Consider the following 57,671-nt stretch of genomic DNA (forward strand, 5'->3'; position numbering starts at 1 on the left):
GGGTTGGCGGGATGTAGAGCACGTGGTCGGCCACCTTTTCCACTTCCCGCTGGCCTTCCATGGCCAGGGCGATCACCGTGGCGTCCCGGGCCTTGACCTCTTTGATGTTGCTCAGGGTCTTTTCAAAGAGGTTCCCCTGGGTGGCCAGGGCCACCACCGGCACGCCTTCTTCAATCAGGGCCAGGGTGCCGTGCTTTAACTCTCCGGCCGCATAGGCTTCGGCGTGGATGTAGGAGATTTCCTTGAGCTTTAAAGAACCCTCCAGGGCCACGGCATGGTCCAGGCCCCGCCCGATGAAAAAGAAGTCTTCAGTCTTACCGTAGCTGCGGGCGATCTGGCCGATAACCTGGCCGTCGCTCAAGATCAGTTCCGCCCGCTCATCCAGCTTCTTCAGCTCATCGATGATGGCCCGCCTTTCCTTGGCGGACAGGGTGCCCCGCACTTCGGCCAGGTAAAGGGCCAGCAGGTACATGGCCACCAACTGGGTGGTGTAGGCCTTGGTGGAGGCCACGGCGATCTCCGGGCCGGCCCAGGTATACAGCACGTGGTCCGCTTCCCGGGCAATGGAACTGTCCACCACATTGGTCACCGCCAGCACTGCGGCGCCCAGGCGCTTTGCCTCCCTTAAGGCGGCCAGGGTATCGGCGGTTTCTCCCGACTGGCTGATGACCACCACCAGGGAACCGGGCTCGATCAGCGGCCGGCGGTAGCGGAATTCCGAGGCAATATCCACCTCCACGGGGATGCGGGCCAGCTGCTCGAGGACATATTTCCCCACCAGGCCGGCATGATAGGCGGTGCCGCAGGCGGTGATGAATATCCGGCGCAAGTCTTTCAGTTTTTGCTCATCCATATGCAATTCCCGGAGTACCACCCGGGAGCCGTCATCGGACAGGCGCCCCTTCAGGGTATCCCGCAGGGCCCGGGGCTGCTCATGGATTTCCTTTAACATGAAGTGGGCAAAACCGTTCTTTTCCGCCTGGGCGGCTTCCCATTTGACCTCAAAGACCGGCTTTTGCACCGGCTCCCCGTTCCGGTGGAAAACCTTCACTTCCTCCGGGGTGAGCACGGCCATTTCCCCGTCGTCCAGGATATAGGCCCGGCGGGTATGGGCCAGCAGGGCCGGGATGTCGGAAGCCAGGAAATTTTCCCCCCGGCCCAGCCCCACCACCAGGGGGCTGTCCTGGCGCACGGCCACCAGCCTGCCCGGTTCGTCCACCGCCAGCACCACCATGGCGTAGGAACCCCGGATGCGTTCCACCGCCCGGCGCACCGCCTGCGCCAGATCTCCCCGGTAGAAATGCTCCACCAGGTGGGGCAGTACTTCCGTATCGGTTTCGGATTTGAATGCGTGTCCTTCTTCAACCAACCATTCCCGCAGTTCCAGGTAGTTTTCAATAATCCCGTTGTGCACCACGGCAATCCGTCCCCGGCAGTCGGTATGGGGGTGGGCATTGGTATCCGACGGGCGGCCGTGGGTGGCCCAGCGGGTGTGGCCGATGCCGGCCCGGGCCTGAAAACCGTCCACCGCCAGACTTTCCGCCAGGGCGGACAGTTTGCCGGCCCTCTTATGCACCTGCAGTTCCCCGTTCTCCAGCACGGCAATCCCCGCTGAATCGTAACCACGGTATTCCAGTTTGGCCAGTCCGTCCAGCAATATGGGCACGGCCCGCCGGGGGCCGATATAGCCAACGATGCCACACATATGGATATACCTCCTGAATGAGATGTGCGAGGTCCTTCTAATAATTAGAATAGCCGGGTACAGGCAGCTGTCCCGGCATGGATAGGTTTTCTTAAAGTATGTGCCTTACCTGAAAGTACCCATTACGGGGTACCGGATCTTGCCTTTTCTCCCTGCAATTTTTAGCTGTTAGCCCCGTCAGGAATACCAAAAACCACGGGTTAAAAAACAGCTAAAATATTACTAATGCTTCCTCGGAAAAGAGCCGGCAAAGAAAACCGGTGCCCCTTAATAAACCTGACAGGCAGCATTTCAAGCGAGGCGTGATTGTCGTCCTTTTCAGCGGTACGTTCTAAACCCTGCCGTTTACCCCTTTGCCACCGGACACCCTTTGTCCCGGCCGTTGCCGGCCGGTTTTGTGGTATCGTTAACGGTCGTGGCCAACCGGGGAGCATCCGCCGAAAACTTCGATGAACTCCCCCCTCGTCAACCCGGAAACTGGCAGGTTAATTAAGTGGCGTCACCATTATTTCACCTGACACTGGAATTTCCGGGTTCCGGCGCTTGCTATGCAATTGTCTCTTTGAAAAACAGCCCCTTCTCCCCAGGGCATCCCCCCTTTCCGGCAACCCGCGACCGCATTTTCCCCCGGGGACCACCGGGCAGATCCCCCACCAGGTTGACGCCGGCCCGGTAAAAAGCGTTGTTAAACCCTGCACCGGCCATTAAGATAGTTTCTGGATTACGGCCACCAGTTCATCCACAATAGCCTGCAGGGCGGCCCTGTCCCGCCCCTCCACCATCACCCGCACCAGGGGCTCGGTACCCGATGGCCGCACCAGCACACGCCCTTCCCCGGCCAGCAATTCCTCCTTTTTACGAATGGCTTCGGCCAGGATGGGACTTTGCATTACTTTGTCCTTATCGGCCACCCGGACATTGACCAGCAACTGGGGCAGTTTTTCCATCTGGGCGGCCAGTTCGCTCAAAGGAGCCTTCTTTTCCTGTATTACGGAAAGGAGCATTAAAGCAGTCAGCAGGCCGTCGCCGGTGGTATTGTGATCCAGCATGATGATATGGCCGCTCTGCTCGCCGCCAAAGGTGGCCCCGGTACGCAGCAGTTCCTCCAGAACGTAGCGGTCACCCACCTTTGTCTGGATTACCCGGATGCCGTTTTTTCCCAGGGCCAGGTGCAGCCCCAGGTTGCTCATTACGGTGACCACCACGGTGTCCCTGGCCAGCCGGCCCCTGTTTTTCAAATCACTGGCCAGAATGACCATGATCTGATCACCATCCACCGGGTTACCGGCCTCGTCCACCGCAATCACCCGGTCGGCATCCCCATCATGGGCCAGACCCAGGTGGGCACCATGTTCCACCACCGCTTCCTGCAGGGCGTTGGGATGGGTGGAACCGCAGCCGGCGTTGATATTCACCCCGTCGGGAGTGTTGAAAATGGGAATCACTTCCGCTCCCAGTTCCCCCAGCACCCTGGGCGCCACCCGGCTGGCGGCACCGTTGGCGCAATCCACCACCACCCGCAAACCGGTAAGATCGGTGGCCGCAGCCTCCTTCAAAAAGGCCACATAGCGGTCCGGCGCGTCGGATACCTGGTAGGAACGCCCCACCCCTTCACCGGTGGGAGCGGGAATGCTCCCGGGGCAGTACACTAAATGGGCTATTTCCTCCTCCACTTCATCGGGAAGTTTATAACCACTGGGACCGAAAAACTTGATGCCGTTGTCTTCCACCGGATTATGGGAAGCGGAGATAACCACACCGCCGGCCGCCCCCAGCGCCCTGGTCAGGTAGGCAATGGCCGGCGTGGGCATCACCCCCACCTTCAGCACATCCACCCCCACCGAGCAGATGCCGGCAGTCAAGGCTGCCTCCAGCATGTCACTGGAAATACGGGTATCACAGCCCACCACCAGACGGGCACCGGATAAATTCCGCGAGAGAACGTGCGCCCCGGCCCGGCCCAGCTTCAACGCCAGTTCCGGGGTCAACTCCCGGTTGGCCACGCCCCGCACGCCGTCGGTACCGAACATAACCCCCATTGGGCAGTCCCCTTTCAACCCTTCTTCAATGGCCGGCAAACAATGATCATTATATCCAACCCCGCGGGATGCTGTCAATTTCCCCGCCTGCCTTTATTTCCCCTACCCGCTTTAATATTATATATATGACGGTTAAATCCTCCCGGTCAGTTCCCACCCGAACCTTAAATTTTTCCTTATATCTACTGCCCGGGAGACGGTGGGGTGGACACTTTCCGGTCCGTGGGAGGCGGTCCCTCCGGCTGTGCCGGTACAATGCGCACCGTTACCGTCACTTCCACCGGACGCAGCAGCACTCCGGGACCCGGCACCGGTAGGGTAACTTTTTGCACCACATCCCGCACGGCTCCGCCGATGTCCACCTCCGGCGTGCTTACCCCGGATATGCCGGACAACACATCGGCCGGCGCCGATACCTGCACGGTGGCCGGCTCCACCTGCACCTCCTGCACCCGGTAACCGGCGCCCGGGTCCCCCTTGACCCGTCCCTGAACGGGTACCTCTTTCACCGGCAGGGGAGTTACGGGAATGGTGACCCTGACCGTCCGGGGGGAAAAGCCGACTTCGGCAGGCAGTCCGGATACGGAAACCACCTGCTCCACCGTCCCGGTGGCCCCCTGCACATCCACGGAAAGGGTTACCCGGCCCTGGGGGTTGACCAGGCGGCCCGGACCTTTCAACAACACCGTCGCCGGTTCCGCCACCGGGGCCAGCATGTGGTATCCGGCGGCGGGCGTCCCTTTGACACTTACTTCCACCGGAACCCTTTTCTCCACCATCCGGTCCGCCTGAACCCGCACCCGGGCGGGGGATACCTGCAACACCCGCACCCCCGGCGGAGCGCTCACACTGATGGGCAGGTCGTTATCCCCCGGCTCAATACCGGACAGGTCCACCAGGGCCTGGAAATCCGCCCCGGTGACCCCGGTGAGCTGACCCCGGGTGCCCTGCACCCGCACGGTTACGGTGGCGGGCAATCCCGCTACCATCATGTCCGCGGGTGTACCCCGGGCATGCAGGTTTACATTGAACAAACGCTCGTCCAGGGGGTTCTGTTCATTGGTCACATAAACCCAGAGCAAAAGGGCCATCAACACCGCTGCCACCTGCAGGGAAAGATTGCGCCAGTCGGGCCGCCGCAAAGAAAAACACCTCCGGGTTATTTACATCCTGGCCACGGGACAACCCAATCGGTTTACTTGCGCTGCCATAAAAAGGCCAGGGAAGGCCCCTGCCTGGGCTCGAGGGCTCCGGAAAGCCGGTCGGCCAGGGCCGCCTCATCCAGATTGCGGGCCAGCACCCCTTCCACGGCCAGGGAAATGGCCCCCGTCTCTTCGGAAACAATGATGGCCAGGGCGTCGGAAACCTCGGTAATGCCGATGCCGGCCCGGTGGCGGGTGCCCAGTTCCCTGGCCACATCCGCACTTTCCGTCAGGGGCAGGACGCAGGCCGCCGCCGCCACCCGGTCGCCCCGGACAATGACCGCCCCATCGTGTAAAGGAGTTTTCGGTACAAAGATATTCATTAAAAGTTCGGCGGAAATCAAACCTTCTATTTTTATACCGGTATCTGTGTATTCCTCCAGGCCGGTGGTTCTTTCCAGCACAATCAATGCGCCGGTGCGCTGGCGGGACAGGAGGCTGGCCGCCCGCACCAGCTGGCTGACGGTCCGGGAACGATCAAAATCTCCCTGATAAATGACGGGAGCGGCAAAAAAACGGCCTCCTCCCAGCTTTTCCAGCGCCCGCCGCAACTCGGGCTGAAAGACGATGGGCAGGGCCACCACCAGGGCGGTCATGACCTGCTGCAACAACCAGTGAAAGGTATACAGGTGCAGCCAGCTGCTCAACGCCGTGGCCACCAGCAGCACCACCAGCCCCTTAAGCAGTTGAACCGCCCGGGTACCCCTGATTAAAAGGGCCAGGCGGTAAAGAACAAAGGCCACGATCAGAATGTCGATGATGCTGGTTATATTAAAAAGATCCAGATTTAAAGCCTTCAGGCGCTCCAGCAACCCGTTTTCCCCCTTTTTAACGGGCAGGACTATCCCGGACCCGGCGGAACCGGGATCAGATTGAAGGTGAACCGGCAAATAACCGGTTACCATTGTCCACTCTAACCTATTATATCAGAGCGGTCAATATCCGGGGCCTGTTTGTAAATTATAATAACCGTTGCCCCGGTCCATGCCACGCAGAACCATAACACAACAAAGCGCCCCCTTTTCAAGGGCGCTCCTTTGACCCGCCGCCATTTTTCAGCAACCCGTAAGCAATGCTGTCCACCAGGGCCTGCCAGCTGGCCTCGATGATATTGGGGGATACCCCCACCGTACCCCAGGAACGCTCCCCGTCCCCGGTTTCAATGAGCACCCGCACCACAGCGCCGGTACCGTCCTTTTCATCCAGCACCCGCACCTTGTAGTCGGTAAGCTGCATACGCCGGATTTCGGGGTAAAAGCCTTCCAGTGCCTTGCGCAGGGCATTGTCCAGGGCGTTCACCGGTCCGTTTCCTTCGGCGGCCGTATGTACCACCTGGTCCCCCACGGTCAATTTGATAATAGCCTCGGAGTAAACGGGGCTGTTTTCCTTTAATTCAATAATAATGCGCAGGCTTTCCAGTTTAAAGGGTTCCCGGTAATGATCATAAGCCCGGCGCAACAGCAGCTCAAAGGAACCCTCCGCCCCTTCGAACTGGTAGCCCTGGTGCTCCAGTTCTTTGATCTCTTCCAGCAGGCGCCTGTTTTCTTCCTTGCTGGTATCCAGATCCAGGTTCAGCTCCTGGTATTTATACAAAAGGTTGGACAGCCCGCTGAGCTCCGAAACCAGCACCCGGCGGCGGTTGCCCACCAGGGCCGGGTCGATGTGCTCGTAGGTGCGGGCATCCTTTAATATGGCGCTCACATGCACCCCGCCCTTGTGGGCAAAGGCCGATGCTCCCACAAAGGGCTGGTGGTTGGCGGGATGCATATTGGCCAGTTCGCTGACATAACGGGACAGCTCGGTCAGCTGGGCCAGGGACTCCCGGGGGATGGTTGCATGGCCGCATTTGAGGGCCAGATTGGGAATCACCGAGCACAGATTGGCGTTGCCGCAGCGCTCCCCGTAACCATTGATGGTTCCCTGCACGTGGGTGACCCCGGCCTCCACCGCCGCCAGGGTGTTGGCCACGGCCAGTTCGCCGTCATTGTGGCAGTGGATGCCCAGGGGCACACGCACTTCTCCCGCCACCCGGCGCACCACGGCGGCCAGTTCCCCCGGCAGGCTGCCCCCGTTGGTATCGCAGAGCACCACCCGGTCGGCCCCGCCCCGTACGGCCGCCTGCAGGGTGGCCAGGGCATACTCCGGGTTGGCTTTAAAACCGTCAAAAAAATGCTCCGCATCATAAATGACCATCATGCCCCGGCCCTTTAAATAAGCCACCGATTCCTGGATCATGGCCAGGTTTTCCTCCAGGGTGGTTCCCAGGGCGCCGAGCACATGAAAGTCCCAGGACTTGCCGAACAGGGTGGCCACGGAAACACCGGCGGAAACGATGCTCTGGATGTTCACGTCCGTTTCCACCGGTACACCCGGCCTGCGGGTGGATCCAAAGGCGGTCACCCGGGCGTTTTGCAGGCGGTGGCTGCCGATGCGCCGGAAAAAATCCATATCCTTGGGGTTGGAGCCGGGCCAGCCGCCCTCGATATAGTGAAAGCCCAGCTGATCCAGTTTCAGGGCAATCTTGACCTTGTCACCGGCGGAGAAGGAGATACCTTCCCCCTGGGAACCGTCCCTTAAGGTGGTATCGTAAATTTCCACTACCGCCATGGTTTCTCCCCCCCGTTAACTAATGGGGAACATTATAATGCCGCTCCTCCGGAACAAGCATCATCCTGCACGGTTACCGGAAAAGTTACCCGTTCCTTTCCACCCGCTCCGCAATCAGGCGGCCCATTTCACCGGTGGATACTTCTGTTTTACCCGGCTCCATAATGTCGGGGGTGCGGTAACCCTCATCCAGGACGGCGGTTACCGCTTCTTCCACGGCCGCGGCCGCCTCCTCCAGGCCGAAGGAGTAGCGCAGCATCAGCGCCCCGGACAGGATGGCCGCAATAGGATTGGCAATTTGCCGGCCGGCTATATCGGGGGCGGAACCGTGGATGGGTTCATACAGCCCCACGCCGTCCCCCAGGCTGGCCGAGGGCAGCATGCCCAGGGAACCGGTCAGCTGGGCCGCCTGGTCGCTCAAGATATCGCCAAAGAGATTTTCCGTGAGCAGCACGTCAAACTGTTTGGGGTTGCGCACCAGCTGCATGGCGCAGTTGTCCACCAGCATATGATTCACCATCACGTCCGGGTAATCCCCGGCACAAAACGTCACCACCTCCCGCCACAGGCGGGAGCTTTCCAGCACATTGGCCTTATCCACCGAGGTGAGCTTTTTGCGCCTTTTACGGGCCAGCTCGAAAGCCCGGCGGGCCACCCGCCGGATCTCCTCCGTGGTGTAGACCAGGGTTTCCACCACCCGCTGCCCGCCGGGAATATCCTCCCGCCGCTTATCGCCAAAATAGAGCCCGCCGGTGAGTTCCCGCACCACCAGGATATCCAGCCCCCGGACGATTTCCGGCTTCAAGGTGGAGGCGCCGGCCAGGGCGGGAAATACTCTGGCCGGCCGCAGGTTGGCGTAAACATTCAGCGCCTTGCGCAGGGGCAAAAGGGCCCCCGCTTCCGGCCGCAGGTGGACCGGCAGGTGATCCCACCTGGGGCCGCCCACCGCCCCCAGCAGAACGGCATCACTTTCCCGGCACAGGGACAGGGTGTCCTCCGGCAGGGGATGTCCGGTAGCGTCATAGGCCGCCCCCCCGATCAACCCCTCCTGGAAACTGAAATCATAACCAAAGCGCCGGCCGGCGGCGGCCAGAACCCGGGTGGCCTGGGCGGTCACCTCGGGACCGATGCCGTCCCCCGGCAGGACAGCGACTTTATACCTCATCCTTTCACCCTCCGGGCTACGTAGTTGATCAATCCTCCCGCGGCGATAATTTCCTGCATGAAGGGCGGCACCGGTGTGGCCCGGTACTCTTCACCCCGGGTCAGGTTGGTAATCACTCCCGACTCCACGTCCACGGCCACCTGGTCCCCTTCCCGGATCCTTTCCGCCGCCTCCGGGGATTCAAAAATGGGCAGCCCGATGTTGAAGGCGTTGCGGTAAAAGATGCGGGCGAAGGAAGCGGCAATGACACAGGACACACCGGCCGCCTTGATGGCTATGGGGGCGTGTTCCCGGGAACTGCCGCAGCCGAAGTTCTTGCCGGCCACAATGATCTCTCCCGGCCGCACCCTGGCGGCAAAGGTGGGATCGGCGTCTTCCATGCAGTGGACGGCCAGTTCCTGCGGGTCGGAGGTGTTTAAATAACGGGCCGGGATAATGGCGTCGGTATCTATATCATCACCAAATTTCCACGCTTTACCCTGCAACTGCGGCATTTTTACTGCACCTCCCGGGGATCGGCGATGCGGCCGAGGATGGCCGAGGCGGCGGCCACCGCCGGGTTGCTCAAATACACTTCACTTTCCGGGTGCCCCATGCGGCCCACAAAGTTGCGGTTGGTGGTGGCAATGCACCGTTCCCCCGCCGCCAGGATGCCCATGTATCCGCCCAGGCAGGGACCGCAGGTGGGGGTGCTCACGGCAGCCCCCGCATCGATAAAGATTTCCACCAGGCCTTCCCGCAGGGCGGCCCGGTAGACCTCCTGGGTGCCCGGTATGATGATCAGGCGCACACCGGGATGCACCTTTTTGCCCCGCAGCACCCTGGCGGCCAGGCGTAAATCTTCCAGCCGGCCGTTGGTGCAGGAGCCGATGACCGCCTGCTGGATCTCCACCTGCCCCACCTGACTGACGGGACGCACATTTTCCGGCAGGTGGGGACAGGCCACCTGGGGTTCCAGCCCGCTCACGTCGTACTCATACACCCGGGCATACCGGGCCCCGGGATCGCTCTGGTAGAAGGTATAAGGCCTTTTGGCCCGCCCCTCCACATAGCGGCGGGTTACCTCATCGGGGGGTACGATGCCGTTCTTGGCCCCGGCCTCCACGGCCATGTTGGCCATGGTCAGGCGGCCGTCCATGGACAGGGCTTCTATGGCCGGTCCGGTAAACTCCATGGCCTGGTAGAGGGCACCATCCACCCCAATCCGGCCGATGGTATAAAGGATCAGGTCCTTGCCCCCCACCCAGGGCGGCAGTTCACCGTAGTAAACGAATTTTACGGACTGGGGCACCTTCAGCCAGATCTCCCCCAGGGCCATGGCCGCCGCCAGGTCGGTGCTGCCCACTCCGGTGGAAAAGGCGCCCAGAGCACCGTAGGTGCAGGTGTGGGAATCGGCCCCGATGACCACGTCCCCCGGCCCCACCAGCCCCTGCTCGGGCAGCAGGCAGTGCTCGATACCCATACGCCCTACTTCGTAATAATGGGTCAACTGCTGTTCACGGGCAAATTCCCTTAAAACTTTAGCCTGCTCGGCCGACTTGATATCCTTGTTGGGCACGAAATGATCGGGTACCAGCACCACCCGCTCCCGGTCAAAGACCCGGGGCACGCCGATGCGCCGGAATTCCTTTATGGCCACCGGGGCGGTAATGTCGTTGCCCAGGGCCAGGTCCACCCGCACATTGATCAGCTGCCCGGGTTCCACCTGATCCAGGCCGGCATGGGCGGCCAGGATTTTTTCCGTGATGGTCATGGGCATTGTTCCAGTTCACCTCGTTGTTAATTAAAATGACGGAGCTTCTTATATATTAACGATTCCCCGGCGTCAGGCCAGCCCCTGTTCCACCCGGTTTTCTTCCTCCTGCGGGCCATGCTGCTTCCTTTCCACCCGGCCGGTTTCCCAGAACATTTTGTTTACCGCATTGACGTAAGCCCTGGCGCTGGCTTCCAGGATGTCGGTGCTGATGCCCCGGCCGATATAGGTTTTGCCGCCGTTCTCGGCTATCTTCAGGGTTACCTCGCCGATGGCGTCTTTACCGGCGGTGACGGCATTGATCCCCCAGCTCTTCAACACGCAGGGGATGCCGGTCACCTTGTCCACGGCCCGGCAGATGGCGTCCACGGGACCGTTCCCGCAGGCCGCCTCTTCCAGCAACTCCCCGCCCTTCTTCAAACCCACGGTGGCCGTGGGCACCACCGTGGTGCCGCTGGATATGTGCAGGTAAGCCAGATCGTAGGTCACGGGCACGGGACGCAGTTCGTCCTCCACAATGGCTTCCAGGTCGGCGTCGGTGATCTCCTTTTTCTTGTCGGCCAGGGTTTTGAAGCGCTGGAAGGCCTTGTTCAACTCCTGGTCATTTAATTCATAACCCAGCTCGGCCAACCTCTGCCGGAAGGCATGCCGGCCCGAATGTTTCCCCAGTACCAGATTGCTCTGGCTGATGCCCACCATGGTGGGGTTCATGATCTCATAGGTGGTCCGCTCCTTGAGCACCCCGTCCTGGTGGATGCCCGATTCGTGGGCAAAGGCGTTCTTGCCCACCACCGCCTTGTTGGGTTGTATGGGCATGCCGGTGAGGTTGGCCACCAGCCGGCTGGTACGGTAGATCTCTTCCGTACGGATGCCGGTGGTGCAGCCATACTGATCCCGCCGGGTGAATAAAGCCATGACCACCTCTTCGATGGCCGCGTTGCCGGCCCGCTCCCCGATGCCGTTGATGGCCCCCTCCACCTGGGTGGCGCCGGCGGCTACGGCGGCCAGGGAGTTGGCCACCGCCAGGCCCAGGTCGTCATGGCAGTGCACGCTAACGACCACTTTTTCAATCCCCCGCACCAGGGAAAGAATCTCCCGGATGAATTGGGCAAATTCCTGGGGTGTGGCATAACCCACCGTATCGGGGATATTCACCACCGTGGCCCCGGCTGCTATGGCCGCCTCCAGCACCCGGCACAAAAAGTCCAGTTCCGACCGGGAGGCGTCCTCGGCGGAAAATTCCACGTCGGACACGTAGCTTTTGGCCCGTTTAACCGCCGCCACCGCGGCCTCTATGACCTGTTCCGGGTCCATGCGCAGCTTGTGCTGCATGTGAATGGGGGAGGTGGCGATAAAGGTATGGATACGGGGCTGCTCCGCATCCCGCAGGGCCTCCCACGCCCGGTCGATATCCGCAAAACCGGCCCTGGCCAGGCCGGCCACGGTCACTCCCCGCACCTCCCGGGCAATGGCCTGGACGGCCTCGAAATCCCCCTGGGAAGCAATGGGAAAGCCCGCTTCAATCACATCCACCCCCAGCCTGGCCAGCTGCCTGGCGATCTGCAACTTTTCCCCCGCGTTCAGGCTCACCCCCGGGGACTGCTCCCCGTCCCGCAGGGTGGTATCAAAGATATAAACACGCCGGGTCATATTCGTCCTCCTTCGGGGGGAAACCAGGTACCCCCACTTTTTAGATGATGTCCTGAGCGCCCCGGAATTTTTCCATCCCTCTTGAGCAGTTTTATCTTTTGTCTTTTTCCCGCCCGGCAAACCATAACGGCCGGCCGCTACTCTTCAAAGGTCTCGTCAATCCCCCGGCCAATGGGAACCATGGGCAGGACGTTTTCTTCCGGGCTTACCAGACAGTTAACCAGCACCGGACCATCTTCGGCCAGGGCCGCGGCCAGAACATCAGGTACCTCTTCCTCCGCCCGGAGCGTAAACCCTTTTATGCCGTATGCCTTGACCAGGGTCGAAAAATCGGGATGGAAGCTAAAATCCACCGCCATATAGCGGCCGTCACAATAATATGCCTGTAACTGGCGGACCATACCCAGGGCATGGTTGTTGATCAGAATGATCTTCAAGGCCAGGTTTTGTTCCCTGACCGTGGCCAGTTCCTGCATATTCATCTGAAAACTGCCGTCGCCGGTAATCAAGATCACCTGCTCCCCGGGCAGGCCTATCTGGGCGCCCACGGCGGCCGGCAGCCCGAACCCCATGGTCCCCAGACCGCCGGGAGAGATCAGGGTATTTGGCCGTTTGAACCGGTAATACTGCGCCACCCACATTTGATGCTGCCCCACATCGGTGGCAATCACGGCATTGCCGCCGGTCTGACGGTAGAGTTCCTCAATTATATATTGCGGTTTCAACCCGTCCTCCCTGGAATACTGCAGGGGGTACTGCTCTTTTAATTCTTTGATGCGGGCCAGCCAGGGTGAACGATCCGTTTTTTCCAGCAGGGGCAGCAGTGCCTGCAGGACCAGCTTTACATCCCCCACAATGGGCACGTGCACGCACACGTTCTTGCCTATCTCCGCCGGGTCTATGTCCACGTGGATTATGGATGCTTGCGGGGCAAAGGCGGCCACCTTGCTGGTTACCCGGTCGTCAAACCTGGCTCCCAGGGCAATAAGCAAATCGCATTCCGTAACCGCCAGGTTGGCGTAACGGGTGCCGTGCAGGCCCAGCATCCCCAGAAAAAGGGGGTGATCCCCGGGGAAGCTGGAAAGCCCCATCAGGGTGTTGGTCACCGGGGCGGAAATGGTCTCCGCCAGTTCCAGCAGTTCAGCACTGGCCCGGGAATTGAGAATTCCCCCGCCGGCATAAATCACCGGACGTTTTGATTGCCTGATCAATTCCGCCGCCTGGTTGATTTTATTGGGATGCCCCTTGTAATTGGGTTTGTAACCCCGTAAGTTTACCGTTTCCGGATATTGATAATCAATTTCCGCCTGGGCTACGTCCTTGGGCAAATCCACCAGCACCGGTCCCGGCCGGCCGGTGGAGGCAATGTGAAAGGCGTTTTTGACCACCTGGGGCAGGTCCGCCGGATTTTTCACCAGGTAGTTATGTTTGGTAATGGGAATGGTTATCCCCGTGATATCCACTTCCTGGAAGGCATCGGTACCCACCTGGCTGGTGGGTACCTGGCCGGTGAAAATAACCAGGGGCACTGAATCCATATAGGCATTGGCGATGCCCGTCACCAGGTTGGTGGCTCCGGGGCCGGAGGTGGCCATGCACACTCCCACCCGTCCGGTGGCCCGGGCGTAGCCGTCGGCCGCATGCACGGCCCCCTGCTCGTGACGCACCAGGACATGCTTAATGCAGGAGTGGTAGAGGGCATCATAGACGGGAAGGATGGCGCCACCCGGATAGCCGAAAACCACATCCACCTGCTCCTGCTCCAGACAACGGACCAGAGCCTGGGCGACACTTATTTTCATATTATCCCCCCCTCGAAAGGGTTTGCGGATTTGTCAGATCACCGGGGCGGCTGCCTTTCCACCGGTTCCGGACCGGTGCCGCCCCGGACCGGAGGGCAGTCCCCTCTGAATGTATCTCCTTCGGGTTCCCTCTATTTTTTCTTCAGCCAGGGCATCATCTGGCGCAGTTGGGCGCCCACCTTTTCCATGGGATGTTCCGCCTCTTGACGGCGCATGGCATTGAACATGGGCCGGTTGGCCTGGTTTTCCAGGATCCACTGCCTGGCAAACTGGCCGTTCTGGATTTCCTGCAGCACTTTCTTCATTTCCCGGCGGGTCTCTTCATTAATAATGCGTTTGCCCACCATGTAGTCCCCGTATTCCGCGGTATTGCTGATGGAGTAACGCATCAGGCTGAGGCCGCCCTCATTGATCAGGTCCACAATCAACTTCATTTCGTGCAGGCATTCGAAATAGGCCATTTCCGGCGCATAGCCCGCTTCCACCAGGGTATCGAAACCCGCTTTGATCAGCTCGCTGACCCCGCCGCACAGGACCGCCTGTTCCCCAAAGAGGTCGGTTTCCGTTTCCTCCCTGAAGGTGGTTTCAAAAACACCGGCCCTGGTGCCCCCGATGCCCTTGGCATAGGCCAGGGCCATTTCCCGGGCGCGGCCGCTGGCGTTCTGGTGCACGGCCACCAGACAGGGCACCCCTTTACCTTCCACGTACATGCGGCGGACAATGTGTCCCGGGCCTTTGGGCGCCACCATAAATACGTCCACATCACCGGGCGGGGTAATCTGCCCGTAGTGAATATTGAAGCCGTGGGAGAACATCAGGGCCTTCCCGGCGGTCATGTGGGGAGCTATGTCTTCTTTGTACAGCCGGGCCTGGATTTCGTCGGGCACCAGCACCTGAATAATATCCGCCCGGGCCGCCGCCTCGGCGGGCGCATAAACCGCAAACCCGTCTTCCCGGGCCTTTTCCCGGCTGTGGCTGGTTTCGGGCAAACCGATAATCACGTTTAAGCCGCTGTCCTTCAGGTTCTGGGCCTGGGCGTGGCCCTGGCTGCCATAACCCAGCACGGCAATGGTTTTGCCCTGCAGTTCACTCAGATCCGCATCCTGATCGTAGTAGATTTTTACCATGTTTAATCATCCTCCCGTGATCCGTTGGTATTGATACTGGTCTGCCGGGAACCCCGGAGCATGGCTATTTTGCCCGTGCGCACCAGCTCCTTTATGCCGTAAGGCCTTAAGGATTCCTCAAAGGCGTTTATTTTCCCTTCGTTTCCGGTACACTCCAGGGTCAGGGTGCGCCGGCCCAGGTCCACAATCCTGGCCCGGAAGATATCGGCAATTTGCATGATTTCCCCCCGCTGCCCCGGATCGGCGTTTACCTTTATTAAAACCAGCTCCCGGTCCACGTATTCGTCGGCGGTAATATCGCTGATCTTAATCACATCGATGAGCTTGTGCAGCTGCTTGGTCACCTGCTCCAAAACCCGGTCGTCCCCTTCCACCACAATGGTCATGCGGGATACGGCCGGATTATCGGTACGCCCTACGGCCAGGCTGTCGATATTGTATCCCCGCCGGCTGAACAGCCCGGCCACCCGGGCTAAAACGCCGGGGTTGTTTTCCACCAGAACGGCCAGGGTGTGTCTCATAATAACACCTCCTTGACTTAACCCAGCATACGGTCCAGGGACTCGCCCGGAGGTACAAAGGGCAGGACGTTTTCCTCCCGTTCAATGATAAAATCTATGAGCACCGGTTTGGCGGACGCCATGGCCTGCTCCAGGGCCGGAGCCACATCGGCCGGTTTTTCCACCCGTATGCCTGTTGCGCCGTACGCTTCGGCCAGCTTGACAAAGTCCGGATTGATCAATTCGGTGTAGGAATAACGCCGGTTGTAAAAGAGCTCCTGCCACTGGCGCACCATGCCCAGATAACCGTTATCCATGATGGCCACCTTTACGGGCAGGCTGTAGTTCACCGCCGTGGCCAGTTCCTGTATGTTCATTTGAATGCTGCCGTCCCCGGCAATATCGAAAACGGTTTCCTCCGGGCAGGCTACCTGCACGCCGATGGCCGCCGGCAGGCCAAAGCCCATGGTCCCCAATCCTCCCGAGGAAATGAAGGTGCGCGGGCGGGTATAAGTATAATAATGGGCCGCCCACATCTGGTGCTGGCCCACCTCGGTAGTAATTCTGGCCTGGCCGCCGGTCACCCGGTAAATTTCCCGGATCACCTGCTGGGGTTTGAGGTGGCCGTTTTCTTCATAGGTAATGGGATACTCCTTTTTCCAGGTGTTGATCTTTTCCTGCCAGGCACCGGGCAACCGGGCTTCCAGCCGATCAATCAGGGCACTTAATACCCGCTTTACATCCCCCACCAGGGGGATATCCACCCGCACATTCTTCCCTATTTCCGCCGGGTCAATATCAATGTGCAGAATTTTGGCCTGGGGGGCGAAACACTCCAGTTTGCCGGTGACCCGGTCATCAAAGCGTACACCCACGGCAATCAACAGGTCGCTTTCGCAAATGGCGTAGTTGGCATATTTGCTGCCGTGCATGCCCAGCATGCCCAGGGCCAGGGGGTGATCCCCGGGAAAACCGCCCAGGCCCATGAGGGTGGTGGCCACCGGAGCCAGGATCAATTCCGCGAAACGGCGCAATTCCTGGTGGGCACCGGAGTAAACCACACCACCGCCGGCGTAAATCACCGGCCGCTCGGCCCTGGCAATGGCTTCGGCGGCCCGGTTCAGCTGTTCCGCCGGCGGCTCCAGCACCGGGCGGTAGCCGGGCAGGTTCACGGGACCGGGGTCCTCATGTTCCACCTCACCGCTGGAAACATCCTTGGGTATATCCACCAGTACGGGGCCGGGCCGGCCGGTGCTGGCAATATAAAAGGCCTCCCGGATTACCCGGGCCAGATCCCGCACATCCTTGACGATATAATTGTGTTTGGTGATGGGCAGGGTAATACCCGTAATGTCCGCCTCCTGGAAGGAATCCTTACCCAGCTGGGAAGTGACCACCTGGCCGGTAAAGGCCACCAGGGGAATGGAATCCATATAGGCGTTGGCAATGCCCGTCACCAGGTTGGTGGCTCCCGGGCCGGAGGTGGCCAGACAGACCCCCGGCCGGCCGGAAGCCCGGGCGTATCCGTCGGCCGCATGGGCGGCACCCTGTTCGTGTCTGGTTAGAATATGCCTGATATCGGAATCATAGAGGGCATCGTAAATGGGCAGCACTGCGCCGCCGGGGTAGCCGAAGATGGTATCCACCCCCTGCTCCAGCAGGCTATCCACAAAGATCTGCGCGCCGGATTTTTTCACGTACCCTCACCTCCGTCTCATTTGAAAACTGCCCCGCCGCTGGCCGAGCCCACCTGCCGGGCGTAGCGGGCCAGGTAGCCCTTCGTCACCCGGGGAGCCGGTGGGGTCCAATCTGCCAGCCGGGCCTGGATTTCCGCCGGCTCCAGGGCCACGTCCAGGCGGTTGTTGGGAATATCAATAATAATGGTGTCCCCTTCCCTGACCGCCGCCAGGGGGCCGCCTTCCGCCGCTTCGGGGGAGATATGGCCGATGGAAGCGCCCCGGGTGGCGCCGGAAAAGCGGCCATCGGTCAACAGGGCCACATCCTTATCCAGCCCCATGCCGGCCACCGCCGCCGTGGGGGTAAGCATCTCCCGCATGCCCGGCCCGCCCCGGGGACCCTCATAACGGATAACAATGACATCGCCCTTGTTGATCTTACCGCCCAGGATGGCCTCCACCGCTTCCTCCTCGGAGTCAAATACCCGGGCCGGCCCCCGGTGGACCATCATTTCCGGGGCCACGCCGGCCTTTTTCACCACCGCCCCATCGGGGGCCAGGTTGCCCCGCAGGATGGCAATGCCCCCGGTGGGGCTGTAGGGATCATCAATGCTCCGGATGACCTCCGGGCGGGCTGCCTGCCGGTTCCGGATCAATTCCCCCACAGTGAGGCCGGAAACCGTAAGGGCGTCCAGGTGCAGCAGGCCCTTTTTCGCCAGCTGGGCCATGACCGCCGGGATGCCCCCCGCCTCATGCAGGTCCTGCATGAAGAACGGCCCCATGGGTGCGAGCTTGCACAGGTTGGGCGTGCGCTCGCTGATCCGGTTAATCTTATCCAGATCTATTTCCAACCCGGCCTCCCGGGCGATGGCCGGCAGGTGCAGCACCGTGTTGGTGGAACAGCCCAGGGCCATATCCACCGCCAGGGCGTTTTCAAAGGCCTTTTCCGTAAGGATGGCCGAGGGGCGCAGGTCGTCTTTCACCAGTTCAACAATGCGCATGCCCGCCAGCTTGGCCAGGCGGCGCCGGGCCGACGAGACAGCCGGAATGGTGCCGTTGCCGGGCAGGGCCAGGCCGATGGCCTCGGTCAGGCAGTTCATGGAGTTGGCGGTAAACATGCCGGCACAGGAACCGCAGCCGGGGCAGGCCTCCTCCTCCAGGGCGGCCAGTTCCTCTTCCGTCATCCGGCCGGCTTTCACCGCCCCCACGGCTTCAGGCATATTGCTAAAGGAAAGGTTACGGCCCTTGTAACGCCCGGCCAGCATGGGGCCGCCGCTGACCACCAGGGCCGGAATATCCAGCCGGGCCGCGGCCATGAGCATTCCCGGCACAATTTTGTCGCAGGCGGTAACCAGCACCAGGCCGTCAAACTGGTGGGCCTGGGCCATCACCTCCACGGAGTCGGCAATTAACTCCCGGCTGGCCAGGGAATATTTCATGCCGCTGTGGTTCATGGCAATGCCGTCACAGACGGCGATGCAGGGAAATACCACCGGGGTCCCCCCGGCCATGTACACGCCGGCCTTGACCGCAGCGGTGATTTCGTTTAAGTGCATATGCCCCGGCACAATCTCATTGAAGGAATTCACCACCCCGATCATGGGCCGCTCCAGTTCCCGGTCAATGTAACCCAGGGCCTTCAAGAGGGAGCGGTGCGGGGCCCTCTCAAACCCTTTTTTAATGGCGTCGCTGCGCAAGGTCAAGCCCTCCTTAATATTCAATCGTCAATGGTCGGAAGTCGGAAGCCGGAAGCCGGAAAAAAGTTTGTGCGTCAGATATCCGGACTGCAAATCCTCCGCGACCGGCGAATGTTCGCTTTCGATTCCCGTTTGTGCACCAGATATTCGGGCGGCAAATCCGCTCATACAACCGGTTGTTGACTTTTTAACCTCCCCAAGGGGTCTAACCCCGGCTACGGGTATTTTGCCCGGTTTCACAGCAACCGTTTTCCGGGTTGGCCTGCTTCCCAGATAAAAGCCGATAGTGGCGGTTTTACTGAACAATTACTGGTTATGGTTTTCATACTTAATAGGTACCGTTCAGTTGACCACGTACTAGCTGGCGCAGTGCACACAGCGTCCTTCTTCCTGGAAAATGACCGGCCCGTCCACATGGGTCAGCTCCCGGTAGGCCCGGATCAATTCCCAGGTGATCTTGCCGGGCCGGCCGGTGCCGATGATCCGGCCGTCCAGTTTCACCGCCGGGATCACTTCAGCGGCCGTACCGGTAAGGAAGCACTCATCGGCATTATAAATATCATGGCGGGTAAATAGTTTTTCCTCCACCGGAATACCCCTGCTACGGGCTATTTCCATTACCGCGTTGCGGGTAATCCCTTCCAGGATGCCCACATAAGGCGGCGGGGTGATCAGCATACCTTTTTTCACGATGAAAATATTGTCACCGGTGGCTTCGGCCACATAACCCTCCTGGTTGAGCATTATGGCCTCGGGAGCCCCCACCAGGTTGGCCTCCATCTTGGCGTAAATATTGTTCAGGTAGTTCAAGGACTTCACCCGCGGGTTGCAGGCCTCGGGCAAATTGCGCCGGGTGGCCACGGTCACCAGTTCCAGGCCTTTTTCGTAAAGCTCATCCGGGTAAAGCTGGATGGAAGCGGCAATACAGAAAACCGTGGGCTCCGGACACTTGCGGGGATCCAGGCCCAGATCGCCCCGCCCCCGGCTGACCACCAGCCGGATGTAGGCATCCTTTAAGCCGTTGCGCCGGCAGGTTTCCAGCACCACTTCCGTCATCTCATCCCTGGTCAGGGGAATCTCCAGGCCGATGGTGTGGGCCGACTCATACAGCCGGTCGATGTGCTCAGCCAGCTTGAAGACCCGGTTGTGGTACGCCCGGATCCCTTCAAAAACGCCATCGCCGTACAAAAGACCGTGATCAAAAACCGATACAACCGCCCTTTCCTCCGGAACAAACTGGCCGTTAAGATAGATAGTCAACCCCACATTGCACACCCCTTTTGTTTAACAAATTTTCATTTCACAATTACCTGATGGCCTGTTAAAAGACCGTTTTTCTGATGGCAAACAGGTTTCCATGTGCATATCCCGTAAATTTCGGGGATAGTTATAAGCTGAACCAGCCCCGCGGCCAGGATGTCGTCAAAGTACGTCTGGCCACCGAACATCCGGTGTCCATGGAACAATTGTTTACTATAATATAGACACCGGTGGTGACTCTGACGTGGTTCTGACCCCGCGGCATCCTCTTGCCGGACCTGATAATGATACTCTTCCCGGCAGCGTTCCCACCGTCCCTTTAAAATCCGCCGTCCCCCATCAAACGGGGGATATGTACAATCAACACTCCCCTCACCCCCTGCAAGACGATCATGGAAATAAAAAAGACCCGCCCGATATTTTCCAGTAGAGTGGAACCTATCCGCTCGGGTCTTTTATCCCCACGGTGTAACCGCCGGAAAAACCTTCCGCCGGCCTGTACCGCTCGGTCCAGTCCCTCTTTTTTAGAAGACGAAACGCGGCCCGCTTGGCCCGGATACCGGCCGCCCTGGCCACAGGTGCGGTCCCTCTTCTTTGAGGCGGAACCCTAGGTACACTTCCCTCTGCAATTGCGTATACCCTTTTATTATTTTAGTACTACAGCGTAACACTAAATTAACATGCGGGCAACAGTTCCCACTGCCAGCCTATGAGGGGTTGATGTCCCTGGAGCCCCCAGAATACATATGGGATGAAGTTACGCTGTAGTGTTAGGATAAATTTAAACCTCCCGCCCGGCAGCCCCCTAAAGCTGCCAGGGACGAGAGGTTGTTCCTCGCGCGGTACCACCCTGCTTGCCCCTGCCTCACGGCAGGGACCCCTTGCGTGTCCCCATCAGGACACGGTTTTGGTAACGGGTAACCAGCCCGTCCTGGCTTAATCGGTCACCTTTTCAGCGGTGCCTTTCAGCCGGCGACTCCGGGGCGATCCTTTCACCTGTTCCGGCACCGGTTTGCAGCTACCCCGGCTCTCTGCAGCCTGGAAGGCAGGCTACTCGCTCCCCTTCACCGTCTTTAACCAATAACTTGTTATCCAGTATACTGGGTTAAAGGAATGGTGTCAAGAATTTTTTCGTTAAATTACCGTAAAAGTCGTGTAAACTACCGTGTGTCAGGGAACCGGTGGTGGTGTGTCAGGGGACGGTTCTCTGACATGTGTGTCAGGGGACGGTTCTCTGACACATTTGCGGTGTGTGATGTGTGACAAAGAACCGTCCCCTTGACACACTTGATACACTCTGACTTATCGTCCCCTGACTCACTGGTTCTGCAGCCTCTCCCGCGCCCGGGCTATGGCTTCCCGCACCGCCTCCGGCGCCGGGCCGCCCAGCACCCGGCGTTTGGCCACACACTGCCGGATATCGATGGCGCGGTAAACATCATCCCCCACCGCCGGGGCGAACTGCCGGAACTCGTCCAGGGTCAACTCCTCCAGGGATTTGCCCTGCTCCAGGCAGTAGTAAACCAGCCGGCCCACCATGGCATGGGCCTCCCGGAAGGGCACGCCCCTGCCCACCAGGTAGTCGGCCAGGTCGGTGGCGTTGGTGAAACCGCCCCGGGCGGCCCGGGCCATATTCTCCCGGCGTATTTTCATGGTAGCCACCATGGGGGTGAAAACGGTCAGGCACTTTTTCACCGTGTCCACCGTATCAAATAGGGCTTCCTTGTCCTCCTGCATGTCCTTGTTATAGGCCAGGGGCAACCCCTTGAGCATGGTCAACAGGCCCATCAGATGACCGAAAACCCGGCCGGCCTTGCCCCGGCTGAGCTCCGCCACGTCGGGGTTCTTCTTCTGGGGCATCATGCTGCTGCCGGTGGAAAAGGCGTCGTCCAGCTCCACAAAGGCAAATTCCGCCGATGACCAGAGGATGATCTCCTCGCAGAAACGGCTTAAGTGCACCATGATCAGGGCGGCGGCGGCCACGAACTCCACCATAAAGTCCCGGTCGCTCACCGCATCCAGGCTGTTTTCCGCCACGGCGGCAAAGCCCAGCTGTTCCGCCACATACGCCGGGTCCACCGGGAAGGTGGTGCCGGCCAGGGCGCCGGCCCCCAGGGGCAGTACGTCCGTGCGGCGCCGGCAATCCCGCAGGCGCTCCACATCCCGGGCAAACATCTGCACATAGGCCATGAAGTGGTGGGCCAGGGTGACGGGCTGGGCCCGCTGCAGGTGGGTGTAGCCGGGCATCACCGTATCCAGGTGCTCTTCCGCCAGGTCCAGCAGGGTTTTCTGCAACTGCTCCAGAAGGCCGGTTACCTGATCAATCTCGTCTTTAAGATAAAGGCGCACGTCCAGGGCCACCTGGTCGTTGCGGCTGCGGGCGGTGTGCAGCTTTTTGCCCGCCGGACCAATACGCCGGGTGAGCAACTGCTCGATATTCATGTGGATGTCCTCGGCCTCCACGGAAAACTGTACCCGGCCCGCTTCAATATCGGCCAGGATTTCCTCCAGGCCGCTAACAATTTGCTCCGCCTCTTCCGGGGCAATGATGCCCTGCCGGGCCAGCATGCGGGCGTGGGCCTGGCTGCCCCGGATGTCGTAACGGTAGAGGCGCTGATCGAAGGATATGGAAGAATGAAAATCATCCACCAATCCGGCGGTGTCTTTCTGAAAACGTCCTCCCCAGAGTTTGGTCACCTGTAAACACACTCCCAACAAAGTAGTCGCCGGCAAGAAATAAAACCTTTTAAATAATATCACCGCCGCCGAAAAATGAAAAGGGCTCAGACTTTTTATTGTTTTCCGCAGCAGTGCTTGCATCTTTTCCCGCTACAGCAGGGGCAGGGTTGATTGCGGCCAATCCTGGGTCCTTTTCTTATGGGTTCCGGTTTTTCATCCGGGATCCCAAACATCATCCCATAGGCCGGCCAGTTTCCTGCCCCGGCCCGGCAAACTTCAGGAAACTTTTGCGGGGTATTGAACAGCGGGCCATATGGGTTTATGCTAAAGGTGACGTATACCGCCCACCATTTGACCGGTGGAGGTGAAATCCATGTCTTTGCGCGAAAAGGGCTTTAAAAACCAGATTCTGGTGCTGATTGCCGTGCTTTTGATCCTGCCCATTGCCCTGGCCGTCTACATGGTCCATGTTATCCACAACACCCAGCTGAGCATGGTGGAAAGCCACAAAAAGAACCTGGTCAAGGCCATGAACCTTTTAGACCGCAGTTTCCCGGGTACATTTGATGATTTACTGGCCGCCGCCGGCGCCGCGGATGCACCCCGCCGGGACAAGGTGATATTGTTGAACCGGCAGTTAAAGCCGCTCATCGAAAGGGTAAAGGAACACTACCCCGATGCGGAACTGGGTTTTTACTCCCGGGATCTGGACGTGATCCTGGACGGGGAGGAAAACAACTACGGCGAAAACTTTTCCCGGCGGCGCAAGCAGGCCTTTGACGAAACGGTCAACGACAACCGGCCGGTGATGCAGGCCCTGGGTATCTCCGAAGGAGGACAGCTGGAGATGTACCAGCCCCTGGTCCGCCAGGGCCGGGTCATTGGCGCCGTATGGGCCACGGAAAATCTCTCCGCCATCTACCGGCGGGTGGACCAGGTGCAGCGGGATGCCTATCTGGTGATCGTGGTGGGTGTGCTGGTGGGTCTGGGGGGGGCCTTTGCCCTGATCCGCAACCTGGTGACGGCGGTAAATCAGGTGAAACAGGGGGTGCAATTGCTGGAAAGGGATCTCACCCACGTGCTGCCCCCGGCCAGCGGCGAACTGGGGGAAATTTCCTCCGCCATCAACCACCTGGCCACCAAACTGGTCAACGTACAAAATTACAACGAAATCATTCTGGCCAGTATTGATGACGGCGTGCTGGCCACGGACCTGAACGGAGTAATTATCGGGGTTAACGCCGCCGCCAGGCGTATATTGGACCTGCCGGACGACTGCCTGGAAAAGCCCCTGGAAGAGGTTTTCCCACCCGGCACACCCTTTTATAATTATCTGACCGCGGCGTTGCACGAACACCGGCTGGTCAAGGACCAGGAAGTGGTACACCAGGCCGGGGAACGGGGAACACTGCACCTGTTGATCAGCACAGGACTGATGACCAACATCCGCCGGGAAATAGTGGGGACCGTCATGACCTGCCGGGACATTACCGAACGGGTGCGCCTGGAAGAACAGATGCGCCGCCAGGAGCGCCTGGCCTCCCTGGGCAAGCTGGTGGCCGGGGTGGCCCACGAAATCCGCAACCCCCTGACCTCCATCAGCGGCTACACCCAGTTCTGGCAGAAAAACCATACCCCGTCTCCCCGCTCCCTGGCCATTATCCACCGGGAAGTGGCCAGGTTGAACACCATTGTGGATAAGCTCCTGCACTTTGCCCGGCCGGCCCGGGCGGTGTTCGGCGCCCACGACGTAAACGCCCTGGTCAACCGGGTGGCCCAGTTTTTCAACGACGCCCACAATTCAGAGATAGAGATTACCAGAGAACTGGCGGAAGATCTGCCCCCGGCCTGGATGGACCCGGACCAGATGGAACAGGTGTTGTACAACGTAATCTACAATGCCGCCCAGGCCATGTCCGACCGGGGTACGGTGCACATTACCACCGGTTTCGACCGGGAAAAGAATTTAATAGAAATCCGGGTGAAGGACCAGGGGCGGGGCATCCCCCCGGAAATAATGCCCCACCTGTTCGACCCCTTTTTCACCACCAAGCCCAAAGGCGCGGGTCTGGGGCTGGCCATTGCCTACGAAATCATGCGTGCCCACGGGGGGGAAATTCAGCTGGAAAGCCAGCTGGGCCAGGGCACCACCTGCCGGATTTTCATTCCGGTAGCGGAAGGGGGAGACATGGTTTAAAATCTGATATATTAAATCTGTCAGACAACTGACGGGAGATGGGGACCTTGCAATTAATTTTCATGAAAAGAGCGGTCACGGCTCCGGAAGCGACTCTGGCGGTGGCTGAAAAAACCCGCGCCGCGCTGGCAGCTATTTACGCCCGCCGGGATTTGCCCCCCGGCGCCCGGGTAGCAATTACCGCCGGCAGCCGGGGGATTGCCAATTACCTGACCATCATGCGTACAGCGGTGGAGTTTATCCGGGAGCGGGGCGGGAAGCTCTTCCTGGTGCCGGCCATGGGCAGCCACGGCGGCGGCACGGTGGCCGGGCGGCGGGCGGTACTGGCCGGACTGGGCATCACGGAGGAAAGCGTAGGGGCGCCCGTTTTGGACTTGCCCATGAAAACGTTCTTTTTCGCCATTGGTTATGAAAATTAGGCACAGAGACACAAAAATCCCAAGAGAACTGGATAGACGAGATACCAGGGAAATATCTGTACCTTATATATCTGGCAGACAGGATTATATCAATACCTCTGTCCCGTAGCATGGAACCGTTTTTTAACTCATCCTGATAATGTGTCAGAGAACCGTCCCCTGACACACTCCTGATAATGTGTCAGAGAACCGTCCCCTGACACACTCCTGATAATGTGTCAGAGAACCGTCCCCTGACACACTCTGACACACTTGACACACTTGTTCAGGGGGTAAGACGAAGATGACGTTAATTCAAAAACTGGCCGCCGTGGTCGGTCAACAAAACGTTTTCAGCGCCCCCGATGAGCGCTACGCCTACAGCTACGACGCCACCTTCCGGCGCCACCGGCCGGACGTGGTGGTGCGGCCGGCGAACACGGAAGAGGTTGCGGGGATCTTACGCCTGGCCTGGGAGACGGAAACCCCGGTGGTACCGCGGGGGGCGGGGACGGGCCTCTCCGGCGGGTCGGTGCCGGTGCGGGGCGGAATCGCCCTGGATCTTACCCGGATGAACCGGATCCTGGAGATCAATACCGACGATCTGCTGGCCGTAGTGGAGCCGGGGGTGGTAACGGATGATTTTGCCCGGGCCGTGGCCGAAAAAGGCTTTTTCTTCCCGCCGGACCCCTCCAGCAGCAAATCCTCCACCATCGGCGGCAACCTGGCCGAAAACGCCGGCGGCAGCAGGGCCTTCAAATACGGCGTAATCAGGGACTACACCCTGGGGCTGGAAGTTGTTCTGGCCGACGGGCGGGTCATCCACACCGGGGGACGAACCATTAAAAATGTCTCGGGATACGATCTGACCAGACTTTTCGTAGGATCCGAAGGGACCCTCGGGGTAATCACGCAGGCCGTCCTGAGGTTCATCCCCCCGCCCGAAGCAACCCGAACCCTGCTCACCTTTTTCCCCCGCCTGGACGACGCGGCCCGTACCGTCAGCGCTATCATCGCCCGGGGAATTACGCCCGCCGCCCTGGAGTTCATGGATGACCAGAGTATCCGGGTGGTGGAAGAATATTTGCACCTGGGCCTGCCCCTGGATGTGGAGGCTTTGCTCCTGGTAGAGGTCGACGGCCCGGCCGCCGTGCTGGCGCAGCAAATCGCCGAAATAGCCGCCCTGTGCCGGGAAATGGGCTCCCGGGAATTGCGGGTGGCCAGTACGGCCAAAGAAGCTGAAAACCTGTGGAAGGCGCGCAAATCCATTTCCCCGGCGGTGGCCCGGATCAAGCCCACCAAAATCTCCGAAGACGCCACCGTGCCGCGCAGCCGGATTCCCGAAATGGTCAGGCGGCTGAAAGAAATCGCCGCCAGATACGACTTAAAGATGGTGATTTTCGGACACGCCGGGGACGGCAACCTCCATCCGAACATCATGTGCGACGAACGGGACGCTGACGAAATGCGGCGGGTAGAACAGGCGGTGGCCGAGATTTTCCAGGCCGCCCTGGAACTGGGCGGCACCCTTTCGGGCGAACACGGCATCGGCTTTATGAAGGCGCCCTTTATGCCCCGGGAACACGGCGAAAACGGGCTTTGGGCCATGCGGTCAATCAAGCAGGCCCTGGATCCCAGGGGAATCCTGAACCCGGGGAAAATTTTTCCGGCGGCCCAAGACACAAAAGTAATATTACCCTGACGACGGGGAATATTTTTTCCCTGTGCCTTTTTTAGAAACTTAATGCCCGATCTTTTCGTATGGAGGAACGCAATGCTGGTTAAAAAAGGTGCTCCGGACCCGTTGCCGGAAGAACTTTATTTGCGGTGCGTGCACTGCGGGATGTGCGTGCGGACCTGCCCGCTCTTTCAAGAAACGGGACTGGAAATGGATTCGCCCCGGGGGCGGGTCCAGCTGCTGCGGGGCTTCAGCCTGGGGGAACTGGCCGCCACCCCGGGTCTGTTCCGAACGATCTGGAACTGCCTGGACTGCCGGGCCTGTGAGGCGGCCTGCCCGTCGGGCGTGCGGCCGGGGGCGCTGGTGGAGAAGGCGCGGGACCGTCTGGGCAGGCTTGAGAAACGGCCCGGTGCGGGGATTCTCTTGCGGGAACTGGCCATGCGCTTTCTTTTTCCATACCCCCGGCGGCTGGAGCTGGCGGGGCGGTTCCTGCGATTTTACCAGCGTTCCGGACTGCGGACGGCGGCCCGGCGACTGGGCCTCCTGAAGCTATTTCCGCCCGCCGTCAGGGAGATGGAACGCATCCTGCCGGCGGTCCCGGCCAGAACGGCCAGGGCAATTCTGGCCAGGGCCGACAAAAACGGGGAAGGCGGGGCAAGGGCAGGAAACGGCCGCACCGCCGGTCTCTTTTTGGGCTGCGTGATGGACGTCCTTTTCGCCGGAATAAACCTGGCCACCGCCCGCCTCCTGGAGCGCCACGGCTTCCGGGTGACGGCCCCGGCCGGTCAGGTCTGCTGCGGTGCCCTGCACCTGCATAACGGAAACCGGGCAGGGGCTGTAAAACTGGCCCGCCGGAATATCGACGCCTTTCTGGCGGCCGGGGTGGATTGCGTGGTGACCAACGCCGGGGGCTGCGGGGCGGCCCTTCTGGAGTACCCGGAAATACTGGCCGGCGATCCCGTCTATGCGGACAGGGCGCGGGAATTTGCCCGGAAGGTAATCGACATTGCGGAGCTTCTGGCGCAAACCGGCTTCGTCCCGCCCCGCGGCTCTTTTCCCCACCGGGTTGCCTACCAGGCTTCCTGCCACCTGAAAAACATCATGGGGGTGGCAGACGCCCCCAAACGGCTGCTCCGGCAGGTGTCGGGACTCACGCTCCTGGAGATGCCCGACGAGGCCCGCTGCTGCGGCGGTGCCGGCATTTACAACCTGACCCACCCGGAAATGGCCGGGGCCCTTTTGCGCCGCAAGATGGCCGATATACCGCCCGGGACGGAAGTGGTGGCCACCGGCAACCCCGGCTGCCTGCTGCAGCTACTGCATGGGGCGGAAAAATACGGCCCGCCCGTGCAAGTCAAACATATCGTCGAGATCCTGGAAGAGGCTTATACGGCAGGTGAGCACAAATAAGTTGCGTTAATTTAATCCAATTCAACCTGACAGCGGACCGTCTCTTTCGGTCTTCCTATCGGAACAGGCAGGCACGGACAGTAAAGGGCGGCCAATAATGACCAGAGCGCCGCGGGTGGAGGGAAAGCTCTGGCTGCCGGAAAAACACCGGCTCAAGGTGTGGGAGCTGCTGCTTTTCGGCGCTCCCTATAACGTTGAGTTAATCAGAGGCCGGGACGGCCGGTACAGGGTGCACATTACCTTCACCATAACGGCACCTGAACCGGTGACCAGTTCCAACCGGGGCTACCTGGGCATGGACACCAACCCGGACGGGGTGGCTTTAGCCAACGTCAATTATTTCGGCCAGCCCGAACCCTGGCCGGAGGGTTTCGAGGTACCTTACCCGAAGGCATTACACAAATTTGCCGGGGAATTCCAGGTGACAGTGCAACCGAACGGTTTTCTGTACATCAAGATACCGGAACTTGCTTACAGCCGCGGATACCGGCGCACCTATCTGATAGGCGTGCTGGCCAAAGTGGTGGTGGACATCATCCTGCAACACTCCCGCAATCACTTCCCGAAACCCCTGCCTGATTTTTTGCCGCTTTGCTGATGGTTAAGAGTTCCATAGTATATTGCAACTGCTTTGTTATGTTTTATCAATATTTGTCGGCCTGTTGGTAGCTGCTGCAAACCTCCACCTCAAAATTGATTTATATCCCGGTTAATTTCAATCTGTCAACCCATATCCAATGTAACACACTTATTTTTATTTTAACAACCATTTACATCATATTATAGAAATCTACCTTATAAGCCACCCATAATCCTGCCTACAATCCACAATATAGTCAACGTAGACCGTCTGATCCTTGACTTGGTATAAAATGAGATACCATTTCTTAATAAACATCTTGTGGTATTTGTTTGGTGGAATAAACTCGGCCTCCAGAAACGGGAAACGCTCCGGCATTTGGTGAAGGGAACGGATGGCGTCCATCAGGTCGTTTTTGATTTTGCGGGCGGCGGTGGGACTTTTCTGCGCCAGAAAACGGACATGGCCCGCCAGCATTTGACGGGCGCGATCGGAAACAATCACCTTATACTGAGGCTTCTTTTCCATGTTCCACCTCATCAATAATGCTGTCCAGATAGCTGTCCAGTTCATCCGGCGTTACTCCGGCGCGTCCGGCCAGACGGTCTTCTTCGACGGCCAGCAGTTCTTCCCGCAGCTTCAGCATTTTTTCACGGCGGGTAAACGCCTCTATATCCATCACCACGAGATCGCCCTCGCCGTTTTTGGTAAGATACACCGGCTCACCTGTAGACCTGCACAAATCCGCTATTTCATTATAGTTCTGCCGGATGCTTGCGGACGGTTTAATGTGCATGGTATCAACTCCTTGTAGTAAAATTCTAACCATATTATAGCTCTCTCATGCTATGGAATCAACTGCTTTGGTTAGAACCTGGTTAGAACCTTTCAATTTCCTGCGGCCTTCTTATCTCTAACGCTATTTTCAAATAGACGTTGTAATCCTTTCCGCGCTGGGGCGGCTCGTCGGAAATGGTGAAAAGCAGCTGGCACCCCAAGCTAAAGAAGCAGGAGAAGGTGCTTTCCAGCGCCTTAAAGCACTGGGACGGCCTGACCGTCTTTGTAGACAATCATTAGTTCCGATGGACAATAACATTGCGGAGCGAGCTTTGCGGCCGGGCGCCCTAGGGGCGCAAGAACTATTACGGCACCCACTCCGAGTGGAGCGTCAAACTGCTGGCCTCATCCATGTCTGTTCTGCAGACGGCGGAAAAACATAATCTGAACGCCCTGGCCTATCTCCGGTACTACCTCGACGCCTGCGCCAAGTCGGGCGGTCCCCCACCGGACTTGGAGAAGTTCCTGCCTTGGAACATCCCGGACGAGATTATCAGAGAGTACGGCATGGCAAGGGGGAGGGATCATCCTGCTAATTTCCCGCTCACCATCTGCGACCGGTCACTCAATCTTTGCGACATCGAGCTGATCCGTCAGATCATTCTATCCGATCCCACGGCCAGCCGGGTGCAAATCTCCCGCGAGGTCTGTCAGGCCTGGTCCTGGTTCAAGCCGGACGGTGGCCTTAAAGACACGAGCTGCCGGGTGCTTCTCCTCAGGCTGCACCGCCTGGGTCTGATCGCATTGCCGGCGCCAGCAGGTCAGGTTGGAGAAGTAGAGGCCCTCCCGACGAAGAAGTGCACCCAATTCCCCGGGCTCACATGAATCCTCCTTACGCAGGATACCCAGTTTATACTCGGCTGTAAACTTCCGGCGTTTCGGTTTCTCGATTACCTCTGGATCTGGTGGGGAGGATTGTTCTTCTCTCACAAATATCTGTAAAAAAGGGGCAAACAGTATTTCCCTAATGCTGCCCAGTTAATTAAGATAGAACGATCCTCTACGGATCTGCGCGGGGAAACCCCAAAAATGAAACCGCCTATTTTGTGACCAGCATGGCTACCGAAAAAGCAGATTCTAAAACATTACTGGAACTGGTCCGGGGCCACTGGACGATTGAAACTTCATTACACTGGGTTCGGGATGTAACTTTTGATAAGGACCGCTCCCAGATTCGGACGGGGTCTGCCCCGCGCGTTTTTGCTTCTATACGAAACCTGGCCATTAGTCTCTTGCGTTTACATGGTTTTAAAAACATTGCCTCGGGATTACGCAAACTCAGCTGGAACGCGGAATTGGCTCTGGCCATGATCGGGGTTTAGACGATTTGACTTTGACGTTACCTTGGGGGTGAAGCAGATTACGGTACCATGGGCGAGACCCGGCAGCGATTTCACCTTGCTGTTTGAATCGCTGATCATGCTGCTGGCTAAGGATATGCCTGTAAAAGCTATTGCTGAGCTGGTAGGAGAACATGACACTCGGTTATGGCGGTGCATTTGCAAAAGACTTACGGGAACACAAGGGGAACCCTAACGCTATTAAGACAGTATGCTGTGATCTTTCTCCTGCCTTCATTGCCGGGGTTAAGCCCGCCATGCCTCAGGCGCAATTGGTTTTTGACCGTTTTCATGTCATGAAAATTATTAACGAGGCTGTTGATGAGGTTCGCCGGGATGAAGCCAGACAAAATGAAACGCTAAAAAAGACCCGCTACATCTGGCTTGGCTTTCCGTCAAATAAAATCTTTTCCCTAATTTTACATGACTTCCAGCCAGGCCGCCAGCGGTTTATATGGCTTAGAAAAGCAAAACAGGGCAGCCACTGTTTGAGGCCGCCCAGTAATAACACCCACCGTGCATAAAAAAACAACCTTATCTTTTAAGCCCCGACCATATCAGATAAGCCACCCCACCAACAGTGCGATTAGTGCCCAAACGGTCAGCCTGGACCCAACTGATATTCTGGTTTCCGAGCATAGAACATTTTTCCAGGACTATGGAACAGGGAATTCATAACTGATATCTGATTCCTTTATCCAACCATTTTCCATTCCAGCTGGTAGACGACAGTATGCCCATCCATTTTCCCTTCTAATAATACTTAATACTGAGTGAGCATCTGACCAGATAATTTTAGATTCCGGATCAGGCCTTGAGTATATATTCTTGCCACGAATGAAACCTTGATTAGGAGCAATGTTTTTCATATTTGCACTATAATCATTACTTTTCAACCACCCTTTCATTGGAGGATAGCTAAGGGGAACGCATTCTACAGAGGACCATTCCTCGTTGCCAACCACCTTCTTTTCAAGAACCTTTACAAGGTTGCCCTTTTCCAATGCTAACACAGTTTTGGCGTTAGATGAAGGCTGTTCTCTAATAACTGTGCTAAAACGGATTACCCTTGTTTCCGGGCGCACATCATGTGAGACAGGACTGCCTCCTTCCCGATCTAAACAACCATTGACAGTAACTAGTATGCTTATAAAAACTATCAGCAGCAAATAAAAACCATGTTTCTGCAAACATAGACCTCCTTTCCCGGGTGCAACTATTTTCAAGCATGAATCACTGATGGAGTTCTCATATATATTTCTGGCTCTGATAGTCTATTGCATTATTTTGATAGAATGAGTCTAAATGAAATACTATTATAGCTTTACCTCAAACATCTTCATTAATATTTTGACGCCTTATAGCATGATATGCTGATTCAACTTCAGATGCATTTCGAACCGTGTGAGCAACCCTGTCATAAGCATTGAGCTTTGTTGCTTCGTATAAGATGTAATTACCATAGCCATCTCGTTGGTGATAGAGCATTATATGATCGGACTTATTCCACGCATCACCAAATTTAAGTGAGCTAGGGCTTACCCTAAAAGATATATTTGAGCTATCTAACATTGTCGTGTCATATTTTTTATCGTTCAACCCCAAACATCTTTGTACATATCCCGAACAATCTACACCACATGTTCCAGAAATATAATATCCATCAGTATTAATATTACCGCAGGTCCATCCACTCCCCTGTCGACTTTGGAAGCTCGCAAGACTATCCGATCCACCCCAGCAATAAGGAACAGATTGGTAATTTTGATTGGGCGCAGTGATATATCTTGGTCTTATAGAACCACCGGTTGTATTGTAATTCGACTGACTGCAGTACCACGTCCAACTCCAATAAGATTGAGCTGTTGATTGTATCAATGATCTATTTACCGTAGGAAGTGATTGGGTTATTACTAATGAATTTTTATCAGTAGTAGTGCTGTCGGCCAGAATCTCATTTGCCTCAACCCGGCTAAACTGGTCAAGCGCCGATTTATAATGATCTATCGGAGTAAAGTTGACTTCTTCAATCTTAACCTCGTTTATCCCGGTATTTAAATGATACACTGCGGAATTAGCTAAAACTGTATCGTTACTTACATACTTACATTTCCTCGGCAAAACAGCTATGGCTTTTATGGTACCATCTACAGAAACCTTTTTAACCAGGTCCTCAAAATGAGTATTATAATTGGCATCTAATTCAAATTCATGGGTTTGTATAACTAAATCACCGTTTACTTCACCTAAATAACGAGCGCCTCCAATCCAATGATTAGACTTGATTAATATTTCTTTAGTTAATTTATTGTTTATATCAAAGAACGATATTTTGCATGCATGACCAACATCATAACCCTTTTCCTTGATTAATGTGGTTTTATAAACCTTACCATCAGGAGTTAGGCGCCCCTCGATAATATTGTTTATTTTTGCCACATTGTTTATCAACTCAAAAACATAAGATATTCCGCCTGATTCATTAGCCAATACAACAAAAGGGAAACCATGATCATTTACTCCAAAATCAATCAATGTATCTAGTGACAATCTCTGAATCTTGAAAAATAATAAATTACTGTTGTGAAGCTTACCTATAATCCCTTTTCCCGGATCTACAAGGTATAAATTGTTGTTTTGATCAGTAGCTATTTTTACTGGTGTTATTATATTTTGATCAAACTCATGGATGCCATCTTGTTTACCCTCGGAATTAATGGATATTACTCTATTCTTTGCTGTATCAAGTATATTAAATCCCCCATTTGGCTTTGGGTTAAAGCATTCAGGACCCAACAATTGACCAGCTCCCGTTTGCTCAATATATTCAATCTGGTTACCTGCGGAGCCAGTGGGTATTGTGACCTTAATCTCATTGGCACTCACAATTGAGGTAAATGTTAATGTTACTACCATTACTAACAATACAATTAGATTCTTCATAATTAATACCCCCTAGCGGCTTATTGCCTAATAATAAAAATAAACATTCGTAAATAGCATTATTCTCTCCCCTATATCGTACTGAATCTGCTTAATTAAGCCCCTTTTTATTCCTCCTTTCTTGACCAAAATGGCAATTGCTACATCCATACCTATTATATTTCCAATATAACACCATGTCAACCAGTATTGTCCGAAAAGTGGATTTCCTTGTCTGAAACCAGCTTTTGGCTGTCCGAACATGGCTAAACAATGGCTAAACAAAAAGAGGATCGCGTTCTGGCGCGACCCTCTTCAACTCCCGGGCAATGCCAGTATTTTTTCCAACTCCCTGGCCTTGTTTGAGGCTAAAAGGGCCTTTTGCTGCGTGCCTGAAAAAGTAATTTCGTAGCTGTTTTTACCCCAGGGGCGGATTTCCCTGACCATATTCAGGTTGACAATGTAGGCCCGGTGGGAGCGGAAAAAAGTGTTGCCGGGCAGCCTTTCTTCAATGCTGTTCAGGCTTTCCGTAGTATTGAGCTTTTCTTCCCTGGTTAATATAACGGTTTTCCGGTCTTCTCTCGTAATCAGGATAATGTCTTGAGTATCTAAAAATATAAGATTTTCATGTTGCCTGATTACAAGCCTGGCGGGTGTTGTTCTGGCAGCAACGGGTGGGGTGAATTCTTTTACCGGAACCGGCGCTCTTTGCGCCTCCTGTTGCTTGATTCTTTCCATGGTTTTTTTAATGCGGTCAAGCTTGAAGGGTTTTACCAGGTAATCATAGGCATAAACTTCAAAGGCTTCATGGGTATAGTCCGGGTAGGCCGTAGCGAATATCAGGATGGTTTGCGGGTTGATGTCGCATATATCCCTGGCCAGTTCCACGCCGTTCTTCCCCGGCAGGTCAATGTCGATAAAGATCACCCGGGGATTTAGTTCTTCCATCATTTTTATGGCGGTGATGCCGTCACCGGCTTCTCCCAGCACTTCCACGCCGGGTATTTGGGATAGCGTTTTTCTGAGGATGTGGCGCATGGCCGGGTCGTCTTCGGCAATCAACACCGTGAGCATGTTACGTCACAAACCTTTCCGCCGGATTATTTCTTCACGGGCGGCACCGGCTGGTAAAGGATAAAAAAGCTGGCCGGTTTAATCCCTATGGCGGCCACAGCCAGGGCCGTCAAAACCACGGGGGTGTACAGCAATTTCTTCAGCAAACGCACCGGTTTCACCTCCTTTGCCCGCAAGTTTGGCCATAAAATGGTCGGCGCGGGCCACCAACCCGTAACCCAGGGGGGTAAAGCTTAAGGTTTGCATGGTTAAGGCCAGAAGGGAAGCCAGCAAAAGGGAACCGTTTACCCGGCTTGCCAGGTGCAGAAATAATGCGGCCCATAAAGCCAGGTACAGCAGGGACAAAAACTTAAACGTCATTATTTCCCGCCGCCCGCCCATGGCGCGGCAGGGAACTTCCGCGGGTGCCCATTTAAATGTGCAGGCTGCTGCCCCCAGGATGACAATAGCAGCCATACCGGTAAGCAATGGCGTGGTTACGAATTTCGCCATGCTTACCGCAACCAGGCCGGTAAGCAGGTATACCGTTACTCCCAGGACCAGGCACCGCCCGTAGCTGCTGCAGTGGGCGCCGCCGCTAAGCAGGCGAAAGGAACCGGCGGCGGCCAGCGCCAGGGCTACCTGGGGCAAAACATTGAACAGGTAAGCCAGGGAAAAAAGCAGCGCTCCCTTAATTAATGTCCCCAGGATTATTTCCAGTCCGTAACGCAGCTGGTCTGTTTTATCTTTTTCCAGGCCGGTCGCTTGCGCCATATGTGTAGCCATGACACCGGCCAGATTGCTTAAATCAATCATGACCTCCTGGCTCCTTTAACCGGTTGTACTTGGAAAATCGTTTTCGTTGCCGTCATGTATAAATGGCTATCTGCGACGAGCTGTGCAGCCCATATGACATGAAGGACGGCCCGATGAAACGGAAAGATAACTCTTGAAGCTAAAACCTGGCTTAAATATTTTTGTTCTTCCCCGAAGAACTTCCTACATTCCTCATCCACCACACAAGTGCGCTGCCGTCTTCCATTGGAGCATAAACAGGGTAATCAGGTATGCTTGTACCTCTCCAGGCGATATCAAACCCGTACATCATATGTGTTCGATTTACCAAATAATTATCGGCAGGACAATGGTCATATAACCACAAATAGAGATTTTAATTACCAGGGATAAAGTACCACCTTTAGATGTCAATGGTATATTGCGGGCTTAACCGAACACGTATGATTTTCGGCTATGTCGTTGTCTAATATTTATCAAATGCCGGTTTTTGCAGTTTTATCAAGCTTATAAATACCAATTAACAATAAAAACATGCCTATAGCCCATAGGACTGCATTGCTTCCAATAAATAATGAGTTATTTTCAGCAGCCATATGAGATTGTTGCATGTTAGCATTGCTTAAAAAAGATACCCACCTAATAATTGTGATCGATAATACTATTAGATGACCTATTAACCATACATAAGCAGCTTTCTTTGTACTTATCCATTGGCCAACTACAAAAACAAGTGATATTCCCATCACAATGAATACACCAATATAAAGTATTTTTATTGTTTCTTGTTCCATTAGCATAATAGACACCTCTTTAGTTGGGAATAATTACAGAAAAGTTCTCCTTAATCACAGGAGCGTAATAACAATGTAAATAAAAACAACTTTTTCACTTTTTATACCTCCCTATCTCGTATAAAACTCTGGTAGTTGAAAACAAACCAAATAAATGGTTTAATATAGTTGTAATAGTGGTTATGAGCGGTAATTCTACGGGCACAAGGTTGCGAGGTCAGTCTGTACCCGGTTTGCCTCCCAAATCACTATTGCTTTTTTGTGGTGGATCCCGGGGTTTGTAAACCAACATGTTCATTCACCTCCTGATATCACATTAATCACAAGTCACAGCCAAGGGTTACATTGCCGAAATTTTTCAATAATCCTACTAATTAATCATGTTTTTTATGATGGTAGGACAGGTTGTCCATGGCGATGCTCTTACAAAACGACATTTACCATTTAAGTTTTAATGGGAATGTTTGGTATTTGTTAACAGTTAAACTTTCTTGCCTGTTCCACGTTTATGTGCACCCATTGTATCTCCCACAAAACTCCAGGTCAACCAATCTTGTCTAGAAAGTGGATATCGTTGTCTGAAAACAGCTTTTGGCTGTCTGAAACTGGATTTTGGGTGTTTGGAAGTAGCGGCTTGCGAAATATGAAAAAGAGGGTCGTATTTTGGCAAACCCTCTTTTTCTACCAGGACTAAAGCCAGTATTTCCAGTTCTCCGGCTTTTGTTTGCGGCCAGTATTGCCGTGTGCAGTGAGTAAGAATATTTATTGTCTATCGTTTTACCCCGGGGTGAGGTTTGCCCTGATCGCGTCCAGGTTGACAATATAATCTGGTAGCAACATTGGCCTCGCGGCCCGAGCCGGTGCCCGACCGTTAAAAGGTTGGCAATATAGTCCGGTGGCAGCAAAACAAAATGGACACCGTTTAGCCTTGCCTCGATGCTTGCTTTCCAAGATCGCTTGGCCATATGTGCGGCCATGACGCCGGTCCAGCCTGTTTAAATCAATCATGACCTCCCGGCCCCTTTGTCCAGTATATGCACCGAGAAAATCGTTTCATTGCCGGCATGTTCCACGGTTATCCGGCCGGAGTGTTTTTCCACAATTTCTTTTACAATGGCCAGCCCGAGGCCCTGGTTGTTTTTCCCGGTGGCATAATGCGGTCCGTACATTCGTTCCAACATTTCGGGTGGCATTGGGTCACCCGTATTGGCTACGGTGAAAACATATTCCCCGGGCTCCCGGGTGATCTCCAGCCTCACGTGGCGTTGACCACCTGAGAAAGCACCTGCGGCCTTGATGGCATTGTCCAGGAGGTTACCCAGCAGGGAGCTGGCCTCCATGGGGGTTAAGGGAATATTCTGGAGGCTGCAATCCACCTGAACGGAAAAGTTTATGCCCCGGGCTTCGGCCAGCCCCGCCTTGGCAAACAGCATGGCGCTGATGCCGGGATTGTCGGTTTTTACCACTTCCGCCGGGTTGGAGATATCCAAAAACATTTCCTTAACGTAGCGACGGGCTTCATCGCAGGAGCCGACCTCCAGAAGGCCGTAAACAGTTTGCAGGTGATGGTTGAAGTCGTGGCGTTGTTTCCTAGCACCCATGGACAGGACTGCAACGGCAACCAGGATCAAATTAAATGAGGCTACAAACATGTCAGGATATAATTTGGGAAAGGCGCCGGTTTGGGAGACGAACAGCACCATGTTTAATACAGCCAGCAACAGCAGGGGCAACAAAAGCAATATATACAAATTCAAGTATGCCTTTTCGGTCCTTTTTCCAGTATCGTTCAGGAGTGCCAGTTGGTTGAGCCCGGAAGCAAAATCCAGCAGGTGAAAATTGTACCGCCGGCAGGATATAATAAACAAGAGAATTAAAACTGCTTCCGGCAGGAAAACGGCTATACGCATATAGTCGGTGGCGATTACTTCTTCCAAAGTATAACCGGTGATGCTTAACAACGGCGGCAGGATGGCGGCTTCCAGGGTCCCGTACACCACCAGCCCCAGCAGGGCGATAACGGCAACTCTCCGCCAGGACAGGCCGGTGATGATTCTTAAAATCAATATATAAACGGTTACCTGGACCAGAGTGTGCAGGCCGAAGGGGCTGGGGGAGAGCCTGATGAAATACGAGGATACCGTCTGGGCCGCGCCTATGCTTATTAAATGCCGGGGGGTTACTTTAAGGCCCGCCAGTTGAAAGCCCAGCATGGTTACCAGCAGCGCCTCCGGCAGGGAAACCAGAAGCAGCGAGAACAAAGACATTTTGTCCAAAATGTCTTTCCTTCCCAGTATTTTACACGCAAGCCCGGATTTCCTTTTGCCATTGTCTGAAAAGTGCTTTTGGCTGTCTGAAAAGTGGATTTGGCTGCTTGAATAATTAAAAGCATGAAACGCCAATTCCTGGCTGTCACCACTTTTCATGTTTCCATAATAAAAGACGCAGAAAAGTTCTTCCAGGTTCCAAGAAAATTTATTCTTTTTGTGCATTTATTCGACATACTTTTATGTATGGTGAGCTCTTAGGAATAAGCAATCCCCGTACGGTGCTTAAGGAAAGCATCGATGCCGTAAAGGAAATAAAGGGCGTATCGTTACGGTAGGATCTATTGGCTACCATGGCCATAATAGCCGGTGGCAAATACCCGTCAGAACTGGTACTGCCGGTGATTTGGGCTACCGTTAAAAATAATCTTTTCATCTACATTTTTCAGGAATCTTTCACCCAAGCCGCCAGCTAATGGAAGCCCGGACGGTGGTGGACGAGCTCAAGGCGCAGGGCAGGCTGGGCAACCGTGTCATCATCGAATCGAACTGGGCACCAGCGGGCCGTTCACCCGGGAACAACTGGTGTCCCTGCTCGATTCACTGGGACCTGTGCAGCAGGTGGTGCTGGTGAACACCCGGGTGCCACGCCCATGGGAGCGTGTGGTGAACACCACCCTGGCGCAAGTGGCGGCGACTTACCCGCATACCACCCTGGTCGACTGGTATGCGGCCAGCGCCGGCCACGATTCATTCTTTGCCCCGGACGGTGTCCACCTCACCCCGGCCGGAGCCCGGTTTTACGCCGCCCTGGTGGCCGGGGCGGTGCAGCCGGACAAAGGTTAGTTTTTAATACCCGGGTTAATATGGCTTAGAAAAGCAAAACAGGGCAGCCGGCGCTTGAGGCCACCCAGTAAAAGCATCCACCGTGCACAAAAAACAACCTTAGCTTTTAACTTCCGACCATATCAGATAAGCCAGCCCAACCAGCAGTGCGATTAACGCCCATACAGTCAGGCCTGGACCCAACATACTTAGCAATTCCCTAAATATTTCACTACTAGTAGTTTTCAATGATGAATCGATTATTGCCGCTCATAAATACCTTGTACAATATAGCATTACAGCTATAAAAATGAATATTACTCCCGTCCCCCGTCTAGACATTTATAGAGACAGTCGATAAACCCCAACTAAAAGCATAATTCCTTTTCCCAATCAGTTCGTATTGATAGACAATAGTGTAACGAGGTCAGCTTCAAGTAACCGTAGGCATATCCTTCACCGGCGATCAGCTCACAAATCCATTCTTTAACCTGTTCGTTGCTGATAATTACACCGGATTTTGTTAGGGTGTAGTGAGATTTAGGACGACCACCGGTATGATACGATTTTTAGGTTTTGGTCTTTTATGCATTTTGTAGTAATACGTGGAACGGCTAATCCCAATAATTCTTAGTACAAGAGATATTTTGTAACCTAAAGATATCCATTTTCTAGCAATATCTATTTTATCATCAAATGTGGGTTTGTTTTTTTTAGCAGGTCACGGAGAATGGCAATTTCCAGGTCTTTTTCTCCGAGGAGTTTTTTGAGCTTTTCATTCTCCTGTATAACCGCTTTATGTTCTTTGGGGGAACATGATATCCTTAGCGTCTCCCCATTTTCCTGCCCTGTCGGGTGAAGGGTTCCATGCTTCTTGTAGGTTCTTATCCAACGGCTGACAAGGGATGGAGCAACATCATACCTGCGACCAACAATAGAAATTAATGAGATGGAAAAGGCCAGACATCTTCTGGTAATTGGGCGGCCTCTGGATTATTTATTACTTTTACGTGGCCCTGGGTTTCCTTATAACCCTTTTCCGCTGGTTCGGTGTTTTCGTAGAGAAGGCGAACCAGAATACTTTTTCGGTAGGCCACCACTGGGTGAAGATCCCGATTATCCAGAAAAGCAATTAATGCTTTGGCATTTTCTACTATTTCGGTCAGCCGCTGCCGTCGGAGGGTTTCATTGGGTTCAGGTTTTATGGCCTTGGATAATTCTCCCTTCAGGTATTTGGTGATATCCAGTTTAATGGTGATTATCCTTATCACCTTATTTCAATAATCTTACATTAGATCATAACCAAATACTACTGAATGTTATTTATTGGTAAATGGCTCTGGGGAGTTTTCGACAGTCTCTTGAAATTTACATCATAATTATTATGAACTGAGGGCATCGACCCCAATGTAAACCGGGACCGCTTGTTGTCTCCCTGGGTAAAAGCGGTCAATTCCCAGTTAATTAAGGCCAATATTTAACATATTTAGTAAACCAATCACGAATGAGCATGAATGGGTCAATCTGTTCATAGCTTCTAAAAACAGTATGTTTTATTTAAATAATTTTTTAATTTTTTTCCATATATTTTTGAAGACTCCCACGAAGACTGTATTAAAGTGATTCATAATTCTCATAAAAATATATATAATAATTGTATTGACTATTATAATTATTACATAATTTAAAGTATAATTGTCCATTATTTATAATCTCCTCACTCATTAGATACGAAATTTGGAATACTAAGATAAATCCTTCCTTCATTTTTGAATTTACGCTTGACTTAAATATAATGCTAAATAAAAATGTGTTGACAGATGCACACCAACAAATTAATTTTCTTCGGTAGCATTCCTATAATCAGGAGTAGTGGGGCTTGGGGAAAAAAATCTGGTATGGTTTAATTGTCAACAAAACCACCAATACTAGGGGGGATAACCAATGTATAACCCCCTTTCCCAGAAACTGGCCATGATCACACCCAAAACCTTAATTGTAGGTGTTGACGTGGCCAAGCACACCCACTACGCCCAAATGATTAATTTACGGGGGGAGGGACTGCACAAGCCGTTCCCATTCGAGAATCACAGTTCTGGCATTGATGATCTGGTTCTAGAAATCAGAACGAAGCAGTTTAAAAACGGCCTTTCCAACGTTCTAGGAGCCTCACTCCCAGTAAGGTCTCTCAGTAAGGTTGTAATATATCCCTTTATCTTGCGAAGGTGAGTGATAATTATAACCAGGTGTACCGATATATGGCAGGTGTTATCCATATTAATATTGGGACTGCTTGCATGATAATTTTTCGCGCGCCCTTATCTCCACGCTTTAACCTGGCGGTATACCCTCTCATGTTTCCCGGGATACCAATGGACCGTGCCGGTTCCCGACTCTCCTTCCCCAGGGGTGGAGGCCATTGTGCTACCTAACGGGGTCTACTTGCCCCCATGGATTGATTTTTGGCTCTCTGCGCTGCTTGATTGTCAAGGTTCATGTAGCAAAGGCATTGTAACGATGCAGTGTTTGATGCAACCAGCGCCTTCCGCCTGCAGTTCGGTAGAACGGAACTTGACTTTGACACCTAAAATTTAGAAAGCCTTGAGGCTGTAAGAATGAGGTTACTTCCAATTCCTGGACCCCTTAAATTGTGCCACGCGAAAAGTCGAGTAATGACAAGGGTTTCAGGGATCGCTGTCAAAGTCCAGGTAAGGAAATCTGAAACAGGTATGGGCCGTTGGCCGCACACCATTCTAAGCTGCTGTCTAACCATTCAGCTTATTGAAGAGTCGATATTAAGGTGAAGCAACCATTTTTATACCAGTCTAATGCGGGTGTCATCTTTGCTAAGGTGATAATCACGGTCTTACCTTAACTAAATAACCATGTTACCTTTTCCATGTTACCAAATAGTTTCAAAATGTTGTGAGTAAGGCATAAGAGTAGCCACTCCCCGCGAACTAACTCCAGTCCGCGGAGCAGGAGTCTCCGAAGTCATGGGCCTCTTTGATTTGACCAAATACCAGCTCAACCGTCTGCTTCCGCAGAGCATATTTAGGCTGATCAATTTTGGTCCGGAACTTTTATGGCACCATCTTCTGAAACTTTCTTCCGGCCATAAATGGCAATTTCTACATCTATGTCTATTTTATTACCATATAACACCATGTCAACCAGTATTGTCCGAAAAGTGGATATCCTTATCTGAAACTAGCTTTTGGCTGTCTGAACATGGCTAAACAATGGTTAAACAATGGTTAAACAAAAAACGGATCGCATTCAGGCGCAACCCTCTTTAATAGCCGGGCAAACCCAGTATCTTTTCCAACTTCCTGCCCTTATTTAAGGCTAAAAGGGCCTTTTGCTGTATGTTAGAGGCGGAATGACACGGGCAACCGTCACCGGGAGACACGGGGGCGGCACGAAGGTGAAGCGGGGAGCGTCCCGGTGGTGCACCGGACGGGAGGGGGGATTTCCCCATGCCTGAACCGTTCAGGGGCAACGGCCCTATATAGCCGGACTGGACGGACTGCGGACTCTGACGGTACTGGCTGTTATCGCCTATCACCTGAACCTGGGCTTTGCTCCGGGCGGGTTTCTGGGTGTGGGCGTATTTTTTGTGTTCTCCGGCTATCTGATCACGGACCTGCTGGTGGCCGAGTGGCAGGGTAGCGGGCAGATCAACCTTAAAAATTTCTGGCTGCGCCAGGCCAGGCGTTTACTGCCGGCACTGGTGCTCATGTTCGTGGTTCTGGTGAGCTGGATCACGCTATTTGACCCCGCATTAACTGCATCACTTCCCAGGACCACCGCCATCCCGGGCTTCACCCGGACAGAACCGGATTACCCCGGCGTTCCGGAAGAAAGACGGGATAGACCTGCCGGCTCTTCCACCAGCCCCGGGGCAGACCGGGGTAAACCGTCGGGTACCGGCTACTACGGCCAAAATCAAGGCCTTACCTACCGCCCGTCGTTTGTCCTATTTTCGCCCTCTTCCAGTACAGCCCCGATTTCGCAAATAAACTTTTCAAAATCACCAAGTTCGTTTCGTGCCATTTCATACACCTTTTCGGCGGAAACTTCCTGATAACCATGGACAACACGGTTGCGAAAACCAATCATGGCTGAATAAACCGTCAATCTATCCCTGGTAATCAATCCGCCCTCAAAGAGTATGCGCATGGCATCCCTGGCATCTCCCGGGGCATGACCGAATTTTTTAGCTGCAATATGATAGGCTAAATCTATCATGGCTTCCACCGCCGTTTGCAATGAATATTTTAAACCTCTTACCAACCAGGGATCCATTAATATGTCCTCTTTTTTCTTGCTTTTTAGCAACTCACTAATGCTGGCCACCTGTTCCCGTATATAGCCGATTTTGGCCATTATCCGTTCACGATCCAGGCCCACCGGCCATCACCCCGGCAAAAATTTCTTCCAGCGCCGCCCGGTACCGCGGGTACAAATCGGCATACCTTCTACTGACGTACTCCATTACATCGGTAATGCGCTCCATATTCCTGGCATAGATTAATTTCCCTTCTTTAATCACCCGAAAAGCAAAAAGCGGCTTCTCCGGGTTCACCAGAACAATATCATAGGGATGCCCTTCATAAGGCGGAAGCAAAAAGGATATGGCTGCTTCCAGCCGATCCGATTCGACACTGTCCAGTATTATCCCCGGCTCCAGTATCAGGCCCAGGTCAATGTCACTATCCGGCCGACATAGCCCCAGGATGGAGCCAAACAGATAAGCACCGGCCACCTGGGGGAAATTTTGCAGAACTGCCTTAACCTGTTCAACCACCGGATCGAGATTGATCCGCACCAGTTCGTTCACTCTAACCACCACCTCGTATCATAGTAGTAGAGCCACCGGACAATCCCAGATTCCAGTTTAGGAACAATATGGATTATCCGGATGGTTGGGAACCGGTTCCCGTATTACGGGTACCGAGGCCAACAAAATCAATGCCTGATTCCACAGCGGGTACAGTACCGGTACCGGTAAATCGCGCGATTACTGTATCGTGAAATGGGTATTGAGGGTAGTTGGTCAACAGTACCTCGAATATGGTGGTGATGCCCAAGCAGTTTGTAAACGCTCGAAATGTACACACAATCTAATCCCTGATCGTTATAAACCGAATGGACAGGTAAAAGTCCGCTGAGATATTTCTGGGTAATAGATAGTGATGGTTGTGGTCCTGTTCCAGCCGGCCCCGGAACGTGCTGTCAGGCAGTTGTCCCGGCCGGGCCGGCTTTCTGTTGCCTTTTTACACCAAGCTGGGTCTGGACATGGATGCCTCCTTTGCGGGACAATGGGACTAACAAGCCTGGTATGGGGATATTTCTTCCACCTCCAGTGGAGCCCGAAGGGCTACCATTTCGTAAAGCGTGTTACCCCTGGTCCGCCGTCCATTTCTAACCGCTGGATGTACCCCGGCTGTCTGGTGATGGGATTCGCAGCCGCCCATTCATGCACCCCCAGGGCCGGATGAGTACTGATTACGAGGGTGAGTAAGGCGGTTCCCCGGGGGCATCCAGGTCCTGTACCCGGCTTGATTTTTCTGCAAAAGGGAGGTGAACCCCGTTGAGCAAACTTTTTGTCGGTATCGACGTGAGCCTTAAGGATAACAGTGTTCGTTGCCCGGACGCCAATGGCGATACTGTACGGAAATTTAGTGTACCCAATACGGTGGACGGAGCAAATATCCTGGTGGATAACCTCGTTGAGCTTGCAGCCCGGCATTCTATGCAACAGGTAGTTCTGGGCCTGGAGGCTACTTCTAATTACGGTTACCACCTGACCGCTTTTTGCCAAAACTCGGAGAAACTGGCCCCGTTTTCACCGCAAATCCATGTTTTAAATCCCAGGACGGTCAATAACTTCAAGAAATCTTACAATGACCTGCCCAAAAATGATGATATTGATGCCTGGGTTATTGCTGATAAATTGCGCTTCGGTCGCCTCCCGGAGGAGGTTTCTATGGAGGAACGTTTCCTTGCCCTCCAACGGTTGACCCGCACCAGGTTTCACCTGGCCCGGACGATTGCCCGGGAAAAGACGTATTTCTTGAACAATCTTTTCCTGAAATTCAGTTCCCTGCGCCAGGAAAAGATCTTTTCCGACCCCTTCGGTGCTACAGCCATGGCAGTAGTAGAGGAGTTCTATTCACCAGACGAGATTGCGGCCATGCCTTTAGAGGAACTGGTCTCTTTTCTGCAAAAGAAGAGCAAAAACCGCCTGGTGGATGCTGAAGGGGTGGCTAAAGCCCTGCAGAAAGCAGCACGCTCTTCCTATAGCCTGAGCAAGTCCCCGGCTGACCCTGTTAACGCCTGCCTGGCCACCAGCATCAGTGTCATCCGCGCATTGCAGTCGGAACTGAAAAGGCTGGATAAGTTAATTGCCCAACATCTGGAGGCCATACCCCAAACGTTAACTTCCATCAAGGGCATTGGCCCGGTATATGCAGCCGGTATACTGGCTGAGGTTGGCGACATCAGCCGGTTTAAAAACCAGAAAGCTCTGGCCAAATATGCCGGCCTGGTATGGAACGAACACCAATCCGGCCAGTGGAAGGCCCAGGATACCCCGCGGGTTCGCTCAGGCAACAAGTACTTGCGCTATTACCTGGTGGAGGCAGCTAACCTGATTAGGGTGCATGATCAGGAATACCGCGCATTCTACCAGGCCAAGTACAATGAAGCACGAACACATAAACACAAAAGAGCACTCGTCCTTACCGCCAGAAAACTGGTCCGGCTGGTTTTTGCTTTGCTGCGCTCAAACCAGCTTTATATGCCCAGAAAAAGGGGTGATTGATCGCCTCCTTTAAGTGACCACTGCATGAAATGCCCAGATATTACCAGATTCTGGTTGTGGTTTGTTGTTGCCTTTTTACGGCTTAAGCCCAAAAATTTTTTCCAATTTCCCTTCAAAAAGGGCTTGACTTTTTACCGCTGCGCTTAACAACTTAACTCATTATTAAAGAAAGGAACTAGTACCGCGACACAGAAGTCCTTGCACACTTTTTACGAAGGAATTGGTTCAAATAACAGGGATAAAAACAGCCATTTTTATCCGTCAAATATCGTAAAACCTTTCAAAAGAAATAGTTTCTGTCTTTCTAAATTGAACATGAAAAATGTTAATTTTGATGTACGAATTTATGTGTCAGGGTACTAGCGATCTCATTCTCACACTCTTCCTTAAAACTTGATATGACCCTGACACCCCCTTGCTTAGCTAAATATACTTTTGAAAAAGAGAAGATTCAAACATTTAGATATAAATTTTCCTAATTGGCAATTACTACATCCATGCCTATTTTACTTCCCACAAAAGACCATGTCAACCAGTTTTGTCTAAAAAGTGGATATCCTTGTCTGAAACCGGCTTTTGCCTGTTTGAACATGGCTAAACAATGGTTAAACAAAAGCGGATCGCATTCAGGCGCGACACTCTTTAACAGCAGGGCAAAGCCAGTATCTTTTCCAACTCACTGGTCTTATTTGAGGCTCAAAGAGCCTTTTGCTGTGTGCCAGAAAAGGTAATTTCGTAGCTGTTTTTACCCCAGGGGCGAATTTTCCCTGATCATATTCGGGCTGACAATGCAGGTCCGGTGGGAGCGGAAAAAAATTTTGCCGGGCAGCCCTTCCTCAATGCTGTTCAGGCTCTCCGTAGTGTTGAGCTTGTCTTCCCCGGATGACGGCAACGTTGTTCAGGAAATAGATAATGAATCGTTGCGTCAGATCTGCTGCTCACCATGGCCAATAGCCTGTGGCAAATATCCGCCAGAACTGGTACAGCCGCTAATTCGGCAGCCGCCCAAAATAATCTTTTCCTCTACATTTTTCGGGAACCTTTCCCCCATTTTTTTCGTCTATTAAAATATAGCTTTGTCGTTAAAGCTGACTAAACAGAAGCCGGACGACTGTGGAATTCTCAATCACAGAATGGGGGCGGGCGGAAGATGCGGTACATAACCATGGTGTATCCGGATATTCAGTGGACGGGAAAAGCCGGCTGGTTCACCCGGAACCGCGGCGGGATGACGCGGGCAACCGTCACCGGGAGACACGGGGGCGGCACGAAGGTGGAACCGGGATCGTCCCTGTGGTCCACCGGGCGGCAGGGAGGGCGTCCCCATGCCTGAACCGGTCAGGGGCAACGGCCGCTATATGGCCGGATTGGATGGACTGCGGGCTCTGGCGGTACTGGCCGTTATCGCCTATCACCTGAACCTGCGCTTTGCACCGGGCGGGTTCCTGGGTGTGGGCGTATTTTTCGTGCTGTCCGGCTATCTGATCACGGACCTGCTGGTGGCCGAGTGGCAGGGTAGCGGGCAGATCAACCTGAAAAATTTCTGGCTGCGGCGGGCCAGGCGTTTACTGCCGGCGCTAATGATCATGCTCGTAGTCCTGGTGAGCTGGATCACGCTGTTTGACCCCGCCCGGCTGACAGCTGTCAGGGGCGATGTGCTGGCCGCCATGCTGTACGTCAGCAACTGGTGGCTCATTTTCCATCAGGTGTCCTACTTTGACCGCTTCGGGCCTCCCTCTCCCCTCGGCCACCTGTGGTCACTGGCGGTGGAGGAACAGTTTTACCTGCTCTGGCCGTTGCTGCTGTGGTGCGGGCTGCGCCACATCCCACGGCGGGGCCCGCTGGTGGGGCTGACCCTGGCCGGAGCGGCCGCCTCGGCACTGGCCATGGCCGTTATTTACCAGCCGGGCAGTGATCCCAGCCGGGTGTATTACGGCACCGATACCCGCGCCTTCGCCCTGCTCATTGGCGCCGCCCTGGCCCTGGTCTGGCCGTCCCGCAAGCTGTCCGGCAAAGTTTCGCCCCGGGTGCGCCTGGGCATTGACCTGGCGGGATCCATTGGCCTGCTCACCGTGCTGCTCATGATCTGGCAGACTAACCAGTATGATATCTTCCTTTACCGCGGCGGGCTGTTGTTGCTGTCGGCGGCCACCGCCGTGCTGGTGGCCGCCCTGGCCCACCCGGCCAGCCGCCTGGGCAAGGCCCTGGGCTGGCAGCCCCTACGCTGGCTGGGCGTGCGCTCCTACGGCATCTACCTCTGGCATTACCCGGTTATTGTTCTGACCAGCCCGGTGGTGGATACGGGTGGGGTTAATCTGGTGCGGGCCGGCCTGCAGGTGGCGGCCTGCATCGCCCTGGCCGCCCTGTCCTGGCGATATGTGGAGGAGCCCATCCGCCGTAGCGGCCTGCAGAAGTTGTGGAAACAGGTGCCGGGACGGGCACATCACCGGCAGGGCCGCCTGTCCATCAGAACCTGGGTTGTCCCGGCCGCCACCCTGTTTGCCCTCGGTGTGTTCTGCATGGGGATGACGGGATCTATTTCCACCATTACCAGCACCGTTTCCCCGGGGTCGGTTTCCGCCGCCATCCCGGGCTCCATCCAGTCAGGCCCGGACAACTCCGGGGGTTCGGATAGAAGCGGGAAAACGTTGACCGGCTCTCCCGTTAACCCCGGGCCGGGCCAGGGCAGGCCCCCGGAGGCTACCGGCGGCGCAAAGACTGCCGCTTCCGGGACAACGGCAGTTGGCCCGGGCGCTGCCCCAACGGGAGAAAGCCGAGAACCTGACCAGCCCCCCGGAAATTCCGGCACACCCGGCCCCAGCCCGGATACTCCAGCTCCCGTTGGGGTCGCACCGGGGCGGGGCGTTACCGCCATCGGCGACTCGCTTCTGACTGATGCCGAGCCCTATTTGCGCGAAATGCTCCCCGGCATCGTCATTGACGCCAAAATCAGCCGCCAGCTGATGGAAGCCCGGACGGTGGTGGACGAGCTCAAGTTGCAGGGCAGGCTGGGCAACCGTGTCATCATCGAACTGGGCACCAACGGGCCGTTCACCCGGGAACAACTGGTGTCCCTGCTCGATTCACTGGGACCTGTGCAGCAGGTGGTGCTGGTGAACACCCGGGTGCCACGCCCATGGGAACGTGTGGTGAACACCACCCTGGCGCAAGTGGCGGCGACTTACCCGCATACCACCCTGGTCGACTGGTATGCGGCCAGCGCCGGCCACGATTCATTCTTTGCCCCGGACGGTGTCCACCTCACCCCGGCCGGAGCCCGGTTTTACGCCGCCCTGGTGGCCGGGGCGGTGCAGCCGGACAAAGGTTAGTTTTTAATACCCGGGTTAATATGGCTTAGAAAAGCAAAACAGGGCAGCCGGCGCTTGAGGCCACCCCAGGTTTTCGTCAAAGTCGCACTACTAAATCCCAATCAGTGACAGGACCAGTTCTCCCAGTTTTAACTGTCTAAATTTCTGGGTCCATTATATTTCGCGTGGCACAATTTAGGGGGTCCAGGAATTTGGAAGCAACCTCATTCTTACAGCCTCAAGGCTTTCTAAATTCTAGGTGTCAAAGTCAAAATTAACATTCTATAAAGAGAAAAAGCCCAACGAAGCTAGTCGCTAGGCTTACCATTAAATACAACATCTACTGGTCAGCTTTTTTTACTGGCTTATTATCTCCTTCTAAAAAACAGTATGTTTTATTTAAATAATTTTTTAATTTTTTTCCATAGATTTTTAAAGATTTCTACGAAGACTGCGTTAAAGTGATTTATAATTCTCATAAAAATATATATAATAATTATATTGACTATTATAATTATTATATAATTTAAAGCCGGGATCAACCTGACGGCTCTTCCACCAGCCCCGGGGCAGACCGGGGCAAACTGCCGGGGGCCGGCTACCACGGCCAAAATCAAGGCCTTACCTACCGCCCGTCGTTTGTCTTGTTTTCGCCATCTTCCAGTACGGCCCCGATTTCGCAGATAAACTGCTCAAAATCACCGAGTTCATTTCGTGCCATTTCATATACCTTTTCGGCGGAAACTTCCTGATAACCATGGATAACACGGTTGCGAAAACCAATCATGGCTGAATATCCCGTCAATCTATCCCTGGTAATCAATCCGCCCTCTAAGAGTATGCGCATGGCATCCCTGGCGTCTCCCGGCGCGTGACCGAATTTTTTAGCTGCAATATGATAGGCTAAATCTATCATGGCTTCCACCGCCGTTTGCATTGAATATTTTAAACCTCTTACCAACCAGGGATCCATTAATATGTCCTCTTTTTTCCTGCTCTTTAGCAGCTCACCAATGCTGGCCACCTGTTCTTTTATATAGCCAATTTTGGCCATTATCCGCTCACGATCCAGGCCCACCGGCCATCACCCCGGCAAAAATTTCTTCCAGCGCCGCCCGGTACCGCGGGTACAGGTCGGCATACCTTCTGCTGACATACTCCATTACATCGGTAATCCGCTCCATGTTCCGGGAGTAGATCAACTTCCCTTCTTTAATCACCCGAAAGGCAAAAAGTGGTTTATCCGGATTCAGCAATACAATATCATAGGAATGTCCTTCATGGGGCGGCAGTAAAAGGGATATGGCTGATTCCAACCGGTCCGCTTCGATACTATCCGGATCTATCCCCGGCTCCAGTATAAGCCCCAGATCGATATCACTATCCGGCCGGCATGGCCCCAGGATGGAGCCAAATAAATAAGCGCCGGCCACCCGGGGGAAATTTTGCAGCGCTGCTTTAACCTGTTCCACCACCGGATCGAGATTGACCCGCATCAGTTCGCCCACTCTAACCACCACCTCTGCAGCACCGTGCTATTATACGTAGAAGAAATAAACTCCAGAAAATGGATGCCCCCAATAAATATTTTATCACAATTAACGGAAAATGCGGAGCATATTGTTAGCAGCATTGAAGAAACCTTTTCATCATTCCTCCATATATAATTGATCCGGATTAATAACCCTTCCTGATTGAAAATATTCCCTTCCATCCAATTCCCGGCCAGTCCTTTTCATGCTAAATGACATAAAAAAGTTTTAGTTTCCAGGAAAATTTCTCCTTTTTGTTAAATTGTTGGACAATTTTCTGCGCCTATATGGGGGTGAAGGTGATTATGGTACAATATTAACGAACGCAAATAAAACTTATACCACCCGGTAGCGAAAGGGGGAGCATGAATTTGGCCCACTTGCTGGTGGTAGACGACGAGGAAAGTGTCTGCGAGTTTTTAACTGAAGTCCTGGAGGACGCCGGCTACCAGGTGCAAACGGCCCTGGACGGGCGCCGGGCACTGGAAATGATTGAGCAGAACCCGCCCGATGCGGTGCTCCTGGACATCCGCATGCCGGAACTGGACGGTATGCAGGTGATGGACATCATTCAGCAGAAAGACGGCCGGCTGCCGGTGATCCTGATGACCGCCTTCGGCACCACGGACATGGCCATCCAGGCCATGAAAGCCGGCGCCTTTGACTATATTATCAAACCCTTCAACCTGGACGAGCTGGTGTTGACGGTAAAAAAGGCCGTGACCATGAAACAGCTGGCCCGGGAAGTGGAAGCCCTGCGGGAAAACCGCGTTCCAGAATACATGCCCGTGGAAAGCATGATCGGCCAGTCGGCGGCCATGCAGGCTGTGTACAAAAACATCGGCCGGGTGGCCAGCAGCAACGTGACGGTGCTCATTCAGGGGGAAAGCGGCACGGGGAAGGAACTGGTGGCCCGGGCCATCCACCAGAACAGCGAGCGCCGGAACGGCCCCTTTGTCAAGATCAACTGCGCCGCCATACCGGAAAACTTGATTGAGAGCGAGCTTTTCGGCCACGAGAAGGGGGCTTTTACCGGGGCCGGCGCCCGCAAGCCCGGCAAATTCGAACTGGCCCACCAGGGCACCATTTTCCTGGATGAAATAGGCGAGCTGAGCCTGGCCACCCAGGCCAAGCTGCTCCGGGTGCTCCAGGAAAAGGAATTTGAGCGGGTGGGCGGCACCGAGAGCATCCAGGTGGACGTGCGCATCCTGGCGGCCACCAACAAGGACCTGGAAAGATGCGTGCAGGAGGGCACCTTCCGGGAAGACCTCTTTTTCCGCCTGAAAGTATTCACCATCTGGCTGCCTCCGTTACGGGAAAGGATGGAAGATGTCCCGGTGATGGCCCGCTCTTTCCTGCACCATTACAGCCGGGAGCAGAAGAAAAAGGTGACCGACTTTTCCCCGGAGGCCATGGCCCTGATGATGCAGTACGACTGGCCGGGGAACGTGCGGGAACTGCGCAACATCTGCGAGCAGGCGGTGGTCATGGCCCGGGGACCGGTGGTCATGCCCGAAGACCTGCCCTTTTCCCTGCAACGGGCCGGCGGGGAGCTGAAGGATGTGGCCATCAAGCCGGGGATGACCCTGAAGGAAATTGTGGCCGATGTGGAACGGCGGGTAATCCTGAGGGCGCTGCAGGAGCACAACTGGAACCGCAGTGCCACCGCCCAGGCCCTGGGCTTAAACCGCCGCTCCCTCTACGCCAAGATGAAGGAGTACGGGCTGTTGCCCTAGACTACGAAAGGGTAAAAGAGGAAAGCCCGCTGCAGCCCCGGTTCGGCTTTGCGGCTTTAAAAAACCCCTGTTTGAGCAAGGGTGCAACCGTCCCGGTGAAACCGCCGGTGCGGTGAAACGAGAACCGTCCCGGTGACCCCCCGGTGAAACCCCAACTGCCGGTTACCGCTGGAAAACAGTGTGAACAAAAGGGCAAAACAATTGTGCAGCAGCAACAGCAGAAAGCATCGTGTGGGCAATTTTTGCCCACACGTGGGCAGGATTTGCCCACGGGTGGGCTTTTGTTTACCCGCCGGGCGGCCTGACCATGCCGCCCGGCCTTGATTTTACCGTCTTTTTTTATCCGGCCGCAGCAATAACCTGCTGGCATCATCATTGCTCTACCATATGTGCATCAGGTAACAATCCCGGGGGTGGGGCAGGTCACTGGAACTCATTAAACAGAACCCAAACATAAGGGGGGACATATGATGGATGAAATTCTGCAGCATCTTTCCGAAGAGGATCGGGCCAGGGTGAAAAAATTTGCCGCCGGTGTAACCGTGGTCATAGCCCTTCTTTCCGTTCTGATTTTCTGGATTGGCGTTGACTTTTTACGTGAAAGCGTCTACAAGCACTATTTTAACCCCTCCCGGCATGTGATTGTGGAACAGGACCCGGACACCATGGAGATTTACGCCTGGAAGGACGCCCTGGGCAATGTTTATAACGCCAACGATCCCGATGTCAAACATTTTCCCTATGGTGTGATGGTCCTGATCCTGCTTATCCTGGGCGGGGCGGTACAAAGCTATAATTTGCTGGTGGAACATTACGCGGTGATGCTGGTGGTTAGAAGCCGGGTGCTACAGGCCGAATCACCCCGCGGCCGGCTGCTGCAAACCCCTTCCCTGGAATGAAGGCAGACACCGCCGGTAACGGTGGCCATTGGGGAAAAAGAAGCGAAAATAAACAAAGAGCCATAAGGGGTGAAATACCGTGGATATTTTCTTACCCATAGCCGGCGTACAGATGACCGCCTACCTGGTGCTGGGCCTGGGGGGTATAGTGGGATTGCTTTCCGGTTTATTTGGTGTGGGGGGGGGATTCCTCCTCACCCCCCTGTTGATGATGGCCGGCATCCCCCCGGCCGTGGCCGCGGCCAGCGATACCAACCAGATTGTGGCCGCCTCCGCATCGGGCACCTTTGCCCACGGGCGGGCCGGCAATGTGGATTTCAAACTGGGCCTGATCATGCTCGTCGGCGGGCTGATCGGCGGCACCGCCGGCACCGGGCTGGTGCGGGTTTTAAGACAGCTGGGCAACTTTGACTTCGTCGTGAAGATCGTCTATGTGCTTATGCTCCTGGTAGTAGGCAGCTTCATGTTCATGGAAAGTTTCAATGCCCTGCGCAAAAGGGGAGCACCCGGCCCGGCGCCGGCGAAGAAACCCGGAGGGCCGGGCCTGGCCAGCCGCCTGCCCATGAAAACCTACTTCCCCGTCTCGGGCATCGAATGCTCCGTAGTGGCCCTGTTCGGCCTCGGCTTTCTCATCGGTGTGCTGGCCGCGCTCATGGGTGTGGGCGGCGGGTTCATCATGCTGCCGGTAATGATCTATATCCTGGGCATCCCCACCTTAAAGGCCGTGGGCACCAGCCTGTTCACGGTGGTCTTTACCGCCGTCAACGTGACCCTGGCCCAGGCCATTGTCAACGAAACCGTTGATGTGGTCCTGGCCCTGCTGCTCCTGCTGGGATCGGCCATCGGCGCCCAGTTTGGCGTGCGCATCGGCCGCAGGTTGAAGGGGGAACAGCTGCGCATTATCTTCTCCCTGATTGTGCTGGGAGTGATGGTCAAAATGGCCCACGACCTGCTGGTCACTCCCTCTTCCCTGATCGTACTGGGGGGTGGACATTGATATGCATGTGAAAGTGAAGACTGTAACCTGCCTGCTGGTGGTTGCGCTGCTACTCCTGGGAAGCCTGCCGGCCTGGGCCGGACTGGTAAATGTGACCGCCGATCCGGACCGCATTGATGTGGGTTTGAATTTCAGCGGCCGCACGGTAACCATAACGGGCACGGCACCCCCGGATAGCGATATTTATATTAAGCTGGTGTCTCCCGCCAGAAACGTTATGTTAAATAAAAAAGGCCGGGTTGGCTTCCTGTGGATGAATGTGGCCCAGGCCGAAGTGGAAGGCATACCCAAGATGTACCAGATTTACTCCTCCGCCCCCATTGACCGGCTGAGTCCAATTCTCCAGGAGGAAACGGGTATTGATAAAAATTACGATGCAGTGCGTTCCACCGCGGTCATCAAAGAAACCGCCGGGAACAACTCCCGCCGGTTGTCGGGTGCTGATGGAAAAGATTATCTGGACGCTCTGATAAATATGTACCAAAAAAACAACCTCTATCTGGTAAACGAAAAGGCGGTGGAGCGCAATGGCAGCCAGTTCTACCTGACCGTGAACCTGCCCGGTTCAGCGGCCCACGGGGATAGCCTGGTCACCGCCTATGCGGTGAAAAACGGCCGCATTCTCGGCCAATCCGAAAGCAAAATAAACGTCCGGCCGGTGGGTGTGGTGGGCTGGGCCCGGACCATGGCCAAGACCAACGGCCCCCTCTACGGCACCTATGCGGTGCTCATCGCCCTGGCCGCCGGCCTGCTCATCGACCTGCTGTTCAACTACCTGGAAAAGCTGATTGGCGCCTTAACGGGCGTGCCGGGCAAAGTACCCGGCAAGACCGGCAAAGGCCGGGAGGTCTCTGCGGAAATCCACTAAGACCCTGATGAAATTCCATCCTGCAGCCTTAATCTGCAACCTCAATGAAAAAGCTATGTCCGGTACCGTTATTAAGCTTATCACGGTTGCCCCTAAAGGGGAATCACTCCTCTATTTCTTTAAAGGGGAATCCGCCCCCCAGCGGATTCCCCTTTCCTTTTCTGCCCTGGTTTTGCACACCCGGTGTGTAGAATCTGGTCATTTGACCGGGCGTCACCATCCGGTGGCCAGCCAAATCTCCCGCTTCCCACCCTGGCATGTTTTTTGCGTTGATTTTTGCACAGGGTGGAGACCACGGGGGCTCTGCCACTCTGGATAAGGGGGCGTAACAGATGGAAATGGAAACCACCCTGTCTCCCCGGGACAGGCAAAAATTCCGGCATTTTAAGACCATTGCCGCCTATGTCATGGTTATGCTGGCCTTATTGATTTTATGGACAGGAACGGATTTCCTGAAAGAAGCCGTCTTTAAACATTACTTTAACCCCAGCCGCCATATGGTGGTCGACCAGGACCCGGTCACCGGAGAAATCTACGCCTGGAAGGATGTGCTGGGCAATGTCTATACCCCGGACGATCCCCAGGTGAGGATGTTTCCCTTCGGCGTAACCCTTCTAACCCTGGTGGTGGGTCTGGTGGGCGTGGGCGCATACAACATCCTTTGCCAGCACTTTTTAATGGTGCTCATCCTGCAGGGTCAGCTGACCAGTTTGCCATCGCCGCGGCATAACTCACCACCCATGTACCCCTCCTACTGATTTAGTGCCGCCAAACCAATAAAGGACAGCCACGACCCGGGCCATTTGGCCACGGATCACTAAGAAATGGCCTCTTCAGGCAAACAGGAGCGGAACTGGTACCGTAGCCTCAACGGTCCCCGCATAGAATGCTTATTCAAACAAGACCCCCACGTCGCCTGTGGCGGCACCAACAGAGGAACGAAAATGTATTTTCAGGGCAGAAGCGGGCCAAAGGCAATCTACCGCCGGGCTGTTTGCGGGATGTTCATATCGCAAATATCCATATAGTCCATACCCAACCCACCGGGACCCGTTTACGGGTCCTTTTTATCATCCGGCGCCGGTAATTGTTCAGTAAAACGCCACCACCGGCACCATAAGGAAGTCACTGAACATTTACCGACGCTGCAAATATTTCCGTGATGGACATTGGCCTGGTACAGTAGTATAGTCATAAGAGAAGCCTTACAGGGTGAAATTCTATGATCAGGACCGGAAGATTGGGCAACCTGTTATTAATGGCCATTGCCTTGCTGCTGCTCTTTCCCGTGGCCTTGACCTTTTATATGGTTAAAATAGTGAATAACAGCGAACTGGCCCTGCTGGAAAACCAGAAGGCCAAGCTGGCCCGGGTGCTGGATGACCTGGACAGTGGCGTAAACCAGAGCTTTGAAGAGATTCTGGCCGCCAGGGGGGCCAGGGATGCTCCCCGCTCCGAACAGGCCAGGGTTTTAAATGAAGCCCTGCGCCCACCCATCGAACAGCTGTCATTGAAATATGCCCGGGTGCAAATGGGTTTTTATT

The 57,671-nt window shown here is 54.9% G+C and carries 49 protein-coding genes and 3 pseudogenes (1 of these 52 running past the window's edge); 19 read left to right on the plus strand and 33 right to left on the minus strand.

The features are described from left to right. From glmS to argH, 16 genes are all read right to left on the minus strand, one after another. The coding region (gene glmS / locus GFC01_RS03255) for a glutamine--fructose-6-phosphate transaminase (isomerizing) (protein WP_152945212.1) at positions 1 to 1,705 on the minus strand (1,705 nt) is incomplete at its 3' end. A gap of 704 nt (positions 1,706 to 2,409) precedes the next feature. Next, the gene (gene glmM / locus GFC01_RS03260; RefSeq protein ID WP_152945292.1) at positions 2,410 to 3,744 is read right to left on the minus strand and encodes a phosphoglucosamine mutase; all 1,335 of its coding nucleotides are present in this window, start codon (positions 3,742 to 3,744) and stop codon (positions 2,410 to 2,412) included. 182 nt (positions 3,745 to 3,926) lie between these two features. After that, a complete protein-coding gene (locus GFC01_RS03265) occupies positions 3,927 to 4,886 on the minus strand; it encodes a CdaR family protein (RefSeq protein ID WP_152945213.1) in 960 nt (319 codons plus the stop codon). A gap of 53 nt (positions 4,887 to 4,939) precedes the next feature. Beyond that, positions 4,940 to 5,758, minus strand: coding sequence for a diadenylate cyclase CdaA (gene cdaA / locus GFC01_RS03270; protein WP_152945214.1), 819 nt, complete (start codon positions 5,756 to 5,758; stop codon positions 4,940 to 4,942). A gap of 211 nt (positions 5,759 to 5,969) precedes the next feature. Beyond that, positions 5,970 to 7,553, minus strand: a complete 1,584-nt coding sequence (gene cimA, locus GFC01_RS03275) for a citramalate synthase (protein WP_152945215.1) — start codon at positions 7,551 to 7,553, stop codon at positions 5,970 to 5,972. Between the two features lie 85 nt (positions 7,554 to 7,638). Then, positions 7,639 to 8,718 carry a 3-isopropylmalate dehydrogenase gene (leuB, locus tag GFC01_RS03280; RefSeq protein ID WP_152945216.1) on the minus strand — a complete coding sequence of 360 codons (1,080 nt, stop codon included), beginning with the start codon at positions 8,716 to 8,718 and terminating at the stop codon, positions 7,639 to 7,641. Continuing rightward, positions 8,715 to 9,212 carry a 3-isopropylmalate dehydratase small subunit gene (gene leuD, locus GFC01_RS03285; RefSeq protein ID WP_152945217.1) on the minus strand — a complete coding sequence of 166 codons (498 nt, stop codon included), beginning with the start codon at positions 9,210 to 9,212 and terminating at the stop codon, positions 8,715 to 8,717. The genes leuB and leuD overlap by 4 nt, the downstream gene beginning before the upstream one ends. A gap of 2 nt (positions 9,213 to 9,214) precedes the next feature. After that, complete coding sequence (leuC, locus tag GFC01_RS03290; RefSeq protein ID WP_152945218.1) at positions 9,215 to 10,477, minus strand: 3-isopropylmalate dehydratase large subunit; 1,263 nt, start codon at positions 10,475 to 10,477, stop codon at positions 9,215 to 9,217. A 66-nt stretch (positions 10,478 to 10,543) separates the two neighbouring features. Continuing rightward, entirely contained in the window at positions 10,544 to 12,121 is a 1,578-nt protein-coding gene (locus GFC01_RS03295) for a 2-isopropylmalate synthase (protein WP_152945219.1), read from the minus strand. A gap of 137 nt (positions 12,122 to 12,258) precedes the next feature. Continuing rightward, the gene (ilvB, locus tag GFC01_RS03300) at positions 12,259 to 13,923 is read right to left on the minus strand and encodes a biosynthetic-type acetolactate synthase large subunit (RefSeq protein ID WP_152945220.1); all 1,665 of its coding nucleotides are present in this window, start codon (positions 13,921 to 13,923) and stop codon (positions 12,259 to 12,261) included. Positions 13,924 to 14,054: 131 nt separating this feature from the next. Then, positions 14,055 to 15,050: a ketol-acid reductoisomerase gene (gene ilvC / locus GFC01_RS03305; RefSeq protein WP_152945221.1), complete on the minus strand. Its 996-nt coding sequence runs from the start codon at positions 15,048 to 15,050 to the stop codon at positions 14,055 to 14,057. Positions 15,051 to 15,052: 2 nt separating this feature from the next. Further along, a complete protein-coding gene (gene ilvN, locus GFC01_RS03310; RefSeq protein ID WP_152945222.1) occupies positions 15,053 to 15,571 on the minus strand; it encodes an acetolactate synthase small subunit in 519 nt (172 codons plus the stop codon). A gap of 17 nt (positions 15,572 to 15,588) precedes the next feature. Next, positions 15,589 to 17,247 (minus strand): biosynthetic-type acetolactate synthase large subunit, encoded by a 1,659-nt coding sequence (gene ilvB / locus GFC01_RS03315; protein ID WP_341473728.1) that lies wholly within the window; start codon positions 17,245 to 17,247, stop codon positions 15,589 to 15,591. A gap of 17 nt (positions 17,248 to 17,264) precedes the next feature. After that, positions 17,265 to 18,923, minus strand: coding sequence for a dihydroxy-acid dehydratase (ilvD, locus tag GFC01_RS03320; RefSeq protein WP_152945223.1), 1,659 nt, complete (start codon positions 18,921 to 18,923; stop codon positions 17,265 to 17,267). A 357-nt stretch (positions 18,924 to 19,280) separates the two neighbouring features. Continuing rightward, a complete protein-coding gene (gene ilvE, locus GFC01_RS03325) occupies positions 19,281 to 20,189 on the minus strand; it encodes a branched-chain-amino-acid transaminase (protein WP_341473729.1) in 909 nt (302 codons plus the stop codon). Between the two features lie 1,311 nt (positions 20,190 to 21,500). After that, positions 21,501 to 22,880: an argininosuccinate lyase gene (argH, locus tag GFC01_RS03330; protein WP_341473730.1), complete on the minus strand. Its 1,380-nt coding sequence runs from the start codon at positions 22,878 to 22,880 to the stop codon at positions 21,501 to 21,503. 355 nt (positions 22,881 to 23,235) lie between these two features. On the opposite strand from argH, the gene atoS (GFC01_RS03335) reads away from it, so the two are divergent. From atoS (GFC01_RS03335) to GFC01_RS03355, 5 genes are all read left to right on the plus strand, one after another. Further along, on the plus strand, positions 23,236 to 25,059 hold the full coding sequence (atoS, locus tag GFC01_RS03335) for a two-component system sensor histidine kinase AtoS (protein ID WP_152945225.1): 1,824 nt from the start codon (positions 23,236 to 23,238) through the stop codon (positions 25,057 to 25,059). Between the two features lie 47 nt (positions 25,060 to 25,106). Next, positions 25,107 to 25,478 carry a hypothetical protein gene (locus GFC01_RS03340; RefSeq protein ID WP_152945226.1) on the plus strand — a complete coding sequence of 124 codons (372 nt, stop codon included), beginning with the start codon at positions 25,107 to 25,109 and terminating at the stop codon, positions 25,476 to 25,478. A gap of 283 nt (positions 25,479 to 25,761) precedes the next feature. Further along, positions 25,762 to 27,159 carry an FAD-binding oxidoreductase gene (locus GFC01_RS03345; RefSeq protein WP_152945227.1) on the plus strand — a complete coding sequence of 466 codons (1,398 nt, stop codon included), beginning with the start codon at positions 25,762 to 25,764 and terminating at the stop codon, positions 27,157 to 27,159. Positions 27,160 to 27,231: 72 nt separating this feature from the next. Continuing rightward, positions 27,232 to 28,545, plus strand: coding sequence for a (Fe-S)-binding protein (locus tag GFC01_RS03350; RefSeq protein ID WP_194174783.1), 1,314 nt, complete (start codon positions 27,232 to 27,234; stop codon positions 28,543 to 28,545). 97 nt (positions 28,546 to 28,642) lie between these two features. Further along, a complete protein-coding gene (locus tag GFC01_RS03355; protein ID WP_243137197.1) occupies positions 28,643 to 29,143 on the plus strand; it encodes a hypothetical protein in 501 nt (166 codons plus the stop codon). A 192-nt stretch (positions 29,144 to 29,335) separates the two neighbouring features. Here the strand turns inward: GFC01_RS03355 and GFC01_RS03360 are convergent, their stop codons facing one another. Together GFC01_RS03360 and GFC01_RS03365 are read right to left on the minus strand one after the other, a co-directional pair. Then, positions 29,336 to 29,653, minus strand: a complete 318-nt coding sequence (locus tag GFC01_RS03360; RefSeq protein ID WP_152945229.1) for a type II toxin-antitoxin system RelE/ParE family toxin — start codon at positions 29,651 to 29,653, stop codon at positions 29,336 to 29,338. Next, positions 29,631 to 29,921: a type II toxin-antitoxin system Phd/YefM family antitoxin gene (locus GFC01_RS03365; RefSeq protein WP_152945230.1), complete on the minus strand. Its 291-nt coding sequence runs from the start codon at positions 29,919 to 29,921 to the stop codon at positions 29,631 to 29,633. The genes GFC01_RS03360 and GFC01_RS03365 overlap by 23 nt, the downstream gene beginning before the upstream one ends. Positions 29,922 to 30,313: 392 nt before the next feature. Here GFC01_RS03365 and GFC01_RS20130 point away from each other — a divergent pair, with 392 nt between their 5' ends. After that, positions 30,314 to 30,787 carry a hypothetical protein gene (locus GFC01_RS20130; protein ID WP_152945231.1) on the plus strand — a complete coding sequence of 158 codons (474 nt, stop codon included), beginning with the start codon at positions 30,314 to 30,316 and terminating at the stop codon, positions 30,785 to 30,787. Here GFC01_RS20130 and GFC01_RS19220 read toward each other — a convergent pair. Next, positions 30,671 to 30,919: pseudogene (locus GFC01_RS19220) on the minus strand (hypothetical protein); the annotation flags it as partial. The gene GFC01_RS20130 and the pseudogene GFC01_RS19220 overlap by 117 nt on opposite strands. A gap of 38 nt (positions 30,920 to 30,957) precedes the next feature. Between GFC01_RS19220 and GFC01_RS20135 the strand changes: the two are divergent. Beyond that, the gene (locus GFC01_RS20135) at positions 30,958 to 31,284 is read left to right on the plus strand and encodes an ISAs1 family transposase (RefSeq protein WP_423244363.1); all 327 of its coding nucleotides are present in this window, start codon (positions 30,958 to 30,960) and stop codon (positions 31,282 to 31,284) included. Between the two features lie 152 nt (positions 31,285 to 31,436). After that, positions 31,437 to 31,826 (plus strand): transposase, encoded by a 390-nt coding sequence (locus tag GFC01_RS03385; RefSeq protein WP_152945234.1) that lies wholly within the window; start codon positions 31,437 to 31,439, stop codon positions 31,824 to 31,826. 132 nt (positions 31,827 to 31,958) lie between these two features. Here GFC01_RS03385 and GFC01_RS03390 read toward each other — a convergent pair whose 3' ends face one another. The 7 genes from GFC01_RS03390 to GFC01_RS03420 form a co-directional block, all read right to left on the minus strand. Continuing rightward, complete coding sequence (locus tag GFC01_RS03390; protein ID WP_152945235.1) at positions 31,959 to 32,492, minus strand: SH3 domain-containing protein; 534 nt, start codon at positions 32,490 to 32,492, stop codon at positions 31,959 to 31,961. 139 nt (positions 32,493 to 32,631) lie between these two features. Next, entirely contained in the window at positions 32,632 to 34,245 is a 1,614-nt protein-coding gene (locus GFC01_RS03395; protein WP_152945236.1) for a hypothetical protein, read from the minus strand. Between the two features lie 294 nt (positions 34,246 to 34,539). Further along, positions 34,540 to 35,298, minus strand: a complete 759-nt coding sequence (locus GFC01_RS03400; RefSeq protein WP_152945237.1) for a LytR/AlgR family response regulator transcription factor — start codon at positions 35,296 to 35,298, stop codon at positions 34,540 to 34,542. A gap of 26 nt (positions 35,299 to 35,324) precedes the next feature. Next, positions 35,325 to 35,417 (minus strand): AgrD family cyclic lactone autoinducer peptide, encoded by a 93-nt coding sequence (locus GFC01_RS20140; RefSeq protein ID WP_423244364.1) that lies wholly within the window; start codon positions 35,415 to 35,417, stop codon positions 35,325 to 35,327. Beyond that, positions 35,377 to 36,093 (minus strand): accessory gene regulator ArgB-like protein, encoded by a 717-nt coding sequence (locus tag GFC01_RS19225; RefSeq protein ID WP_152945239.1) that lies wholly within the window; start codon positions 36,091 to 36,093, stop codon positions 35,377 to 35,379. Before GFC01_RS19225 ends, GFC01_RS20140 begins: the two co-directional genes overlap by 41 nt. A gap of 455 nt (positions 36,094 to 36,548) precedes the next feature. Next, entirely contained in the window at positions 36,549 to 36,872 is a 324-nt protein-coding gene (locus GFC01_RS03415) for a hypothetical protein (RefSeq protein ID WP_152945240.1), read from the minus strand. 998 nt (positions 36,873 to 37,870) lie between these two features. After that, a complete protein-coding gene (locus GFC01_RS03420) occupies positions 37,871 to 39,133 on the minus strand; it encodes a sensor histidine kinase (RefSeq protein WP_243137200.1) in 1,263 nt (420 codons plus the stop codon). A 585-nt stretch (positions 39,134 to 39,718) separates the two neighbouring features. On the opposite strand from GFC01_RS03420, the gene GFC01_RS03425 reads away from it, so the two are divergent. Further along, positions 39,719 to 39,979: an SGNH/GDSL hydrolase family protein gene (locus tag GFC01_RS03425; RefSeq protein ID WP_152945242.1), complete on the plus strand. Its 261-nt coding sequence runs from the start codon at positions 39,719 to 39,721 to the stop codon at positions 39,977 to 39,979. 920 nt (positions 39,980 to 40,899) lie between these two features. On the opposite strand, the gene GFC01_RS03430 is transcribed toward GFC01_RS03425, so the two are convergent. Both GFC01_RS03430 and GFC01_RS19230 read right to left on the minus strand, forming a co-directional pair. Further along, positions 40,900 to 41,229, minus strand: a complete 330-nt coding sequence (locus tag GFC01_RS03430; RefSeq protein ID WP_152945243.1) for a hypothetical protein — start codon at positions 41,227 to 41,229, stop codon at positions 40,900 to 40,902. 1,600 nt (positions 41,230 to 42,829) lie between these two features. Further along, positions 42,830 to 43,014 (minus strand): annotated as a pseudogene (locus GFC01_RS19230) (transposase); the annotation flags it as partial. A gap of 518 nt (positions 43,015 to 43,532) precedes the next feature. On the opposite strand from GFC01_RS19230, the pseudogene GFC01_RS19235 reads away from it, so the two are divergent. Beyond that, positions 43,533 to 43,670 (plus strand): annotated as a pseudogene (locus GFC01_RS19235) (hypothetical protein); the annotation flags it as partial. Positions 43,671 to 43,918: 248 nt separating this feature from the next. Here the strand turns inward: GFC01_RS19235 and hepT (GFC01_RS03440) are convergent. Then, a complete protein-coding gene (gene hepT, locus GFC01_RS03440; RefSeq protein WP_341473731.1) occupies positions 43,919 to 44,371 on the minus strand; it encodes a type VII toxin-antitoxin system HepT family RNase toxin in 453 nt (150 codons plus the stop codon). Then, positions 44,355 to 44,801 carry a nucleotidyltransferase domain-containing protein gene (locus GFC01_RS03445; protein WP_152945244.1) on the minus strand — a complete coding sequence of 149 codons (447 nt, stop codon included), beginning with the start codon at positions 44,799 to 44,801 and terminating at the stop codon, positions 44,355 to 44,357. Before GFC01_RS03445 ends, hepT (GFC01_RS03440) begins: the two co-directional genes overlap by 17 nt. Positions 44,802 to 45,554: 753 nt before the next feature. Between GFC01_RS03445 and GFC01_RS03450 the strand changes: the two genes are divergently transcribed. Continuing rightward, positions 45,555 to 46,787: an IS110 family RNA-guided transposase gene (locus GFC01_RS03450; protein WP_152945245.1), complete on the plus strand. Its 1,233-nt coding sequence runs from the start codon at positions 45,555 to 45,557 to the stop codon at positions 46,785 to 46,787. Between the two features lie 745 nt (positions 46,788 to 47,532). Here GFC01_RS03450 and GFC01_RS20145 read toward each other — a convergent pair. Then, positions 47,533 to 47,679, minus strand: coding sequence for a LytTR family DNA-binding domain-containing protein (locus tag GFC01_RS20145; RefSeq protein ID WP_152945246.1), 147 nt, complete (start codon positions 47,677 to 47,679; stop codon positions 47,533 to 47,535). Between the two features lie 258 nt (positions 47,680 to 47,937). On the opposite strand from GFC01_RS20145, the gene GFC01_RS03460 reads away from it, so the two are divergent. Both GFC01_RS03460 and GFC01_RS03465 read left to right on the plus strand, forming a co-directional pair. Beyond that, on the plus strand, positions 47,938 to 48,120 hold the full coding sequence (locus tag GFC01_RS03460) for a hypothetical protein (protein WP_152945247.1): 183 nt from the start codon (positions 47,938 to 47,940) through the stop codon (positions 48,118 to 48,120). Beyond that, positions 48,113 to 50,116, plus strand: coding sequence for an acyltransferase family protein (locus tag GFC01_RS03465; RefSeq protein WP_152945248.1), 2,004 nt, complete (start codon positions 48,113 to 48,115; stop codon positions 50,114 to 50,116). The genes GFC01_RS03460 and GFC01_RS03465 overlap by 8 nt, the downstream gene beginning before the upstream one ends. A gap of 604 nt (positions 50,117 to 50,720) precedes the next feature. On the opposite strand, the gene hepT (GFC01_RS03470) is transcribed toward GFC01_RS03465, so the two are convergent. Continuing rightward, positions 50,721 to 51,173, minus strand: a complete 453-nt coding sequence (hepT, locus tag GFC01_RS03470) for a type VII toxin-antitoxin system HepT family RNase toxin (protein ID WP_341473732.1) — start codon at positions 51,171 to 51,173, stop codon at positions 50,721 to 50,723. Then, positions 51,157 to 51,603: a nucleotidyltransferase domain-containing protein gene (locus GFC01_RS03475; protein WP_152945249.1), complete on the minus strand. Its 447-nt coding sequence runs from the start codon at positions 51,601 to 51,603 to the stop codon at positions 51,157 to 51,159. Before GFC01_RS03475 ends, hepT (GFC01_RS03470) begins: the two co-directional genes overlap by 17 nt. Positions 51,604 to 51,992: 389 nt before the next feature. Between GFC01_RS03475 and GFC01_RS03480 the strand changes: the two genes are divergently transcribed. The 6 genes from GFC01_RS03480 to atoS (GFC01_RS03505) form a co-directional block, all read left to right on the plus strand. Beyond that, entirely contained in the window at positions 51,993 to 53,363 is a 1,371-nt protein-coding gene (locus GFC01_RS03480; RefSeq protein WP_152945250.1) for a sigma-54-dependent transcriptional regulator, read from the plus strand. Between the two features lie 467 nt (positions 53,364 to 53,830). Next, positions 53,831 to 54,262, plus strand: a complete 432-nt coding sequence (locus GFC01_RS03485) for a hypothetical protein (RefSeq protein WP_152945251.1) — start codon at positions 53,831 to 53,833, stop codon at positions 54,260 to 54,262. Between the two features lie 79 nt (positions 54,263 to 54,341). Then, a complete protein-coding gene (locus GFC01_RS03490; RefSeq protein ID WP_341473733.1) occupies positions 54,342 to 55,259 on the plus strand; it encodes a sulfite exporter TauE/SafE family protein in 918 nt (305 codons plus the stop codon). A gap of 1 nt (position 55,260) precedes the next feature. Further along, complete coding sequence (locus tag GFC01_RS03495) at positions 55,261 to 56,127, plus strand: TIGR02186 family protein (protein WP_152945252.1); 867 nt, start codon at positions 55,261 to 55,263, stop codon at positions 56,125 to 56,127. 332 nt (positions 56,128 to 56,459) lie between these two features. Continuing rightward, positions 56,460 to 56,885 carry a hypothetical protein gene (locus GFC01_RS03500; protein WP_152945253.1) on the plus strand — a complete coding sequence of 142 codons (426 nt, stop codon included), beginning with the start codon at positions 56,460 to 56,462 and terminating at the stop codon, positions 56,883 to 56,885. Positions 56,886 to 57,349: 464 nt separating this feature from the next. Then, positions 57,350 to 57,671, plus strand: the 5' end (the start) of a protein-coding gene (gene atoS, locus GFC01_RS03505; protein WP_152945254.1) for a two-component system sensor histidine kinase AtoS. It continues 1,520 nt past the right edge of the window; 322 of the gene's 1,842 nt are visible here — the first part of the coding sequence; its start codon is at positions 57,350 to 57,352; its stop codon lies beyond the right edge, outside the window.

This window comes from Desulfofundulus thermobenzoicus, assembly GCF_009428905.1.
Lineage (GTDB): Bacteria > Bacillota > Desulfotomaculia > Desulfotomaculales > Desulfovirgulaceae > Desulfofundulus_A > Desulfofundulus_A thermobenzoicus.

Bases quoted from the DNA above. Each gene is read 5' to 3' on its own strand.
- GFC01_RS03420 (WP_243137200.1), bottom strand. From the start codon at position 39,133: ATGTCTTTGTTCTCGCTGCTTCTGGTTTCCCTGCCGGAGGCGCTGCTG.
- GFC01_RS03345 (WP_152945227.1), top strand. From the start codon at position 25,762: ATGACGTTAATTCAAAAACTGGCCGCCGTGGTCGGTCAACAAAACGTT.
- GFC01_RS03355 (WP_243137197.1), top strand. From the start codon at position 28,643: ATGACCAGAGCGCCGCGGGTGGAGGGAAAGCTCTGGCTGCCGGAAAAA.
- GFC01_RS03400 (WP_152945237.1), bottom strand. From the start codon at position 35,298: ATGCTCACGGTGTTGATTGCCGAAGACGACCCGGCCATGCGCCACATC.
- GFC01_RS20130 (WP_152945231.1), top strand. From the start codon at position 30,314: ATGTCTGTTCTGCAGACGGCGGAAAAACATAATCTGAACGCCCTGGCC.
- GFC01_RS19225 (WP_152945239.1), bottom strand. From the start codon at position 36,093: ATGATTGATTTAAGCAATCTGGCCGGTGTCATGGCTACACATATGGCG.
- ilvN (WP_152945222.1), bottom strand. From the start codon at position 15,571: ATGAGACACACCCTGGCCGTTCTGGTGGAAAACAACCCCGGCGTTTTA.
- leuC (WP_152945218.1), bottom strand. From the start codon at position 10,477: ATGCCCATGACCATCACGGAAAAAATCCTGGCCGCCCATGCCGGCCTG.
- GFC01_RS03395 (WP_152945236.1), bottom strand. From the start codon at position 34,245: ATGAAGAATCTAATTGTATTGTTAGTAATGGTAGTAACATTAACATTT.
- GFC01_RS03415 (WP_152945240.1), bottom strand. From the start codon at position 36,872: ATGCTAATGGAACAAGAAACAATAAAAATACTTTATATTGGTGTATTC.
- GFC01_RS03385 (WP_152945234.1), top strand. From the start codon at position 31,437: ATGACACTCGGTTATGGCGGTGCATTTGCAAAAGACTTACGGGAACAC.
- cimA (WP_152945215.1), bottom strand. From the start codon at position 7,553: ATGGCGGTAGTGGAAATTTACGATACCACCTTAAGGGACGGTTCCCAG.
- GFC01_RS03465 (WP_152945248.1), top strand. From the start codon at position 48,113: ATGCCTGAACCGGTCAGGGGCAACGGCCGCTATATGGCCGGATTGGAT.
- leuD (WP_152945217.1), bottom strand. From the start codon at position 9,212: ATGCCGCAGTTGCAGGGTAAAGCGTGGAAATTTGGTGATGATATAGAT.
- GFC01_RS03350 (WP_194174783.1), top strand. From the start codon at position 27,232: ATGCTGGTTAAAAAAGGTGCTCCGGACCCGTTGCCGGAAGAACTTTAT.
- GFC01_RS03485 (WP_152945251.1), top strand. From the start codon at position 53,831: ATGATGGATGAAATTCTGCAGCATCTTTCCGAAGAGGATCGGGCCAGG.
- GFC01_RS03460 (WP_152945247.1), top strand. From the start codon at position 47,938: ATGCGGTACATAACCATGGTGTATCCGGATATTCAGTGGACGGGAAAA.
- GFC01_RS03360 (WP_152945229.1), bottom strand. From the start codon at position 29,653: ATGGAAAAGAAGCCTCAGTATAAGGTGATTGTTTCCGATCGCGCCCGT.
- GFC01_RS03365 (WP_152945230.1), bottom strand. From the start codon at position 29,921: ATGCACATTAAACCGTCCGCAAGCATCCGGCAGAACTATAATGAAATA.
- atoS (WP_152945225.1), top strand. From the start codon at position 23,236: ATGTCTTTGCGCGAAAAGGGCTTTAAAAACCAGATTCTGGTGCTGATT.
- GFC01_RS03480 (WP_152945250.1), top strand. From the start codon at position 51,993: ATGAATTTGGCCCACTTGCTGGTGGTAGACGACGAGGAAAGTGTCTGC.
- GFC01_RS03500 (WP_152945253.1), top strand. From the start codon at position 56,460: ATGGAAATGGAAACCACCCTGTCTCCCCGGGACAGGCAAAAATTCCGG.
- leuB (WP_152945216.1), bottom strand. From the start codon at position 8,718: ATGAGGTATAAAGTCGCTGTCCTGCCGGGGGACGGCATCGGTCCCGAG.
- ilvB (WP_152945220.1), bottom strand. From the start codon at position 13,923: ATGAAAATAAGTGTCGCCCAGGCTCTGGTCCGTTGTCTGGAGCAGGAG.
- GFC01_RS03495 (WP_152945252.1), top strand. From the start codon at position 55,261: ATGCATGTGAAAGTGAAGACTGTAACCTGCCTGCTGGTGGTTGCGCTG.
- ilvC (WP_152945221.1), bottom strand. From the start codon at position 15,050: ATGGTAAAAATCTACTACGATCAGGATGCGGATCTGAGTGAACTGCAG.
- GFC01_RS03295 (WP_152945219.1), bottom strand. From the start codon at position 12,121: ATGACCCGGCGTGTTTATATCTTTGATACCACCCTGCGGGACGGGGAG.
- glmM (WP_152945292.1), bottom strand. From the start codon at position 3,744: ATGGGGGTTATGTTCGGTACCGACGGCGTGCGGGGCGTGGCCAACCGG.